This is a genomic window from Paracidovorax konjaci (genome assembly GCF_900112675.1).
Classification (GTDB): domain Bacteria; phylum Pseudomonadota; class Gammaproteobacteria; order Burkholderiales; family Burkholderiaceae_C; genus Paracidovorax; species Paracidovorax konjaci.
Genome location: NZ_FOMQ01000022.1, coordinates 1 through 49193 on the forward strand (window position 1 = coordinate 1; position 49193 = coordinate 49193).

Genomic DNA, 49193 nt, shown 5'->3' on the forward strand with positions numbered 1-49193 from the left:
GGGGTCGCAGACAGCAGGGTCGCCTTTCTTTTGGGTACTTTTCTTTGGCGAAGCAAAGAAAAGTGCCTCGGCCGCCGGGCCGAGACCCGGCCCCGAGAAACAACCCCAAAACAAAACTCCGCCACAGCGCAGAGCCGCAGAGCCGAACGTAACCACCTATCAACTACAAAAACAATAGCAAACTATCCAATGAACCCGCCGGCATACCCCTAAAAATCCCATGCCCAGCCCCACCCCCCGCGCCCCACGCCCCCGCCCCCTCGCGGAAGCCTGGCTCGCCACGCGCGGCTGGCGCCCCTTCCCCTTCCAGCGCGAGGTCTGGCGCGCCCTCGCCCAGGGCCGCAGCGGCCTGCTGCACGCCACCACCGGCGCCGGCAAGACCTACGCCGTCTGGCTCGGCGCCCTGCAGGCCTTCGGCATCCTGCCCAGGAAATCCAAGCAAAACCCCCCAGATGCCGCCGATTCCATTGAAGAGTTTGCTATTAAAAAAGTAGCAAGCAGGAAGCCGCCTCCGCCCGAACCTATCACGGTCCTGTGGCTCACCCCCATGCGCGCGCTAGCCGCCGACACGCTCAAGGCCCTGCGCACGCCGCTGGATGAACTCGCCGCGCGGCAGCACCCGGTGCTGGCCCGCTGGACTTCGGGCGCACGCACCGGCGACACCACCAGCGCCGAGCGCGGCGCGCAGTCGCGGCGGCTGCCCACGGTGCTGGTGACCACGCCCGAGAGCCTGTCGCTGCTGCTCGCACGGGGCGATGCGCGCGAGCTGCTGTCCACCGTGCGGCTCGTGGTGGCCGACGAATGGCACGAGCTGCTGGGCAACAAGCGCGGCGTGCAGGTGCAGCTCGCCCTGGCGCGGCTTGCGGGCTGGAACCCGGGGCTCTGCGTGTGGGGCATGTCAGCCACGCTCGGCAACCTGCCGGAGGCGCGCGAGACCCTGCTGGCCCCGCTGGGCGACGCGGCGGCAGCCGCCGGCGTGCAGGTGCAGGGCCAGGTGGACAAGCGCCTCGTGGTCGATACCCTGCTGCCCGACCATCCCGAGCGGTTCTCGTGGGCCGGGCACCTGGGCCTGCGCATGCTGCCGGCCGTGGTGCGCGAACTGGAGTCCACCACGACCACGCTGGTCTTCGTGAACGTGCGCTCGCAGGCGGAGCTTTGGTACAAGGCCATCCTCGATGCGCGGCCCGACTGGGCGGGCGAGCTGGCGATCCACCACGGCTCGCTGGACCGCGGCGTGCGCGAATGGGTCGAGGCGGGGCTCAAGGAAGGGCGCCTGCGCGCCGTGGTCTGCACGAGCAGCCTCGACCTGGGCGTGGACTTCCTGCCCGTGGAGCGCGTGCTGCAGATCGGCTCGGCCAAGGGCATCGCGCGGCTGCTGCAGCGCGCGGGGCGCTCGGGCCACGCGCCGGGCCGGCCCTCGCGCATCACGCTCGTGCCCACGCACAGCCTGGAGCTGGTCGAGGCGGCCGCCGCGCGCGCCGCCGTGCAGGCCGGCGAGGTGGAGATGCGCGCCAGCCCGCGCAGGCCCGTGGACGTGCTGGTGCAGCACCTCGTCACCGTGGCGCTGGGCGGCGGCTTCGAGCCCGAGGCGCTGTATGCCGAAGTGCGCCGCACCGTGGCCTACCGCGACCTGCCGCGCGCCGTCTGGCAGTGGTGCCTCGACTTCGTGCACCGCGGCGGGCCCTCGCTCGCCATCTATCCCGACTACCAGCGCGTGGCGCCGGACGAGCACGGCATCTGGCGCATGCCGAGCGCCAAGCTCGCGCGCCGCCACCGCTCCAACATCGGCACCATCGTGAGCGATGCCAGCATGGCCGTGCAGGTGCTGCACGGCGCGCGGCTGGGCACGATGGAGGAGAGCTTCCTCTCGCGCCTCTCGCCGGGCGACTGCTTCGTCTTCGCGGGCCAGGTGCTGGAGATGGTGAAGATCGAAGACATGACCGCCTACGTGCGCCGTGCCGCGCGCGGCCGGCCCACCGTGCCGCGCTGGGCCGGCTCGCGCATGCCGCTGTCCACCGTGCTCGCGGACTTCGTCGTGCAGCAGCTCGCGCAGGCGGCCGAAGGGCGCTACGGCACGCCCGAGCTGCGCTGCGTGCGCCCGCTGCTCGACGTGCAGCAGCGCTGGTCGGCCCTGCCCACGCCGGACACGCTGCTGGCCGAGACGCTGCGCACGCGCGAGGGCTGGCACCTTTTTCTCTACCCCTTCGCGGGGCGCCACGCGCACACCGGGCTCGCGAGCCTGTTCGCGTGGCGCGCCGCGCAGGGCGAGGCGGGCACGTTCTCGATCGCCGTGAACGACTACGGGCTGGAGCTGCTCTCGGCCACCGAGCGCGACTGGGCCGCGCTGCTGCCCGAACTGCTGCGCACGCGCGCCACCCCGGCCGGAGCGCCCGAAGCGGGCAGCATCGCGGCCCGCGAAGCCCTGGCAATCCGCAACACCGCGAATGCCGCACGCGCCGAGGCCGAGGATGCGGCCGGCCGCGGCGTGGACGGCGGGGCAGAGGACGTGCAAGAGGCCGGAGCGCATGGTGCGGTGGAGGGCGGTGGCGGCGAGGCCTCCGCAGACGCGGAGCGCCACGCGCTGCTGCACGAGGTGCTGGCCAGCCTCAACGCCACCGAGATGGCGCGCCGGCGCTTCCGCGAGATCGCACGCGTGGCCGGCCTCATCTTCCAGAGCCACCCGGGCGAGCGCCGCAGCGCGCGCCAACTGCAGGCCTCCTCGCAGCTCTTCTTCGAGGTCTTCCGCAAGTACGACGCCGGCAACATGCTGCTGCGCCAGGCCGACGAGGAAGTGCTGAGCCAGGAACTGGACGTGGCCCAGTTGCTCGCGGCCCTGCGCCGCATGCAGGCGCAGGCCCTGGTGGTGAAGCCGCTCGCGCGGCCCAGCCCGTTCGCCTTCCCGCTCATGGTCGAGCGTTTCCGCGAGAAGCTCACCAACGAGGACCTGGCCGACCGCATCGCGCGCATGCTCGCGCAGCTCGACACCGCCGCCGATGCCGGCACCGCGGCCCCCGCCGCGCCGCCCCCGCAGGACGTAGTGCCTCCGGACCCGCCCGCGCGCCCGCCGCGCCGCCGCGCTGCAGCGAAAAAAGGGCCAGGCCAGGACGCCGATCAAGGCACCGCTGCGGCGCCGCCCCCGGCCGAAACCGCCATGCAGCAGGCCGCCGAGGCCGTGCGCCGCACACTGGATTTCTCGCTCACGTCCACCGAAGAGGCCGGCAGCGGCGCGCCGGGCGCGCGACCAGGCCGGCGCCGCGAGCGCAAGCCTTCGCGGCCGCTGCCGAGGCTGTGAGCGGGCTCGGAGAACACACGCCATGGCCGCCGCTTCGCCGCAGCCGGGCCCCGCATTGGGGACAATGGCCCGTCCTTCACCGCACAGCATGAACCTCTCCCATTGACCGGTACATCCGCCACCGCCATCCTCGCCGGCACCGAAGTCCACCTGCTCCCCGAGCGCGCCCTCTGGTGGCCCGAGGGCCATACGCTTTTCATCGCCGATGCGCACTTCGGCAAGGCCGACACCTTCCGCGCTCGCGGCCTGCCGGTGCCTTCGGGCACCACGCGCGAGAACCTCGCACGGCTTTCGGCGTCCATCGCCGCGCAGGGCGCACGGCGGCTCGTGGTGCTGGGCGACTTCCTGCACGCGGCCGAAGCGCGGTCGCCGGCCGTGCTGGCGTCGCTCGCGGCCTGGCGCGCGGCGCACGCGGCGCTGGAGGTGGTGCTGGTGCGCGGCAACCATGACAGCCATGCCGGCGATCCCCCTCCGGAACTGGGCATCGCGATCGTCGACGAGCCCTGGCCGCTCGGGCCCTTCGCGTGCTGCCACCACCCGCAGCGGCACGCATCGCTGCACGTGCTGGCGGGCCACGTGCACCCCGCCGTGGTGCTGCGCGGGGCCGGGCGCGATGCGCTGCGTCTGCCGTCGTTCGTGGTGGACGCGGCCGGCGGTGCGGATGCGGGGATGGCGCTGCTGCCGGCCTTCGGCGAATTCACGGGCGGGCAGACGGTGGCGCCGGCGGATGGCCGGCGGTTCTTCGCCGTGGGCGCAGGGCGGGTGTGGGCGGTGCCCGGGCGGCCTTGAACTCCCGGTGGGCGTGGTGGTTCAGCCGGTCGCCGGCCCGGGCTTCGCTGCGGTACGCGGTGCCGGCGTATCGAGGCCTGCCAGCCGTCGCAGCAACCGGTCTTCCTGCTGCCGCCAGTGCGCTTCGACCAGCCGGGCACGCCCCGCATAGTCCGCCTGCCCTGCCAGGTCCTCGGGAATATCTTCGACGTAGATGGGGTCGGCGTCGCGCAGGGCATGGAGTGCCTGGAACTGCGCCGGATGCAAAGCCTGCATACCGGCACGCCAGGTGGAGTGGCCCATCATGAACTCGCTGCACGTGTCCAGATCGCCCGCTTGCTGGCGCACGGCCTGCTCCAATGCTGCGATATGCCGGGGACTGAGCACACTGACCTGCAGTGCCGTCATACCGGAGACGGTGCCCTCCGGAAGGTCGAGCCGCTTGCGCAGAGCCTCTTTGGCATGCACCAGCGTCTCCAGCGGCTCCCGCGTGAGGTGCTTGCGCAGCCAGGGCTGCAGGTCCGGTCGCTGCAGTTCCTGGTGGATGAAACGCGTGACCTCGCTCTCCAGCAGAGAGAGCCGCAACTGTTGGCCCGCCCAGCGGTGGAACTGCGTTGCGTCCACGCGGCCCGCGCGGATCTCGTCGACCATCTGGTGGTCGCGCACTGCCAGCAGGATCTTCGAAAAGCCTTCCAGGACGTTGTCCCGGCAACTGCCCAATGCCGTCTGTGCGATCAGAAAGACCTGTTCCCGCAAATCGCTGCTGCGGGCAATCGCGTCGATGACGGAGGCGACCTGACCGGCCCGCTGCTCCACGGCGGTGGATGGCCCCTCCGGACCGGGCTCGTGCAAGCGTGCCAGCAGCCGCGCGAAAGCAGGGGCTAGGGGGTCTTCGTCGAATGTGTCCGGGACTGCCGCCGACGCGCGTGGATCATGGGACATCCACCGGGCTATTTCCTGGCTCAATGGCGCCGTCTGGCGCATCAGCTCCTTGGAGAGTTCTTCGTCGACGTCCGCTTCTTCCTCGTCGTCGGATTCCACGTCGTTGCGTTCGAAGGTGACCAATTGGTCCATCAACTGCTGGATGGCCGACGCCGTGGCGGGGTGTGCCGACCTTTCTCGGTCCCACCGCTCCTCCAGTCCATCGCGCAGTTCCGGCTGTGCTCCCAATATGGTCAGCAGGTCTGCGGCCACCCGGAGTACCCGTGGCCCCTGCTCCGGACGGTCGTTCAAGATGTCTAGCAACCGGAAGACCTGCTCTGGACGGGGGGCACCGTGGAGTCCGAATTCTGCCGGGTCGACATAGGGCAGCGTGAGCAGGTCCGGCGCCGACCGCGCGGGAGATGACGGTCCGGAAGTGGGCCGTTGCGGTCGCGGCGATTGCGGCAGGGCTGCGTTGAGGTCGGGCAGTTGCGGCGATTGCGGCAGGGCTGCGTTGAGGTCGGGCAGTTGCGGCGATTGCGGCAGGGCTGCGTTGAGGTCCGGCAAGGGAGGCCGATTGCGGGGAGCCAAGGTGAACGGCACTCCGGAAGCGCGATTCGCGCGAGTGGGGGGGCCGCTCGCCACGGCGGACTGGCTCGGCCCCGGTGGTGTGTTTGCGCGGATCTCTCTTCGGGGGTGCACATTCCGCGCCGGTCCTGCATTGGCGCCGGTGTGTTGCTCGCGTGGCCGTGTGCGGCCGGAATGTCTTATCGGGTCCAAGGATCGCCTTTCCGAGGCACTTCAGGATGCCTGCGTTGCCCCAATGCTGAGATGCCATGGCAGATCGGCCCCGCGGCCATACGCAGAAATCATCTGCCATGCGAAAACAGCGCCGCGGCGCGCTGGCGGTCCTTGGCGGTGGCCGTTTGGCAGGTGTGGGCGATCCGCCGGACCACCGACTTCACCGGTGTGGCTCAGCCAGGAGGCGCCGGCTCGGGCTTCGCTGCGCCACTCGACGATCCGGGATCCTGAGGCGGGCGCGGCGGATGGGGCGGTGGCAGAGCGCCTCCCGCCTGCTCCGCGAGGCTGGCCAGCGCCTGCTGCACCGATGCCTGCCAGTCCTCGTAGACCTTGCGGCCGGCCTGCGCGTAGGCGAATGCGGCCGGGCTTTCGAGGTCGTCCGGGGGATCCATGTCGTGGAAGGGATCTGCGTCCCGGGCTGCCACCAGCGGCTGGAAGATCGCGGGATGCAGCGCCTGCATGCAGGTACGCCAGGTATCGTGTTCGAGCAAGAAATTCTGGAAGGACTGCGGGTCTGCCGCCTCCCGCAGCACCTGGGTGCGCAAAGCCTCGATGTGCTGCGGCTGCAGCACGCTCATGTCGTAGCTCGTCAGATCTTCTGCGGTGTCCTGTGGCAGGCCGAGGGGCCGCTTCAGTTGCGCCTTGGCGTCGGCCAGCGTTTCCAAGGGGTCGCTCTGCAGTCGGTCCCGGTCCCAGGGAGGCAGGTCGGCACCTTGCTGTTGCAACTGGCCGATGAGCTGGCCCGTGGCGGTTTCCAGCAAGGCCAATCTGAATTGTTGGCCCGTCCAGAGATGGAGCTTGCCCTCGTCCATCCTGCCGCTGCGCACGGCTGCCAGCATCTGGCGGTTGCGCACGGCCAGCATGACCTTGGAGAAACCCTCCAGCAGGTTGTCCCGGCAATCGCCCAGGGCGGTCTGCGAGATCAAGAAGACCTCGCGGCGCAGTGCGGTATCCCGCGCCATCGCCATGATGGCGGCCTTCACCTGGGATTCCATCCGTTGTCGTGCCGCCGGCGTGGCTTCCGGCACGGCTTCCTGTTGCAGGCGTTCCAGCAGCCGGGCAAAAGCCGGTGCACATTCTTCATCGTCGAAGACATGGGGGTTTGCGGTGGCGGCCTGGGCGGCATCGCCGAGCCAGGCCTGGATTTGATGGCCCAGCGGTGCGCCCAGCCGTTCCAGGTCTTCCTCGAGGCTGCCGGGATCGTCGTCGAGGCCCGGAGCCTCATCGTCCGAGGACGCCCCGTCGATCTCGAAAACACCGGCGGGATTCAGGATGTGCTCGATCACACGGGCACCGGCGGGGCCGGCCAGTTGAAGGGTGGGCCAGAGGGGCCGCAATACCGCTTCGACCTCGGGCCCTGCCCCTTGGTGCAAGGCCAGGGCTGTCGTCGCCCCCCGGATGCGGGACTCGAGATCCGGGCGCTGCGCGGCCAGCAAGACCAGGGGCAGGAAGTGATCGCGGCTCGGGGGGCCTTGCAGGCCCAGTGCCGCGAGTTCCTGCTCCAGCCGTCCGGGTGCTTCGAGAGCCCAGGCGCTCGGGCCCGGGGTTTCACGAACCGGGCTGCCGGTGCGGGGGCCGTCACTGCTGCCGGCAGCGGTATCTGCAGCCGAGGGGGTGGAAGGGTTTGGCGAGCGGCGCAGTGGCACGGCGGCACGTGGTGGTCGCGCGGGGCTGTTGGCATCGGTCGAGGCAGAGCTTTCTTCGGCGGCGCTTCGGGCCGGGGGGAATCCGGCCAGGCCGGCCCCCGGATGCGCCGTACGGGGGCGCACCCGCCGCGACGGTGAAGCGTCGCTATCGCTATCGGCGCCAGAGCCGGGGCTGCGTGCGCGCACGCTGGCGCGGCTGGAGGGTCTGAGGGGGTCCATGGGGCGTGCTTTCGGGCCGTACGGTCGCAGGCAATGGCTGCCATGCTCGCACGGCTGCGGCAGCGCACGTTCGGTGCGCGCGCAGCGTTTGCCCGCTCCGCGAAGTGCAGGCAAGGCTGTGGCGGCCTGGGCTAACGGTCCTTCGGGAGTGCGTTGCCGCCGAGCACTGGCGCATCGGGCAGCCCGTCCGCCTCGCGCGCGCCCGGCCCGGCCGGGAAATGCTCGGCCAGCAGCGCCGACACCTCCGACAGCGCCTGGGTGAGCCCGTCTTCGTAGCGGCCGTCCCGGAAGGCGCCGCCCATGCCCTCGACCATCGCGCGCCAGGTGTCGGGCGGCACGGTGCGCGCGAGGGCCCGGTCGGCCACGATCTCGATGGCGTGCTCGGCCAGGAGCAGGTAGATGAGCACGCCGTTGTTGTGCTCGGTATCCCACACGCGCAGCTTGCCGAAGAGCGTCACGGCGCGTTCGCGCGCGGCGGCCCCGCGCCAGAGGTAGCTGGTGGGCAGGCCGCCCTCGGCGCAGATGCGGATCTGGCCCGTGTGGCGTGCCTCGCTCGCGGCCACGCGGCGCGCGAGGCGTTCGAGCAGATCGGGCGGCAGCGCGCGGTGCAGGCCGCCCTCGGCCCAGCGGTGGCGCACGAGGCGCGCGATCCGCGCCGGCAGCCCGGGAGGTTGAGGCGGGGCAGGGGAGCGGGGGCTGGAGGGCATGGGGGTGTCCGCAGAAGGAGAAGGTTTCAGGGGGAGGACGGTGAGAGGGGCTTACCAGTCGCCCGAGGCGCCGCCGCCCCCGAAGTCGCCGCCACCGCCCGAGCTGAAGCCGCCGCCATCGCCGCTGCTGCTTCCCCCGCTGCTCCAGCCGCCCATGCCGATGCCGGTGCCCAGGCCCGTGGAGAAACCGTCCCGCAGCCCGCCGCGGCGGCCCGTGGCCACGCCGCGCCCGCCGAAGAGCCATGTGTAGAGGAGTGCCAGCGCGCCCGCGCCCACCGCGAGCAGCAGGCTGGTGGTGAACAGGAAGGCGAACAGCCCGACGGCGCCGCCCATGAGCAGCCCGCCCGCGCGGTTGCCGAAGATGCCGCGCGCCACGGGGCCGCCGACCATCACGCCGAAGAACAGGAAGATCGCGAAGTCGCTCCAGTCCACGCCGCGCTCGCCGCGGGCGCCCTGGGGCTTGGCGGCCGGCACGGGCAGGTTCTCGCCCGCGATGCGCGCGCTGAGCTGGCCGATGGCGGCGTCGAGCCCGCCCGCGAAGTCGCCTTCGCGGAAGCGCGGCTTCATGGCCTCGTCGACGATGCGTGCGGCGGCAATGTCGGGGATGGCGCCTTCCAGCGCCTTGGCCACCTCGATGCGCATGCGGCGGTCGTCCTTCGCGACCACCACGAGCACGCCGTCGCCCACGTCGCGGCGGCCGATCTTCCAGGCATTGCCCACGCGGTTGGCGAAGGCCGCGATGTCCTCCGGCGCCGTGCTGCGCACCATCAGCACGGCGATCTGCGTGCCCTGGCGCTGCTCGATGCCCGCGAGCCGGGCTTCCAGGCGCTCGCGCTCGGCAGCGCCGAGCGTGCCGGTCTCGTCGACCAGGTGGGCCGTGAGCGGCGGCACCGCGCGCTGCGCCCGGGCGGGCGCGGCGCACAACCCGATTGCTATGCAAAAAATAGCAATGAACGACCGGAATACGCCGGCATGGAGCATGGATGGCCTGTGGTCTGTGCGCCGCGGCGGTGGCCGGTCAGCGCGATGCGGCGGGGGCTGCGGGGCGCGAGAAATCCACCGCGGGCGGCGTGCTGATCTGCGCCTCGTTCTGCACGGTGAAGCTCGGCTTGGGGTCGTAGCTGAAGACCTTGGCCGTGAGGTTGGTGGGGAAGCTGCGCGCGAGCACGTTGTATTCCTGCACGGTCTGGATGTAGCGGTTGCGCGCCACGGTGATGCGGTTCTCGGTGCCCTCCAGCGTCACGCGCAGGTCGCGGAAGCCCTGGTTGGCCTGCAGCTGCGGATAGCGCTCGGCCACCACCATGAGCCGCGAGAGCGCCGAGGACAGCTCGCCCTGCGCCTGCTGGAACTTGTTGAACGCCTCGGGGTTGTTGAGCGTCTCCGGCGTCACCTGGATCGAGGTGGCCTTGGCGCGCGCCTCCACCACCTTGGTGAGCGTGTCCTGCTCGAACGCGGCCTCGCCCTTGACGGTGGCGACGATGTTGGGGACGAGGTCGGCGCGGCGCTGGTACTGGTTGAGCACTTCGCTCCAGGCGGCCTTGCTCTGCTCGTCCAGGCGCTGGAAGTCGTTGTAGCCGCAGCCCGAGAGGGCCAGCACGGCGGCGAGGGTGGCGATGAGGCGTTTCATGGTGTGTGCGGTCGCCGGGCGGGGGAGTTGGACCGGGGGCGACGTGCCCCGTCCGCGCCAGCGCCGGGCCATTCTGCCGCAGCCGGACCGTGGCCCGCGTACGACGAAAGCGCATCCGCGGCCGGCGCGCGGACCGGCGGCAGCGCAGAAGGCGGGTGCAGGCGCGGGCCGAATTTCCGACAATGGCGGCTTCTTTCCGCCCGGCCCGAAAGCCGGCCCCACGCCCGGACCTGACCCATGAGCCCACGCACCCCTTACCGCGCCGCCCTGGTGGGCGGCTCCGCCGATGAGACCGAGGCCGCCTTCTACGAGGCACTGCAGGCCGGCGACATCGACCGCTTCATGGCCTGCTGGGCCGAGGAGGACGACATCGTCTGCGTGAACCCCGGCGGCCCCCGGCTGCTGGGCGCGGGGGCCATCCGCGCGGCGTTCGCGGCCATGTTCGCGCACGGCGGGCTGCGGGCCAAGCCCGCGCAGGTGCACCGCGTGCAGGCGCTCGCGAGCGCCGTGCACAGCGTTGTGGAGCACGTCGAGGTGCGCCTGGAGGGCGACGTGCGCGAAGCGCTGGTGCAGTCCACCAATGTCTACCACAAGACCCCGCAGGGCTGGCGCCTGGTGGCCCACCACGCCAGCCCCGGCACCGTGCACGAGGCGGTGGCCGTGGCCGGGCCCGTGCCCCCGGTGCTGCACTGATCTTTCAGCGTTTTCGTGCCCATGCCGCCGGATCCATTCAATAGTTTGCTATGAAATATGTAGCGCCACGGTGGCTGCCCGGCGGGCACCTCCAGACCATCTGGCCGGCCCTGGCCGCGCGGCGCGGGGACGCCGGCCCGCCGGCCTACCGGCGCGAGCGCTGGACGGCGCCGGACGGGGATTTCGTGGACGTGGATTTCCTGGACGGGGGCGGCGCGCCGGCCGCGGGCCCGCGCCCGCTGCTCGTGCTCTTCCACGGGCTGGAGGGCTCCTCGCGCAGCCACTACGCCGAGGCGTTCGCGGGCGTGGCCCGGGCGCGCGGGTGGGATTGCGCGGTGCCGCATTTCCGGGGCTGCAGCGGCGAGATCAACCTGGCGCCGCGTGCCTACCACTCGGGCGACCATGCGGAGATCGACTGGATCCTCGCGCGCATGGCCGCGCGCCAGCGGCCCGGCGGTGCGGGCACGGGGCCGCGGGCGCCGGTCATCGTGGCGGGCGTCTCGCTGGGCGGCAACGCGCTGCTGCGCTGGGCGGCCGAGCACGGCGCCGAGGCCGCGCGCAGCGCCGACGCGGTGGCGGCCATCTGCTCGCCGCTCGACCTGGCCGCGGGCGGGCACGCGATCGGCCGGGGCTTCAACCGGCAGGTCTACACGCGCATGTTCCTGCGCACCATGGTGCCCAAGGCGCTGGCCAAATGGCAGCAGCATCCGGGCCTCTTCGACCGCGAAACCCTGCGCGCCGCGCGCGACCTGCACGCCTTCGACGACGTCTTCACCGCGCCGCTGCACGGCTTCCGCGATGCCGACGACTACTGGCGCCGCGCGTCCGCCCAGCCGCTGCTGGCCGACATCCGCATTCCCGCGCTGGCCGTGAACGCGCGCAACGACCCCTTCGTGCCCGCGGCCAGCCTGCCGCGCGCCCACGAGGTCGGCGCGCACGTCACGCTCTGGCAGCCGCCGCACGGCGGGCACGTGGGCTTCGCGCACGGGCGGCTGCCCGGCCGCGTGCAGGCCATGCCCGAGGCCGTGGCCGACTGGCTCGCGGAACAGGCGGGCCTGCCGCCCGCCGGAGCCGCCGGGGCACCCGCCTACGCCGGCGGCGCCCGGGCCGGCCTAGGATCGCCCCATGGATGACATCGTCAAGCAGGCCATCGCGCGGTGGCCCAACGTCCCCGACTGCTACGGCTGGCTGGGCCTCGACGCGCGCGGCCGCTGGTTCATGCGCGACGACGCCGTGCAGGCGCAGGGCCCCTTCCCGGAGGCGCGCGGCGCGCTGCTGCAGCACGAGAAACTCATCGATTTCATCCACCGCAACTACGAAGCCGACGCGCAGGGCCGCTGGTTCTTCCAGAACGGGCCCCAGCGCGTGTACGTGGAACTGGAGACCACGCCGGTGGTCTGGCGCATCGAAAGCGAAGCGCCGCCGGCCGAGGGCCCGGACACCGCGGCGGCCGGGGATGCCGAACGCTTCGCCATCGTGGCGCACACCGGACGGCGCTCGGCCGTGCAGGAGTGCCTGCTCGACGAGGCCGGGCGCCTCTACCTGTTCGACGGCAGCGTGGTCGGCCTCGTGCACACGCTCGACATGGAGCTGGCCGCGCGCGCGGTGGAGCAGGGCCTGTGGGAGCCGGTGCCCGTGCAGTCGGCCGACCTGCCGCGCCGGTACGGGTACGTGCCGCGGCCCTCGCAGTTCCGGGTGTAGCGCGCCGCGCATTCCCCGGGCGCGCACCGGGTCCACCCGGCCCGGGCTTCTTTTCTTTTCAGCGAGCCGGGCCGTGCCGCCGCGCGCGAGGGGCCCGATCCCCGGTGTGCGGCGGGCATGAAAAAGCCGGTCGCGGGGACCGGCTCGTGCTGCGCGGAAGGGCCGTGGCCCCCGAAGGGCCCGGCCCGCGTGCCGTCACTTGACGGCGTTGGCCATGTATTCGACCGCGGCGCGGATCTCGGCGTCCGAGGCCTGCGTGCCGCCGCGCGGGGGCATGGCGCCCTTGCCCGCGATGGCGATGCGGGTCATGCCGTCGATGCCGTCCTTTAGGCGCTCGGCCCAGGAGGCCTTGTCGCCGAACTTCGGCGCACCGGCCACGCCGGCCGCGTGGCATACCTGGCAGGCCTGCTTGTAGAGGGCTTCACCCGCACCGGCGGCCACGGCTGCGGCGGGGGCCGTCGCGGTGGCGGCCGCAGGGGCTGCGGCGGGCGCAGGAGCCGCCTGGGCCGCGGCGGTCACGGCCGGGGCTGCGGGGGAGGGGGCGCCGGAGGCCGAGCCCGCCTGCGCTTCGGCCGGAGCGGATGCGCCGCCGGCCGCCGGTGCGGCGGGCTCGGGGAACTTGCCGCCGGCCGCATTGGCCATGTAGGCCACGCCGCGCGCGATCTCGGTGTCGTTGAAATCGCCGCCGCCCTGCGGTGCCATGGCGCCCTTGCCGGCCAGTGCGGAATGCACCAGCGCCTCGAAGCCGGTCTGGATGCGCGGACCCCAGGCGGCCGCATCGCCGAGCTTGGGCGCGCCCGCGGCACCGGTGGCGTGGCAGGCGGCGCACTGGCCCTTGAAGACTTCCTCGCCGGGGCGCAGCGGCCGGTTGGCATCGCGCACTTCGACCATGCCCACCTTCTGGATACGCTCGGCCAGCGCCCGTTCGGGGTTGCCTGTGCCCTGTGCCGGCTTGTTGCCCGACGTGACGTAGACCACGAGGCCGATGATGGCGAAGATGGGAACCACGAAGCAGAAAAACACCGTCCATAGCAGCTGGCGGGGGTTCTTGATCGGGCCGGTGTGCGCTTCTTCGTGGGGGGTGTCGCTCATGAGGTGGTCCTCTGTGGAGTGTGTCTGGCGGAACCAGCCGGCGATTATAGGAAGGGCCCCCTGCGCCGGCCGTTAGGGAAAACGGCCAGCCGCAACACCCTTGCGCTGGGTCAAGAAGCGCGCAAGGCCGTCGAGGGCCTTTTTCGGCGCTGCAGGCGGGCGGGTGGGACCGCCCGCCCGGGGGCCGCGGCAGTTTGTTGCCCGCGCCAACAACGAAAAAGGCGCCACGGGGGCGCCTTCGGAAGGAGAGGAGCCGCGGGCGGGCGGCTCAGGAGCGCGGCACCGGCCCGGCTGCGGGCGTTGCGGCGCCGCCATCCTGCGGGGGCGTCCAGCCGCCGCCCAGCACCTTGTAGAGCGTGATCTGGTTCTGCAATTGCAGGAGGCGCGTCTGCACGACCAGTTGCTCGGAGGTGAACAGCGAGCGCTGCGCATCCAGCAGATCAAGGTAGCTGGCCACGCCGTTGCGGTAGCGCAGGTCGGACAGCTCGAAGCGCTTGGCATCGGCCGCGGCCTGGGCGCGCTGCGCGGCGAACTGGTCGCCCAGCGTGGCCTGGCCCGCCAGCGCGTCCGACACCTCGCGGAACGCCGTCTGGATCGACTTCTCGTACTGCGCCACGGCGATGTCGCGGCCCGCGCGCGCCGACTCCAGCGTGGCCTGGTTGCGGCCGGCGTCGAAGATCGGCAGCGCCAGCTGCGGCGCCAGCGAGAACGCCCAGGTGCCGCTCTTGAAGAGGCCCGACAGCTCGTCGCTCACCGTGCCCGCGCTCGCCGTGAGCGAGATGCGCGGGAAGAATGCCGCGCGCGCCGCGCCGATGTTGGCGTTGGCGGCCACGAGCTGCTGCTCGGCCTGGCGGATGTCCGGGCGCCTCCCGAGCAGGTCGGACGGCAGGCCGGCCGGCAGCCCGGGCAGCCCGGGCATCGCGGGCGCGTCGGCCAGGCGCGTGCGGGAATCCAGGGTGGCCCGGATGTCCTGCGGCAGGGGCTGGCCCAGCAGCAGGGCGAGGGCGTTCTCGTCCTGCATGCGCTGGCGCTGCTGCTGCGCGAAGGTGGCGCGTGCGGCCTGGGCCAGGCCCTCGGCCTGGCTGTTGTCGAGTTCGGAGCTGACCCCGTTCTCCAGCCGCAGCCGCGTGAGCTTGACCGATTCCTCGCGGGTCTGCAGCGTGCGGCGCGAGATGTCGAGCAGCTCCTCGTCGGCCAGCAGGTTGAACCAGGCCGCCGCCACGGAGGAGACGAGGCTGATCTGCGTGGAGCGGCGCGCCTCTTCGGTGGCGAAGTACTGCGCGAGCGCCTGCTCCTTCAGCGCCGCGATGCGGCCGAAGAAGTCGATCTCCCAGGCCGAGACGGCAAGCCCCACCTGGTAGTTGTTCACGTAGCTGCCCGTGGTGGTGCTGGGCTGGCGCGAGGCGTTCACGGCGGCGTTCACCGTGGGGAACTGTCCCGCGCGCTGGATCTGGAACTGCGCGCGGGCCTGCTCGATGTTGAGCACGGCCACACGCAGGTCGCGGTTGTTCTCCAGCGACAGCGCGATCAGGCGCTGCAGGCGCGGGTCGGTGAAGTACTCGTGCCAGTCGATGTCGGCCGCCGCCTTGGCGCCTGCGGGGGCCGCCACCCCCGCGGCCGCGTAGGCCTCGGGCACGGGCGCCGCGGGGCGCTCGTAGGTGGGGATGAAGCTGCAGCCGGCCAGCAGCGCGGCCGCTGCCACGGCGGAGAGGAGGAAGGGGCGCGCACGGGGCGCGCGAAGGGTAGCTTGCATGGTGTGGTGCTCCTGCCGGTCGTCTGGGGGGTTATTCCGCGTCCGTGGCATGGCGGTGGAGTTGGGCCTGCTTGGCTTCATGGTCCTGCTGGCGCTTGCTGCCCTTGAAGAACGAGCGCACCAGCACGAAGAACACGGGCACGAACACCACGGCGAGCACCGTGCCGGTGATCATGCCGCCGATCACGCCGGTGCCGATGGCGCGCTGGCTCGCCGAGCTGGCGCCCGAGGCGATGAACAGCGGCACCACGCCCAGCGTGAATGCCAGCGAGGTCATGATGATCGGGCGGAAGCGCAGGTGGGCGGCTTCCAGCGCCGCCTCCAGCACGCTCTTGCCTTCGGCCTGCAGGTCCTTGGCGAACTCCACGATCAGGATGGCGTTCTTGGCCGACAGCCCGATGATGGTCACCAGCCCGATCTGGAAGTACACGTCGTTGGACATGCCCCGCAGCAGCGTGGCGAGCAGCACGCCCAGCACGCCGAGCGGCACCACCAGCATCACCGAGACCGGAATCGTCCAGCTCTCGTAGAGCGCGGCCAGGCACAGGAACACCGCCAGCAGCGAGAACGCGTAGAGGATCATGGCCTGCGAGCCGGCGAGCTTTTCTTCGCGCGACTGGCCCGTCCATTCGAAGCCGAAGCCCGGGGGCAGTTGTCCGGCGAGCTTTTCCATCTCGTTCATCGCGTCGCCCGTGGTGAAGCCCGGGCCCGCGTCGCCGGCGATCTTCATCGACGGATAGCCGTTGTAGCGCACGGTCTGCATGGCGCCCGTGATCCAGCGCGTGGAGGCGAATGCGGACATCGGCACCGTCTGGCCGCGGCTGTTGAGCACCGGCAGGTCGAGCACCGACTCGGGGCGCATGCGCGCCGCGGCGTCGGCCTGCACCACCACCCGCTGCAGCCGGCCCTGGTTCGGGAAGTCGTTGATGTAGGCCGAGCCCAGCGCCGTGGAGAGCGCGTTGCTGATGCTGTCGAAGCCCACGCCCAGCGCATTCGCCTTGTCGCGGTCGATGTCGATCTGCATCTGCGGCGCGTCTTCCATGCCGTCCGGCCGCACGCCTGCGAGCACCTTGCTCTGCGACGCCATGCCCAGCAACTGGTTGCGCGCGTTCATCAGGGCGTCGTGGCCCTGGGCCGCGCGGTCCTGCAGCCGGAAGTTGAAGCCCGTGCCGGTGCCCAGTTCGGGAATCGGCGGCGGGCTCAGCGCGAAGATGAACGCGTCGCGGATGCCCGAGAGCGCGCCGAACGCGCGGCCGGCCACGGCCGAGGCCGAATGCTCCTGGCCCGAGCGCTCGCTCCAGTCCTTCAGGATCACGAAGGCGAGACCGGCGTTCTGGCCCTGGCCCGAGAACGAGAAGCCCGCCACGGTGACGATGTTCTCGACCTCGGGCTGCTTGAGCATGAAGTCCTCGACCTGGCGTAGCACGTCGCTGGTGCGCGACTGCGCGGCGCCCGGGGGCAGCTGCACGTTGGTGATGATGTAGCCCTGGTCTTCGTTCGGCAGGAACGAAGTGGGCAGGCGCGTGTACACCAGCGCGACCGCGCCCAGCAGCACGGCGTAGATGATCATCATGCGGCCGCCGCGGCGCAGCAGCTTGGCCATCCAGCCTTCGTAGCGGTGGGTGGTGCTTTTGAACGACCGGTTGAACCAGCCGAAGAAGCCCTTCTTGTCGGCGTGGTGCTCGGGGTCGATGGGCTTGAGCAGCGTCGCGCAGAGCGCGGGCGTGAGCGACAGCGCCAGGAACGCGGAGAACGCGATCGAGGTGGCCATCGTCGCCGCGAACTGGCGGTAGATGTTGCCGGTGGAGCCGGCGAAGAACGCCAGCGGCACGAACACCGAGATCAGCACCACGGTCACGCCGATCACGGCGCCGGAGATCTGGCCCATGGCCTTGCGCGTGGCCTGCAGCGGCGGCAGGCCTTCCTCGGCCATGATGCGCTCGACGTTCTCGACGACCACGATGGCGTCGTCCACCACGATGCCGATCACCAGCACCATGCCGAACATCGTCAGCACGTTGATCGAGAAGCCCATCGCGAGCAGCGCGCCGAAGGTGCCCAGCAGCGCCACCGGCACCACGATGGTCGGGATGATCGTGTAGCGGAAGTTCTGCAGGAACAGGAACATCACGATGAACACCAGCACGACGGCCTCGATCAGCGTGTGGACCACCTTCTCGATCGACACCGAGACGAACTTGGAGGTGTCGTAGGGCACCACGTAGTTCACGCCCTGCGGGAAGAATTTCTTCAGCTCTTCCAGCTTGGCCTTCACGGCCTTGGCGGTCGCCAGGGCATTGGCGGACGGCGTCGGCTGCACGCCCAGGCCCACGGCCTGCTTTCCGTTCAGGCGGGCGCTCGTGCTGTAGCTCTGCGATCCCAGTTCGATGCGGGCGACGTCGCTCAGGCGCACGGCGGAGCCGTCGGTGTTGGCGCGCAGCACGATCTTGTTGAACTGCTCGATCGACGTGAGCTGGCCCTGCACCACGATGGTGGCGGCCACGGGCTGCCCCGTCTCGGCGGGCAGGTCGCCCAGGTTGCCGGCCGACACCTGCACGTTCTGCGCGCGGATGGCGGCATTCACCTGGTCGAGCGAGAGGTTGAAGCCCTTGAGCTTGGCCGGGTCGACCCAGATGCGCATCGCGCGCTCGGAGCCGAACTGCGTGAGCGTGCCGACGCCGGCCACGCGCTGCAGCTCGGGCACCACGTTGCGCGCCGCGTAGTCGTTCAGCGCCTCGATGCTCACGTCGGGGTTTTCCGTCGTGAGCATGGCGAACATGAGGAAGTTGGAACGCGACTGCTCCACGCGCACGCCCTGCTGCGTCACCGCGCTCGGCAGGCGAGGCGTGGCGCGCGACAGGCGGTTCTGCACGTCCACCTGCGCCAGGTCGGCATTGGTGCCGGGTTCGAAGCTCAGCGTGATCGAACCCGTGCCGTTGGCCTGGCTCGTCGTCTCGACGTAGGCGAGGCCGCTGGCACCGTTCATTTCGCGCTCGATGACCGCGAGCACGCTGTCCTCCAGCGTCTGCGCGTTGGCGCCGGGATAGGCCACCGACACCTGGATGGTCGGCGGCGCCACCGCCGGGTACTGCGCGATCGGCAGCTTGGCGATGGAGATTGCCCCCATCACCATGATGAAGATGGTGATGACCCACGCGAAGATGGGTCTCTCGATGAAGAACTTGGCCATGTGCCGCGCTCCGTGTTCTGAGTGTTACTGCTTCGCGGGAGCGGACGAGGCGGAAGCGGGAGCCTGGGCGGCGGAGGCGCCGCCGGCGGGTGCGGACGCGCCGCCCGCACCCGCGGGTGCGGCACCGGCCGGCTGCCATGCCACGGGCTGGACCACGATGGGGTCGCCGGGCTTGCCGCGCGGCAGCTTCTGGAAGCCGTCCACCATGACCTTCTCGCCGGCCTTCAGGCCATCGAGCACCACCCAGTTCGTTCCCTGCGCGGGGCCGAGCTTGATGGGGCGCGGCGCGAGGTGGTTGTCCGGGCCCACGACCATCACGGTGTCGCCGCGCGCGGAGCGCGTCACGGCCTGCTGCGGCAGCAGCACGCCGTTGCCCACCTGGGCCTGCTCCAGGCGCACGCGCACATAGAGGCCCGGCAGGAGCTGGCGGTCCGGGTTGGGCACTTCGGCGCGCAGCGTGACCTGGCCGCTGGTGGCATCCACCGTCAGGTCGGTGAACAGCAGCTTGCCGGCCTGCGGGTACACGCTGCCGTCCTCCAGCACCACGTTCACCGACGCGGTGCCCTTGGAGGCCTGCTTGTACTTGCCGCTCGCCAGACCGGCCTTGAGCTTCAGCGCATCGGATGCGGACTGCGTGAAGTTGACGTACAGGGGATCGATCTGCTGGATCACGGCGAGCTGGGTCGATTCGCCCTGGCCCACCAGCGCGCCTTCGGTCACGAGGGCGCGGCCGATGCGGCCGGAGATCGGGGCCGTCACGGCGGCATAGCCCAGGTTGATGCGGGCGGTGGTCACCGTGGCCTTGGCCGCGGCGACATTGGCCTCGCCCGTCTTCTGCGACGCGACGGCGTTGTCGTACTCCTGCCGGCTCACGGCATTCACGGCCACCAGGGGCTTGTAGCGCTCGGCCAGGGCCCGGGCCTGCGCCAGGGCGGCCTCGGCCTGGGCGACGCTGGCCTGGGCGTTCTCCAGCGAGGCGCGGTAGGGCGCGTCGTCGATCGCGAAAAGCCGCTGGCCGGCCTTGACGTCGCTGCCTTCGGTGAACAGGCGCTTTTGCAGGATGCCGGCCGCGCGGGCACGGACCTCGGCCACGCGCGAGGCTTCCAGCCGGCCGGGCAGCTCGGTGACCAGGCCCACGTCGCCGGGCGCGACGGTCACCACGCCCACCTGCGGGGGCGGGGGTGCGCCACCGCCCTGCTGGGCCGGCTGCTCGGACTTGCCGCAGGCCGCGAGCGCGGCGGCAGCGATCAGTGCGAAGCAGAAAAGCCCTGCCCGCGAAGCGCGGCGGTGCGGGGCGGCGGAAGCATCGAGATCAACACTCAAGCGGTACATGGAAGTCCTTCCGGATCGGCGCAGGTGGAAAAGGCTGCCCCAGGGTTTGCGAGAGATCAAAACCATGCGGCGGCCCTTGAATTTCGCCGGCATTATACATACAACCATGAATGTATAATTGCCGGTCTGCTGCGCCGCAGGGGATACGGAAGCGATTCCGTTTCCCGCCGCCAGCCCCTGCAGACCAAGGAGACACCCCACCATGGCCCGACGTACCAAAGAAGATGCGGTCGCCACGCGCAACAGCCTGCTGGATGCGGCAGAGCGAGTTTTTTATCAGAAGGGCGTGTCGCATGCGTCGCTGAATGACATCGCCCAGGCCGCGGGCGCCACGCGCGGTGCCATCTACTGGCATTTCAAGGACAAGGTGGACCTGTTCAACGCCATGATGGAGCGCGTCACGCTGCCGCTGGAATGTGCGAACGGCGAATACGCCGGCAACGACCGCATGGCGCCGCTGCAGCGTCTGCGGGCCGTGATCGACTTCGTGCTGCGCAGCCTCGAAAAAGACGAATCCATGCGCCGCGTGTTCGAGATCGCCATGTTCCGCGTCGAATACGTGGGCGAGCTGTCCGCCGTGCGCGACCGCCACGTGGAAGCCAGCCTGGAGTTCCGCCAGCAGTTCGCGAACGAGCTGTCGCAGGCCGCGCGGGAGCAGGGGCTCACGCTGGCCTGCCCCCCGGAGGTGGCTGCCGTCGGGCTGCAATCGCTGTTCGACGGGCTGATGCAGGTCTGGATGCTGGGCGACGCGACGTTCGGCCTCGCGGAGACCGGGCGCGCCGCGGTGGCGGCCTACCTCCGGGGCCTGGGCTTCGAGGTGCCGGCGGACTTCGATCCCCTGGCCGACGGCATCCCCTGGCAGATTTGCCAGCCGCGCCGCAACGCCGTGCCATAATCCCCGGCTGGGTCGCAATGGCCCGCATGCGGCTGTAGCTCAGTGGATAGAGTATTGGCCTCCGAAGCCAAGGGTCGTGGGTTCGATCCCCGCCAGCCGCACCAAAATTCCCTTTTGAAATCAAGCAACTAAGCCCGCTCTCATGCGGGCTTAGTTGTTCTTGTTTGGTTGAAATTGTTCTCTCACTGTCCCCGCAGTGTCCCCAAGGGAACCGCTGAACAGCGGCCATTTCTTTGTAACACGTTGTTCTTTGGCGACATGCATTGACATGTTGGCCTAAGTAGGCATCATCGGGTTTCCATAGTTGCGACACGTCAGGCCCCACCGCCTGCCGCTGGTTTGGCTATGGGAGTCATTCTTAAGCGATCTTGTGTTTTTACCTGGGTGGGCGGGTAGGGAGCACACACAGCGTGGATCGCAATGCACCACCCCGGCAGCAAGTTCTGCTGTCATGCGGCGTTAATGAGCTAGCCAGTTTCCTAGGGCTCAAGCCGAACACAATCCATGACCGCCTCTGTCGGCGGCCAGAAACCCTTCCAAGGCCCATCGAGTCAGGCGGCAAGGCGCCGCCACGCTGGCTTGTAGAGGATGTTCTCACCTGGGCTCGCGGAGAAAAGCGCGCGGCTCCGAATGCCCAGTCTCATCCGCAGGCGTACCAAGGCGTACGCCGGGGGCGCCCTCGTAAGGTTGTGCGCGGAGGTGCCGCATGAGTGCAGTCGAGGGTTCAATTATCAAAGTGGACATGAGTGCTGGCGGGTGGGCAGCAGTGCCTCTGGCTGTTATCAACAATGAATCACTCAGTCTTGCTGCGCGTGGCCTGTTGCTGTGGTTTCTGACGCGTCCGCAGGGATGGATCATCAGGGTCGAGTACTGCAAAGCCAAATTCTCCTTAGGCGACCAAGCTTGGGTGACCATCACCCAGCAACTTTCGCGGCAGGGGTACTACCACCGTGCCAAACATCGAGATGCTCGAGGCCGGCTGACTACACAGGTAACGATTACACCGACACCGGGCTACCCGGGGCCGGTTTGTCCGGGGCCGGATGATCCGGGCCACGGCCTATCCGAGCGCCGGATAACTCGGGGTCATAAGTTAGATGAGAGCCAAGTAAATAAAGAGCAACAACAACCCCGCACGCAGGTTGTTGTATTTTCGGGCGACCTACACGATCGAGGTTTGCTGTCAAAAGAAGAGCGCGAGCAAGTGCTTGATGTCCTTGACGGACTTGATCAAAGTCGCGCGCAAGCCTTGGCCGACGAACTGGCCGGTGCTCTTCGCTCGCGCGGCCGGATTGGCGAGCGCGGCATCCAGAATCCGGCTCGTTTCCTGGCGGCTTTCAAGGGCACTGAGGCCCTGACTTACGGAGGAACCGAGCGGGTGCTACGCGAAGCCCAGGCTCGGCTCGCCAGGCCGGCGCAAGCCCAGGATCGGCACAAGAAAGCGCCAGCGCCGATGCCAGTTGAAACGCGCGAGCTCATTGAGCGATTGCGCCGTGAAACCCGCGGGGTGCGCAAGTGACTGAACCCCGTAAGCAAAAAATCGAGGCTCTTCAACACCGTCTAGCCAAGTTGCAGGCCGAGCAGCGCGCCGTTGAGGCCAGGGCGCGGGCCGCCGCATCGAAGGCTGCGCGCAAGAAACACACTCGGAAGTTGGTGCTGATCGGCGCCACGATGCAAGCCATGATCGAGCGTGGTGAATGGGCGGACGCCGAACTGCTCGTCATTCTGGATCGATACCTTCAGCGCGCCGACGACCGAGAGCTGTTTGGCCTTGCGCCACACGTAGCCGTCACGCCTACCGCATCGTCTTCTGACTCAGCACTGGTTGCGGTGGGTTTTGCGCTCGAGGCCCAGGGAGGCGCTTCGTGATGCGCGCGGCAACTCCTTGGTGCTTACAGCACCAGGCGCACCTAGTTGTTACTACTCCAGGCCTTTGGCATGGAGTAGTAACGGTGCGCCCCTGCGGGGAGCTTCTTCAGGATGCTTCGCATCCTCCGTGCGGCCGCTTGGCGCAAAAAAGGGGGGCTGCATGGCGTCGTATCACTGCTCCGTCAAAGTAGGAGGGAAGGGGCGGGCTGCGATGCACGCTGCATATATCGCCCGCCAAGGCCGCTACAGCGGGCGCGCACGATATCAAGACCTTGTCTCAACCGGGTGCGGAAACATGCCGGCCTGGGCAGAGTGCAACCCTGCGCGCTTTTGGAGTGCAGCTGATGACTGGGAGCGTGCCAACGGGGCTACCTATCGAGAGATAGTCGTCGCTTTGCCTCGTGAGTTGGACCCGGTGCAGCGAGTTGCATTACTTCAGGACTTTATCCAGCAAGAACTCGGGGATCGCCACGCATACCAGTGGGCCATTCACTGCCCAAAGGCCGCCCTAGAAGGCGGTGATCAGCCTCATGGGCACGTCATGTACTCGGAGCGCATTGCCAACGATGGCGTCCCGCGCGAGCCTGAGCTGTACTTCAAGCGCTACAACGCCAAGAAGCCTGAACGCGGTGGCTGTCGAAAAGACAGCGCGGGAACGTTGGAACGCTTGCTATCGACACGGCAGCGCTGGGCCCGCGTCCAAAACTCGTACCTTGAACGTCTGGGGCATGCAGCACGAGTCGATGCGAGGAGCTATGCGGATCGTGGGGTCGCTGCGATCCCCGGCAGACATCTTGGTCCAGTTTCCGCTTCACGCTTACGTCGGGGCAAGTTGTCTCGGCGCGCCGTGGCCCTGGCAGAGCACCAAATAGTCACTCAAGCAGCTCAACGGCCTATCAGTGAGCTACGGGAAGAGGCGCGTCTCATCGAACTGGAGCTAGCCATGCTGACCAATGGCCCGTTCGGAGAGGCCACAGCGCTTCTTGCGAAGGCTCGGCGGAACGCGGCACGTGAAAAAACTGAATTAAGTACGAAAGAACGGGACCATGGATTGCCAAATATCCGTTGAAAAACCATCTAATTTTAATCTGAGTGAGCTCTGGGTTGCCAGCGTCGTGTTTATAAACGCGGGGAAAAATCCACATGGAAAACAATAACAAACCCGGTTCCATTTAAAGAGGCGCTCAATAAGGCGCATGGATATCCGAGTGAGACAACGAGACTTATGACCGGGATACAAGAGTATTGCCATTTGGGTGCAATGCAGCGGGAGATATGAGTATGCCGTTCACATTTGACTCCCGCCGACTTACCGAAGAGCAGCGCAGAGCCATCTGGAGTGAGGGTTTTCCAAACTGGTGTGTTAATGGATTTGATGTCTACTTCGGTCGAATGCAGAAAGAAAACATTTTATTTATGAGTAGGAATTCGGGTTGGTGGAGCGGTAGTTATAAGTACGTACCATCCAGGTTCCTTAAGAAATGGATTGATAAAAATTATCCGGAATTCGAAGTGGACATGCGTAATCTGGCTGAGATTATGGTGCTGGAGAAGGATGATTATGGTTTGTGTGCAGATTATCTGACCTTTCTTTATCGTGAAAAAGGGTCAAAAATCCGAACTCTAGCTGCCGCAGAGTTTTTGAATAATTATTTGGAGATGGATTTTCCAAATGTTAGTCGACCCTTCGCTGAAGAGATAGGCGTGCTAATGATGGAGGATTCGTGGCCAAACAATCTTAGGCAGGATTTGCTCGAGAAGGGCTTTGAAAGCGATGTAGCAGGGTTCTGGAATATTCTTGCCACATCAGTCGATGAGTTTTTAGGGCTCGCTGTTCGCTGCTACCGTGAAAATATCAATTCGCCATCAATAGGTGATTCAATAAGCAAGGGTTAGGTTTGCTTAAGGATTCCCCTTGGTGAAGGGCTCATTGATTCAATAAGCGATACCGGCAAGGATGGCTGTAGCGCAACATTGAATGGCAAGATGCGATGCAGCCTTAAAATTTCTGGGGAAATCAAATCTTAGAAGCGGATTCTTTTACTCTTGCATCAATAAGTATGATTTCTTTGCACTCACGGAGCTTCGCTTTATCTAGCATCCTGTTTACTTTTGTGAGCTCGGAATCTGTAAAGTAGAGAATTACTTTTATCGGCGGATGAGTTGCTCTTGAAGCATCACTATAAACATCTGCCTGATTTTTTATGTTTTGTTCAAGCTTTGAATTTTTTGCAAGCTTAAACTCGATTACAGACTTGTCGCCGCTACCATAAGATACCAAGAAATCCGATGGGCCACGCCCATTGTTGACTTCTGCATCAAACGAATAGGCTGATGCGAACCAAGTAAGCTTAAACATTACCTGAAGGTCCGCTTCTCTCGATATCGGTTTTCCTCTCAGGTAGAAGATTCTATATCCATCTTGCTTCTCAATCACGTGCTTCAAGTACGCTATACGCTGCATTCCTTCTGCGTAACTGTTTGGAGACGTCTCGTAGAATTCGGTGGTGGCAACATTCTTGATGAGCGCGCTTAGATTCTTGACAAAAACTTCTTGCGCTGCATTTATTTTTTCAATGTTTTCTGAGGTGGCGTCGTCTCCATTCTTGACCCGCTGGCTGACGTAAATATCAAGCAGCTGGGGATACTTTGCAATAACCAGCTCGGCAGCCTTCTCGTAATCTGATTTGCGCGGTTTTGCCAAACGTAAGTTGCGCCTAAAATAATTATCTATTTGCGCCCTTAGTTGGTCATTCGAAACTGATCCAATAATGGCGCTAAAGTCTTCAATAAGGCCCTGGTGTGATATCCATGCATCATCTTTGGTCAAGATGTCTGATGGTGTTAATAGTATGTATTGCCCGTTAAATCGAGGTAAGGTGAATGTTTTTCCTGCCCAGGTCTGGGTCTCATAATTGAAGAAAACTTTATCGAGATTGAATTTTTGGAGCCTTGATTTGTCGATGTGTTTGAGCGAAAAATCTTCGGTATATTGCGCGAGATATCCCTTTATGAGATTGCAGGTGAAATCGCTGATACTATCTTTTCCAACCCCGCCCTTGATTAGTGTTAGTTTGCTAAGGTGGGTGCCTCCAGACTCTTCCTCGCCAAAATCTTTAAAAATAGAGGTGAGTTCAAACTTCAACTGACTGGCAAATTTTGCGCCCAGTCCCCTGCCACTGTTGCCAGATTTACTGAATCCAAGCCAGTTTTCTTTGATCTCGGGGAAGTGATACCACGACTTCACGAGGCCTGGTAATATTTTTTCAGATGCTTTGGATTTTAAGAAGCGAACATATTTTATTATGTCTTCGTGTAGAATCTTGTATTCATCTTTGCTGCTATTAAATATTAAAAATGGATCGATAAATAGCGGTAGATCATTGATTAATGAAATATTGAATGATCCGTGTTGAGATATTTCTTCAGGCGTAACACCGAAGAAATCTGAAAAATAAACCCGCAGTTTTGGAGGATTCTTCATGTTTGTACGTGTGTTGCTGAGAAATTGCTTGTAACACCTGAACAGATGCATGGCAAGCATGGAAAATGCCAAGTGTTGAGTTTTCTCACCAGGTTGAGAATCCTCATGGAAGCTTCCAGAACTATCCGATCAGCGTTGCTAAATCTTGAGCTCGGGGGTGGTAGTAGCGGTTCAGCATAGAGCTCGAGCGGTGGCCGGTGACCTTCATCAAATCGTGCATAGGTAGCTTTGACGCTAAACGGCTTGTAGCTTCGTGTCGAAAGTCGTGTATGCGGAGATCAACCAAGAAGCGGTCGCAATGCTGGATATCCGCTAGTGCTTCTATGGTCACAGAGTGCGCCGGGCGTTTTTTGAAGATCACGGCGCGGAGCTCTCGAGCTTGGGCCTCCGCATCAAATCCATGTGTAGCAAGGATGGCGCGGAGCACAGTGTGGATGTGCTGAGTTCTGGCGCGCAGAAGAGCACGGCCAAAGGAAATTTGCAGAGCATTGGCTGATGCTTGTAGTACCCGATCCTGTAGTCCGTTCGCCGAGGTGGGTTTTGCGTGGCCCACAGAGAAGCTTTGGGCTTTAACGGCTCGACTAGTGCCTTCTTGCCTAGGAAGGCTCTCCAGTAAGGCGACTGCCGCCTTGCTGAGAGGGATATCTCGATACGCATCCCCTGACTTTGTGACGCCGCCATCAGCGCCTCTTAGCCGGGCAGTTCGCTTTTCTAAATCAATGTCTTTCCATGACAGGGCACACAACTCAGACAGCCGGCCTGCAGTCTCAATAGCCAGCACTGTGAGCGCATGTGGCCACGGAGTTTTGCACTTTTTCAGCTCTGTCAGCAACGCTGCTTCTTCATCGTGTTCGAGCCGCCGATCACGCGCGTTGCGCACTTTGGGCTTGCGGGTTAATGCATTAGGCAGGCCTTGGGGGAGTGCGATTCCCCAATCCATTGTCGCGGCCTTCAGAACTCGAGAGACCATCCCTAGTTCGTGAACCACGCTTTGGGCACTGACGGCCTTCAGCCGCTCATCGCGATAGCGAGCGAGCAGGGCCGGCGTGATTGAGGCCAGCGAGTAACTGCCGAACTCTTCAACTAATCGCGCCAGGCGCGATGCATCTGCAGCCTTGCCGCGCTTTGCTGGAAGAATTTCTTCGCTGTAGCGTCGAGCTGCGGCGGAAAAGGTGGTGCGCTGGGCGTCATCGCGGTTGATGAAGCTGCCGACATCCATCTCTCTTTCAAGCGCTCGCGCCCAAGCAACAGCATCTGACTTGGAGCGAAAGGTTTCGCTCTGATCCGGCCAGCCCTTGCGTCGAATTTTTGCTTGCCAATGCCCGTTTGCGCGTTGCGTAAGTGCCGCCATGGAAAACTCGGGGAGTTACTGTCCCCAAAGTGTCCCCATCCGCCTACAGCAGGGCAATGGATATTGCGGAATGGCGCTCCAGTATTAGGTTTCCACAATAGTGAAATTTGGGCCTCCGAAGCCAAGGGTCGTGGGTTCGATCCCCGCCAGCCGCACCAGTTTTCGTTTCGTTCTTCTCCCCCCATTTATTGACGGGCCTGGCCTGCGCGCCGCTGTTGCGAGCCTCGGCCAGCCGCCCGCTTGCGCCGGCAGCCGTCCCTCCATTCAAAGAGATTTCGATGCGCGCCGCCTGAAGCGCAAGCGTGGGTCGCAGGCTGGAGGGGGCTATCGCGTGCGGTCATTCCTGTCGCTGCCATGGGGTGCGTCCGGTGCGGCGTCGTCCGAACCCATCGCCTTGCCGGCGGCCGCTCCGCCCAGCGCGCCGGCCACTCCGCCCACGGCGCCGCCGACCACCACGCCGATCGGGCCTGCCACGGCCACGCCGACCGCGGCGCCCGTGGCCGCTCCGGCCATGACGCCGCCGCCCATGAGCACGGACTGGGATTCGCGTTCCGCTTCCTCCGGTGCGAGCTGGATCTGTGCCGCAGGCCGCGGGTCCTGCGAAGGAACGCCGTAGCCGGGGACGTGTTCGACACCGTCTTCTTCGGTGCGGATGCCGTGGGGCGCGGGGGTGGTGTTGGGTTGCATGGCTTTTCTCCTTCGGAAGGGGTGGGTTGTGCGTGCCGAGGGGCCCGCTGCGTCCGTTGTATCGCCCGGGCCGGGCGGCCCGCGCCGTCTTTCGGACCGTGGGCGTGTCAGCCGACGCCCGGTTCCCGGCCTACATGCCGGATGCGTCTTGACTTACATCAAGGCGCCCGGGTCGCCGCAGATCGGCCGCTGCGCCGGACCTCCATGCCCTCGCCGCCGGAGCGCGGCTGTGGGCGCCATCGGGTGGCGTGATGCGCCCCCGTCCGACGGGCGGGGGAGGGCATGCGGTGCCTCAATGGGGGTCAACGCAGCCATTCGCAAAGAGGTGCCCATGTCCAAGTCCCACCGCCACTGGCCCGATCTCGCTTCTGGACGGGTGGCCGCCAAACCGCGCGATCTCAAGCGGCGCAAGCAGCGCGAGGCCATGCTGCGCCCCGGCGCGCAGGCCCCGTGCTACCCCGAGCCCGAGCCCCCTGTCTGGAAGCCGCTGGGCTGAGCCGGAGCGCCGGCCAGCGGTCAGCGCGACGGCTCGAACCCGTCGCTGCTGCCGGGGACCATGGGGATGTAGGCACGCACCCATTCGGTGGCCGGCGGCAGCATCTTCCAGCTGTGGCCCGCGCCCTGGGTGTCTTCCGCCAGCAGCACGGTGCCGGGCGCGAGCCTGAAGGTGGAGCCGTCGCTGACCCTGAACTCCAGTTCACCCTGCAAGGTGACCACGTACTGCCGGCGCGGCGCCGGGTGCGTGCTCTGCTCCCAGGGCTCGACCGAGTTGCTCAGCCAGAACTCCTGGCTCGGGACCTTGCGGAGGGCGGGAATGGTGCCGCGCACGAAAGCGGCCTGGTGGTCCGGCGTGTTGTAGAGCTTGATGGCAGGAATGCGGGCGGCTTCCTCGGCCATTGCCGCACCGGCCGTGGCGCATGCCGCCCCTGCGAGGGCCAGCGAGAGAAAGAGTGTGCGGATGCGGGGAGGGTGGGTTGTCTTGCCGTGTGTCATCGATCGCGTGGAATGGTTTATTGCCGCGCTCCGGGCGGCGCCCGGGCTGCCCGCGTGGGTGCCTGCCAGGCGCGATGAAGTTGCAGGGGCGCCCCGGCAGGTGTGCACTGCCGGCAGAACGCGATGGAAGCGGGCCTCGCCTCAGGCCGGGCTGCAGGCGCCGTCCACGAACACCTTGAGTTCGCCGCTGCGGAAGGGCGTCCAGGTCTCGTCGCTCGTGAGCGGCGCGGTCACGACGACGGCGACCTTGTCCTGCGGCGTGGTGTGCGCCGAGAAGTCGATGCGCAGATCCTCGTCGCACAGGCGCGCCTGCGAGAACGGATGGCGGCGCTCGATGTAGTAGAGGTGGGTGGAGGCGTGCGCCCAGAGCGCCTGCCCGTTGGAGAGCAGGAAGTTGAACGTGCCGTGCGGCGCGATGTGCGCGGCCAGTTCGCGCAGCGTGAGGGTGAGTTCCTCGACGCTGGGCACCGCCGCGTGGGACTTGGACAGCTCCTGCATGATCCAGCAGAACGCATGTTCGCTGTCGGTGGTGCCCACGGGATGGAAATGCGCGTGCAGGCGCGAGCGGAAGTCCTTCAGGTCGCCGTTGTGCGCGAACACCCAGTAGCGGCCCCAGAGTTCGCGCACGAACGGGTGGCAGTTCTGCAGCGCCACGCTGCCCTGCGTGGCCTTGCGGATGTGGGCGATGACGTTGCGGCTGCGGATCGGGTAGCGGCGGATCAGCTCGGCCACGGGCGAATCGACGGCGCGTTCGTGGTCCACGAAATGGCGCAGCCCGCGGTCCTCGAAGAACGCGATGCCCCAGCCGTCGGAATGGTCGCCCGTGCGGCCGCCGCGCTGCGCGAAGCCCGTGAAGCTGAAGGTCACGTCCGTGGGCGTGTTGGCATTCATTCCGAGCAACTGGCACATGGTGGACGAAGGGGGCTGAGAAGAAAAAAGGGAGAGGGAAGAGGACGGCGCCGTCAGTCAGGCGCGGCGCGGCGCGCGCAGCTGCCACGCGGCCACGAGCGCCAGCAGGCACAGGCCCGTGAGCAGCAGGAAGGTGTCGCCGAAGGCCGCGATGCGCGCCGGGCTGCTGGCGGCGTTCTGCAGCGAGTCGCCATGCGCGGCGATGCGCCACTCCAGCACGATGCCGCACAGGCTCACGCCGGCCGCGCCGCCTAGCATGCGCACGAAGCTGATGGCGCTCGATCCCTGCGAGATGAGCGATTTGTCCAGCGGCCGCATGGCGCCGAGGTTGAGCGAGGGCAGGATGAAACCCAGGCCGATGCGCCCCAGGACCGCGAAGGCCACCAGCAGCCAGAGCGCCGTGTGCAGGCCCACGAACACCATCAGCCCGAACGAGAGCGCGAGCAGCGCGAGCCCGGTGCCCACCAGCACGTGCGTGGGCTGCCGGTCGGCCATGCGCCCGACGATGGGGATGGTGGCCGCGAGCACGAGGCCGGCCGGCAGCATGAGCGTGCCCACGTGCGATGCCGAAAGCTGCAGGCCCAACTGCATGAACACGGGCAGCAGGTAGGTGGAGCCGAAGAGCGCGGTGCCGTAGATGAACGCGACCACGCTGCCCATCGCGAACTGCCGCACTTCGAAGAGGCGCAGGTCCATGAGCGGGCGCGCGCCGCGCGCGATCAGCCGCCGCTCCCAGGCGATGAAGGCGGCCAGCGACGCCAGCGCGGCCAGCAGCAGCAGGCCCGATTCCAGCGCCGGGCCGCTGTGCAGCGACACCAGGCCGTTCAGCAGGCAGAGCGTGCCCACTGCGCCGAGCAGCAGCCCCACCCAGTCGAGCGAGGCACCCGCGCGGTCCGCCGCCACGCCGCCGGGGCTGCTCACGGGCACGTAGCGGTAGGCGAGGGCGATGGAGGCGATGCAGAACGGCACCACCATGAAGAAGATCGAGCGCCAGCCGAACCAGTCCACCAGCAGGCCGCCCACGCTGGGCCCGATGGCCGGAGCCAGCACCACGCCCATGCCGAAGATGCCGCTCGCGCGGCCCTGTTCGTGGGGCTGGAAGGCGTGCAGGATGATGACGGCCGGGATGGGCTGCACCACGCCGGCCGCCAGGCCCTCGACGACGCGCGCGGCCAGCACGAGGCCGTAGTGGCTCGCCAGGCCGCCACCGATGCCGCCGGCCAGCAGCAGCACCATGGCGCCCACGTAGGTGGCGCGGTAGCCGTAGCGCGCGAGCAGCCAGGGCGTGGTGAGCATGGCCACGGTGGTGGCCACCATGAAGCCCGAGGTCACCCACTGCGCGCGCTCCTGCCCGAGCGTGAAGTGGTGGCTCATGTCGGGGATGGCCACGTTCACGATGGTGGACGACATGATCGACGCCATCGTGCCGACCATCACGGAGAGCAGCAGCAGCCACCGGTAGCGCTCGCCGTAGCGCTCGCGCAGCAGGGCTGCGGAGCCGGGACCGGGCGCGGCGGGGGGTGTGCTCATCGCGGGGGGAGTGCGGGTGCTGGTGCGGAAGGGAAATGCGGGGAGCGGGGCGCGGCCCCGGGCCGGACCGGCCGGCGGGCGCTCAGGTGCGTTCCGACCAGAGCTTGCCGCCCGTGGCCCAGTTCTCGCGCTTCACGTCGGTGATGAGGATGTCCACGGATTCGGGCGAGCCGCCGAGGATCTCGACGGAGACGCGGGTGATTTCTTCCACGAGCTTCTTCTTCTGCTCGACGGTGCGGCCTTCCATCATTTCGATGTGGTACGTGGGCATGGATCGGGGTCCTTCAGCGGCTGGGGAATGGGAGGGAAGCGGCCATCATATCGGCGCGGAACCCGGCCGCGAGGCCCGGGGCGGCGGCAGGCCCGCCGCGCAGGCCGGGCACAGGCATGCACGGTCGCGCTGCCCGGGCGGGATGCGCGCGAGCGCCTGCGGCGGCACCTGCACGTCCATGCACCAGCAGTCCCGGGGCGGCAGGCCCGCCGCCATGGCGCAGGTGTTGGCGCGGCCGCAGACGGGGCAGCGCGCCGCCGGGTCGGGCGTGGGTGTGGCGGGCGCCCGTGCGGGCGGGGAGGTGTCTTGCATGGGAGGCCGGCAGGCTGCGGGTGCGCGGGCTGGCCAGTGTAGGCGCCAGCAGCCCCATGGGGCCTGTTTGGGAGTCAAAAGACCTTCATGCCGCCGGATCCATTCAATAGTTTGCTATTAATAATGTAGCAAACGATCAGGCCGGCAGGGCACGGGTGCTGGCGCCGGACTGGAGCTGGAACACCGCCACGGCGCGCACGAGCTGGGCAGCCTGGGCTTCCAGCGAGCCGGTGGCGGCGGCGGCTTCCTCGACCAGCGCGGCGTTCTGCTGGGTGACGAGGTCCATCTGCGAGACGGCCTGGTTCACCTGCTCCAGCCCGGTGGTCTGCTCCTGGCTCGCGGCGCTGATCTCGCCCACGATGTCGGTCACGCGGCGTACGCCCTCGACCACCTCGCGGATCACCGAGCCGGCCTCTTCCACGAGGCGGTTGCCGGCGTCCACGCGGTGCACCGAGTCGTCGATGAGGCCCTTGATTTCCTTGGCGGCGGAGGCGGAGCGCTGTGCGAGGGTGCGCACTTCGGCGGCGACGACGGCGAAGCCCCGGCCCTGCTCGCCGGCACGGGCGGCCTCGACGGCGGCGTTGAGCGCGAGGATGTTGGTCTGGAAGGCGATGGAGTCGATGACGCCGATGATGTCCACGATCTTGCGCGAGGAGGCGTGGATGCCGCCCATCGTTTCCACCACGTTGCCGACCACCTCGCCGCCGCGCAGGGCCATGCCCGAGGCGGCCTGCGCGAGCTGGTGGGCCTGGCGCGCGTTGTCGGCGTTCTGGCGCACGGTGGAGGTCATCTGCTCCATCGATGCGGCCGTCTGCTGCAGGGCGCTCGCCTGCTCCTCGGTGCGGCTGGAGAGGTCGAGGTTGCCGCTCGCGATCTCGCTGGACGCGGAGGCGATGCTCTCCGCACCGTGGCGCACCTGGCCCACCGTGGTGCGCAACTGCTCGCCCATGGCATCGAGCGCGCGCAGCAGCTGACCGGTTTCGTCGCCGGGCGTAGGGCCCACGCGGTGCGTGAGGTCGCCCGCGGCCACGGTCTCCGCCACCTGCACGGCGCGCGCGAGCGGCCGGGTGATGCCGCGCGTGATCAGCACGGCCAGCGCCACGGCGGTGAGCACCGCCAGCACGCCCAGCACCACCATCTGCGTGCGGCCGCGCGCATAGTCGGCGCGGATCGCTTCGGCCGTGGCGTTGATGCTGGAGCGCTGCTGGTCCAGCAGGGCCTGCAGGCTGTCGAGGTAGCGCACGCCGGCGGTACGGAAATCCTGGTTGAAGATGCGCTCGGCGTCCTCGGCGCGGCCTTCGGCTTTCGCCTTGCTGACCGCGTCGCGCGCGGCGATGTACTGCTGGCGGGCCTGCGAGAGCGTGGCGAAGAGCGCCTTCTCCTCGGGCGTCTCCAGCAGCGATTCGAGCTGCTTCTGCTGCTCGGAGGACATGCGGGACGCCTGCGTGTTCTCGTCGGCGAAGAAGGCGGCGAGCGACGGGTCGGCGCTCTTGGCCACCGCCGTGGTGCGGCGCACGCTGGTGTGGATGGTGCGGTACCAGTCCGAGACGAGCCGCTCCTTGGTGAGGGGCCGGGCCATCATGGCGTCGGTCTCGGTGGCGACCGACTGCAGCCGCCAGATGCCGACGGCGAGGATGGTGACAGTGAGCAGGATGAGGGCGGCGAAGGCCAGGGCCAGACGCGTGCCGATCGAAAGATTTTGCAGGGGGGGATGCATGGGGCGGACTCGGAGGTGAGGGGTGGTCCCCTCTGTAACGGCCGAGTTTGCCATTTCTTGATCCAAATCATTGCAATTTCAAGGGTTTTCCCTGATTGCCATGTGTGGATTGTGCGCGACGGTGAATGGTGCGCCGCACAAAAAAGCGGCCCCCGCAGGAGCCGCTTTCGCCGAGCAAAGGGCGCGCGTCAGGCCGCGGACTTCACCTTCAGCCGCCAGGCGTGCAGCAGCGGCTCGGTGTAGCCGCTCGGCTGCTCCACGCCCTTGAAGACGAGGTCGCAGGCCGCCTGGTACGCCGGCGATGCGGCGAAGCGGCCGGCCATCGGCTGGTAGAGCGCGTCGCCGGCGTTCTGCTGGTCCACCACCGCGGCCATGCGCTCGAAGGTCTCCTTCACCTGGGCCTCGGTCACCACGCCGTGCAGCAGCCAGTTGGCGATGTGCTGGCTGCTGATGCGCAGCGTGGCCCGGTCTTCCATCAGGCCCACGTCGTGGATGTCGGGCACCTTGGAGCAGCCCACGCCCTGATCGACCCAGCGCACCACGTAGCCCAGGATGCCCTGGGCGTTGTTGTCCAGCTCCTGCTGCTTCTCGGCATCGGACCACTGCGGGTCGGCGGCCACGGGCACGGTGAGCAGGCCCGTGAGCAGCGTGTCGCGCTCGGCGGCGGCATCCTGCCGTTCGAGCGCCTTCTGCACGTCGGCCACGTTGACCTGGTGGTAGTGCAGCGCGTGCAGCGTGGCGGCCGTGGGGCTGGGCACCCAGGCGGTGTTGGCGCCGGCCTTGGGGTGGGCGATCTTCTGCTCCAGCATGGCCTTCATCAGGTCGGGCATGGCCCACATGCCCTTGCCGATCTGCGCGCGGCCGCGCAGCCCGCAGGCCAGGCCCACGAGCACGTTGTTCTTTTCGTAGGCCTGGATCCAGGCGCTGGTCTTCATGTCGCCCTTGCGCACCATCGGGCCGGCGCGCATGGCGGTGTGCATCTCGTCGCCCGTGCGGTCCAGGAAGCCGGTGTTGATGAAGGCCACGCGCGCGCTGGCGGCGGCGATGCAGGCCTTCAGGTTCACGCTCGTGCGGCGCTCCTCGTCCATGATGCCCAGCTTGACGGTGTTCTCGGGCAGGCCCAGCAGCCGCTCCACGCGGCCGAAGAGTTCGCTCGCGAAGGCGACTTCCGCGGGGCCGTGCATCTTCGGCTTGACGATGTAGACGCTGCCCTTGCGCGAGTTGCGCACGCCGTCCTTGCCCTGGCCCTGCAGGTCGCGCAGCGCGATGGCGGTGGTGACCACGGCATCCAGGATGCCTTCGGGGATCTCGCGCTGCGCGCCCTGGGCATCGGTCCAGAGGATGGCCGGGTTGGTCATCAGGTGGCCCACGTTGCGCAGGAACATGAGCGAGCGGCCGTGCAGGCGCACTTCGCCGCGGCCATCCGGCGCGGTGTAGAGGCGGTCGGGATTGAGCCCGCGCGTGAGGGCCTTGCCGCCCTTCTGGAAGGTTTCGGTGAGCGTGCCCTGCAGGATGCCGAGCCAGTTGGCGTAGCCGGCCACCTTGTCGTCGGCGTCCACCGCGGCCACCGAATCCTCCAGGTCGAGGATGGTGGAGAGCGCGGCCTCCAGCACCAGGTCGCTCACGCCGGCCGGGTCGGTCTTGCCGATGGGCGTGCCGCGGTCGATGCGGATGTCCAGGTGCAGGCCGTTGTGGCGCAGCAGCACCGAGGACGGCGCCGCGGCATCGCCCTGGTAGCCCACGAACTGTGCGGGGTCCTTCAGGCCCGTGGTGGAGCCGTCCTCCAGCGCCACGGCGAGCTGGCCGCCTTCGACGCGGTAGGCCGCAGCGTCCTTGTGCGAGCCGGCCGCGAGCGGGGCGCTGGTGTCCAGCACGTTGCGCGCGAACGCGATCACCTTGGCGCCGCGCACGGGGTTGTAGCCCTGGCCCTTCTCGGCGCCGCCGTCCTCGGGGATGGCGTCGGTGCCGTAGAGCGCGTCGTAGAGGGAGCCCCAGCGCGCGTTGGCGGCGTTGAGCGCGTAGCGTGCGTTCAGGATCGGCACCACGAGCTGCGGGCCGGCCTGCAGCGCCAGTTCGTCGTCCACGTTGGCGGTGGTGGCCTGCACGGCGCCGGGTTGGGGCACCAGGTAGCCGATCTGCTCCAGGAAGCCGCGGTAGCCGGCCATGTCGGCGATGGGGCCCGGGTGGGCCTGGTGCCAGGTGTCCAGCTCCTTTTGCAGGCGGTCGCGCTCGGCCAGCAGGGCGATGTTCCTGGGGGCCAGCTCGGCCACCAGGGCGTCGAAGCCGGACCAGAACGCGGCGGCATCGACGCCCGTGCCGGGCAGCACGCGGTCTTCGATGAATCGGTGCAGGGAGGAGGCCACTTGCAGGCCGTGGACGGTGGTGCGGTCGGTCATGGTGTGCGGCAGGGTCGGTGGTTGAACGGAACGGAGGAGAAAAGGGCGAGGGGCGCCGCCGGCCACGGGCCGAGGCAGGGCAGGCAAGCGACCGTGGAGCCACTGTATTTGAATTGTTTATCCGCATAAACAGCGCGCAAAGCTCAGAACCAGTGACTTTTTTGCATGAATCGGTCCACGTGCCGCCGGTGGCGGGTGCATGCAACAACGGTGTCCGTTCGTTTGCTATCAAATAAATAGCAAACAAATCAATGGAATCGGCGGCATGGAGGCGATCGGGCAGGGAACTGTTTTGGCGCGTCCCGGCGCGCGGGACGGCCATGCGTTACATCCCTGCCCATAATCGCCGGCCATGGACAAGCTCAAGGCCTTCGAGTCGTTCGTGTCGGTCGCGACGCGCGGCAGCCTCACGGCCGCGGCGCGGGCCGAGGGCGTGGCGCCGGCCATCATGGGGCGGCGGCTCGATGCGCTGGAGGAGCACCTGGGCGTGAAGCTCATGGTGCGCACCACGCGGCGCATCAGCCTCACGCACGAGGGCAGCGCCTTCCTGGAGGACTGTCAGCGCCTGCTGGCCGACGTGGCCGAGGCCGAGGCGAGCGTCTCGGTGGGCGGCGCGCGCGCCACGGGGCACCTGCGCATCACCGCGCCCGCGGGCTTCGGGCGGCGGCACGTCGCGCCGCTGGTGCCGCTGTTTCGCGACCTGCACCCCGACGTGAGCATTTCGCTCAACCTCAGCGACCGCGTGGTGGACCTGGCCGGCGAAGGCTTCGACTGCGCGGTGCGCGTGGGCGACCTGCCGGATTCCTCGCTCGTGAGCGTGCGCATCGCCGACAACCGCCGGCTCTGCGTGGCCACGCCGGCCTACCTGGAGCGCCACGGCACGCCGCGCCACCCCTCCGACCTGGCGCGCCACGCCTGCCTGACCCTGTCGAGCGACGCCTCGCAGACGCGCGGCTGGGCGTTCCGCATGCCCGCGGCCGACGGCGACGGCGCGCCCGGCGAAGTGGCGCACTTCAAGCCTGCCGGCCCGCTCGACTGCTCCGACGGCCAGGTGCTGCACGACTGGTGCCTGGGCGGCTGGGGCATCGCCTGGCGCAGCACCTGGGAGGTGGAGTCCGAGATCGCGGCCGGCCGCCTCGTGGCCGTGCTGGAGGATTTCGCCGCGCCGCCCAACGGCATCTACGTGGTCTTTCCCCATGCGCGGCACCTGCCGCTGCGCGTGCGCCTCTGGATCGACTACCTCAAGCACCACTACGCGCAGCCGGCCTTCTGGCGCCGCGCCACGCACGACGCCCTTTCTGCACTGCCCGCCCCGCAAGGACCCCTGCCATGACGCCTCTCCCGCCCGCCCCGCATCCCTTCCGCCGTGCGGCCGCTGCCGCTGCCGTGCTGGCGCTGGCCGCCGCCCTGGCCGGCTGCGCGGGGGCGCCGCAGCCCCGCCCGCCCGCGCCCGAGGTGGCCGGCGCCACCCCGGCGCCGGGCGGCGGAGCGCCCGTGCCACCCCCGGGCGCAGGCCGGGCGGCGAACCCGCCGCCGGCCGGCATCGTCAGCGTGACCTACGACGACCCCGCCCGCTTCAGCGACGCCCGCCAGGGCGCGCCGGAGAGCCCGCGCGCACGCCGGGCCTGGGTGAACGCGCTCTGCCTGCATTTGTCCGAGGGCGCCGCCGCCGCGCTGCCCGAAGGCCAGCGCCTGGAGGTGCGCATCACCGACGTGCAGCGCGCGGGCGGCTTCGAGCCGGCGCGCGGCGCGCAGGCCGGGCAGGTGCGCATCGTGCGCGACGTGTACCCGCCGCGCATCGACCTCGAATTCAAGCGCCTGGGCGCCGACGGCACCGTGCTGCAGTCGGGCCGGCGCACCCTGCGCGACCCCGCCTTCATGGAGCGCGGCGCCCGCGGCGCCAACGACCCGCTGCGCTACGAGAAAAACCTGCTCGACGACTGGGTGCGGCGGGAATTCGGCGGGCGCTGAGCGCGGTTGCCCCGTGTCCCGAGGGCCTGCGAGCCTGTCGGGACATCCTGTGTAGGTGGCGGCCCACAGCCGCGCAGGCGGCGTGCCGACGGGGTGCCGCCTGCCCGCAGGCCTAGATTCACTGCTTTCGGCCGGTTCCCCTTTTCCATCCCCGCTGCAGCGCCGCGCCGATGGCCGGCTGGGGCATGGACACAAAGGACAACAACATGGCAGGCCTCGCACGCGCCACCGGCGCTCTCTTCGGCATCCTGGGGGTCGCCGTCGCGGCTGCCGGCGGGTGGCTCGTCTCCCTGGGCGGCAGCCCCTACTACCTCGTCGCCGGGCTCGCGCTGCTGGCCACCGGCGTGCTGCTCGCGCGCCGGTCCGCGGCGGCCCTGTGGCTGTATGCCGCGCTGCTGCTGGGCTCCACCGCCTGGGCGGTCTGGGAGATCGGCGTGGACTGGTGGCCGCTCGCCGCGCGCCTGGATGTGCTGTTCGTGCTGGGCTTCTGGCTCGCCACGCCCTGGATGCGCCGCTCGCTGCTGCGCGGCGCCGTGGCGCCCGTGGCGGGCACGGCTTCCCTGCCCGCCTCCCCTGCCGCACCCGCCATGACCGTGGCCGCCACCCGTCTGCGCATGCCGCGCGTGGCGCTGGGGCTGGCGCTGCTGGTCTCGGCCGCCGTGGCGGTGGCCTCGTGGTTCACGGCGCCGCACGAACTGGCCGGCCGCCTGGGCACCGAGCCCGTGGCCGGCGCCGCGCAGGCCGCGCCCAGCCTGCCCGATGGGGAGTGGCATGCCTATGGCCGCACCGGCTACGGGCAGCGTTTCTCGCCGCTGGCGCAGATCACGCCGGCCAATGCATCGCAACTGCAGATGGCCTGGGAATACCGCACGGGCGACCTGCGCGGCAAGGACGGCGACCCCGAGGAAACCACCTACGAGGTCACGCCGCTCAAGATCGGCAACCGCCTCTTCCTCTGCACACCGCACCAGTCGGTGATCGCGCTCGATGCCACGACGGGCAAGCAGCTCTGGCGCTACGACCCCGAGATCGAGAACAAGCTCGCGCTGCAGCACCTGACCTGCCGCGGGCTCTCGTACCAGCCGCCGCGCGACCCCGTGGCCGATGCGTCGCCCGCGGCCCTGGGCGCCGTGGCCGGCATCGCCGCGGGGGGCGAGCGCGCCGAGCCCGCGCAGCACGCATCGCCCACCACCACGCAGCCCGCCGCGCCCGCCGAACAGGCGGCCGCCCAGCGCCAGCCGCCCATCGCCGCGCAGCGCGGCCCCAAGGACCCGGCCTGCCGCGCCAAGCTCTTCATGCCCACGGCCGACGGCCGCGTGATCGCCCTCAACCCGGACAGCGGCGCGGTCTGCACCAATTTCGGCGGCGGCACGGGCCAGATCGATCTCTGGCAGCGCATGCCCAACCTGCGCCCGGGCGCCTACTACTCCACCTCGCCCGTGGTCGTCACGCAGCGCCTGGTGATCGTCGGCGGCACGGTGCTGGACAACGCCTCGGTCAAGGAGCAGTCGGGCGTGATCCGCGCGTTCGACATCGACACCGGCGCGCTGGTGTGGAATTGGGATTCCGGCAACCCCGACGACACGGCCCCGTTGCCGCCCGGCCGCACCTACATGCCCAACTCGCCCAACAGCTGGTCCATCTCCAGCGTGGACGAGGCGCTGGGCATGGTCTACGTGCCCATGGGCAACCAGCCGCCCGACCAGTGGGGCGGCAACCGCAGCCCGGCGGTGGAGCGCTATTCGTCCTCCGTCGTCGCGCTGGACCTGGACAGCGGCCGCGTGCGCTGGCACTTCCAGACCGTGCACCACGACCTGTGGGACTACGACGTGCCCTCGCAGCCGACGCTCATCGACCTGCAGGTCGGCGGCCAGACCGTGCCGGCGCTGGTGCAGCCCACCAAGCAGGGCGAACTCTTCGTGCTCGACCGGCGCACCGGCACGCCCGTGCTGCCGGTGCAGGAGCACCCGGCGCCGCAAGGCGCGGCCCGGGGCGACCGCACGGCGCCCACGCAGCCGAAGTCGGCCCTGTCGTTCGATCCGCCGCCGCTGCGCGAGCGCGACATGTGGGGCGGAACGATGTTCGACCAGCTCGCCTGCCGCATCGCCTTCCACCGCCTGCGCTACGAAGGCCGCTTCACGCCGCCCTCGGAGCAGGGCTCCATCGTCTACCCGGGCAACTTCGGCGTCTTCAACTGGGGCGGAATCGCCGTCGATCCGCAACGCCAGGTCGCCTTCACCACGCCCACCTACCTCGCGTTCGTATCGAAGCTCGTGCCGCGCAAGGACGACACCAGCCTGATGGTGCAGGAGGGCGGCCCGCCCAAGGGCAGCCTGCCGGCCCTGAACGAGAACTTCGGCGCACCGTTCGCCGCCTCGATGAAGCCGTTCATGTCGCCCGTCGGCCTGCCCTGCCAGGCGCCGCCCTGGGGCTACGTGGCGGGCGTGGACCTGCGCACCGGCGAGGTCGCATGGAAGCACCGCAACGGCACGGTGCGCGATCTCTCGCCGCTGCCGCTGCCCTTCCGCATGGGGGTTCCGGGCATCGGCGGGCCGATGCTCACGGGCGGCGGGGTGGCGTTCTACTCGGGCGCGCTCGACAACTATGTGCGCGCCTACGACCTCGCCGACGGCCGCATGCTCTGGCAGGACCGCCTGCCCGCGGGCGGCCAGGCCACCCCGATGAGCTACACCGGCGAGGACGGCCGGCAGTACGTGGTGGTCGTGGCGGGCGGGCACGGCTCCACCGGCACCAAGCCGGGCGACAGCGTGCGCGCCTACGCGGTGCCGGCGCAGAAATAGCGCGGCCGGCGCACCTCCGGGGGCGCCGCGGGGGCGGCGGTACGATGCGCCACCCCCCGTTTGAAAAGGACGCCGCGTGACCACCGAAGCCCTGCTGGCCTATGCCCATTTCCTGGCCATCCTCACGATGGCCGTGTTCCTCGCGAGCGAGGCCGCCCTGTGCCGCAAGGAATGGATGAATGCTGCCGTGGTTGAGCGCCTGGCGCGCGTGGACCTGATCTACGGGATCTCCGCGCTACTCGTGCTCGGCACGGGGCTGGCCCGCACGGCCTGGGGCATGAAGGGCGGGGCCTGGTACTGGTCCCAGCCGCTGCTGCACCTGAAAGTGACGCTCTTCGTGGTGATCGGGCTGATGTCCATCGCGCCCACGCTGCGCTTCCTGCGCTGGCGCCGGGCGCTGCGGGCCACCGGTGCGCTGCCGGGCGAGGCCGAGATCCGCAGCACGCGCCGCATCGTCATGGTCGAGGCGCACCTGCTGGCGCTGATTCCCCTGGCCGCCACGCTGCTCGCGCGCGGCGTCTGGACGCGCTGAGCGGCGACCCCATGCAAAAACCCCGCGGGCCTTGCGGCGTCGCGGGGTGTCTCCGGTGAGGCGGGGGCCTCCGGGGGTCAGGCGGCAGGCTTGTTGGCCAGGCATTCCTTCATGAACGCCTTGCGCTCGTCGCCCTTGAGTGCCTTGGTCTTGGCGTCCGCGTTGCAGGTCTTCATCTTGTCCTGCTGGGTGGTTTCCTTCTTGGCCGAGAGGCAGGTCTTCATGAAGGCCTTGCGCTCGTCGCCCTTCTTGTCCTTGGCCTCGGCATTGCACGTGGCCATCTTGCTCTGTTGCGCGGTGGGTGCCTTGGCGGGCGCCGAGGCGGCCGCGGCGGGGGCGTCGGCGGCGTGGGCCGCGAAGGAGAAGGCCAGGCTGGCCGCGGCCAGCATCGAAAGCAGTGGTTTCTTCATGTAATGCTCCTGCAGGGGGTGGGATGTTCCAGGGAAACCGCCCCGGCGCCGACGGCGGCGAACGGGGCTGTCCAGCTTAACGCCGGCCGGCGCCGGGCGGATGACGGGCCCACCCGTAGAATCCGCGGATGCTCTCCGTCAAACAGGAATTGCTCGCGGCGCTGGCCGGCGAGCTGGAAAAACTCTCGCCCGGCTCTGCCGGGCGCGCCGCTTTTGAATCGCCCAAGGTGGCCGCGCATGGCGATTTCGCCTGCACCGCCGCCATGCAGCTGGCCAAGCCGCTCAAGCTCAATCCCCGGGCCCTGGGCGAACAGCTCAAGGCGGCGCTGGAAGCTTCGCCGGCTTTCGCGCGCTGGGTCGATGCCATCGAGATCGCCGGCCCCGGGTTCCTCAACATCCGCCTGAAGCCCGCTGCCAAGCAGGAAATCGTGCGCGAGGTGCTGGCCGCCGGCGAGCGGTTCGGATACCAGAAGGACAACGGCCGGCGCGTGCTGGTGGAATTCGTCTCGGCCAACCCCACCGGTCCGCTGCATGTGGGCCACGGCCGCCAGGCCGCGCTGGGCGACGCCATCTGCAACCTCTTCGCCACGCAGGGCTGGGGCGTGCACCGCGAGTTCTATTACAACGACGCGGGCGTGCAGATCGAGACCCTGACCAAGAGCACGCAGTTGCGCGCCAAGGGCTTCAAGCCGGGTGACGACTGCTGGCCCACTGATCCCGAGAACCCCGCCAGCAAGGCGTTCTACAACGGCGACTACATCCAGGACATCGCGGACGACTTCCTGGCCCGGAAGACGGTCAAGGCCGACGACCGCGAGTTCACCGCCAACGGCGACGTGGACGACGAAGGCAACATCCGCCAGTTCGCCGTGGCTTACCTGCGCAACGAGCAGGACAAGGACCTGCAGGCCTTCAACCTGCACTTCGACCAGTACTACCTGGAGTCGAGCCTCTACACCTCCGGGCGCGTCGAGAACACGGTCCAGCGCCTCGTCGCGAACGGCCACACCTACGAGCAGGACGGTGCGCTGTGGCTGAAGTCCACCGACTATGGCGACGACAAGGACCGCGTCATGCGCAAGAAGGACGGCACGTACACGTACTTCGTGCCCGACGTGGCCTACCACATCGCCAAGTGGGAGCGCGGCTTCGCCAAGGTGGTGAACATCCAGGGCACCGACCACCACGGCACCATCGCGCGCGTGCGCGCCGGCCTGCAGGCCGTGGGCGTGGGCATCCCCCAGGGCTACCCCGACTACGTGCTCCACACCATGGTGCGCGTGGTCAAGGGCGGCGAAGAGGTGAAGATCAGCAAGCGCGCGGGCAGCTACGTCACGCTGCGCGACCTGATCGAGTGGACCAGCAAGGACGCGGTGCGCTTCTTCCTGCTCAGCCGCAAGCCCGACACCGAATACACCTTCGACGTCGATCTGGCCGTGGCGCAGAACAACGACAACCCGGTCTATTACGTGCAGTACGCGCATGCGCGCATCTGCTCGGTGCTGCGTGCCTGGCAGGAGCAGGGCGGCGGCGACGTGGCATCGCTCCAGGGCACCGATCTGTCGGCGCTGGAAGGCCCGCAGGCGCAGGCCCTCATGCTGCAACTGGCCAAATACCCCGAGATGCTCACTGCTGCGGCCGACGGCGAAGCCCCGCACGACGTGACTTTCTACCTGCGCGACCTGGCCGCGAGCTACCACAGCTACTACGACGCGGAACGCATCCTCGTGGACGACGAGGCGGTCAAGCGTGCGCGCCTGGCGCTCGTCGCCGCCACGGCACAGGTATTGCACAATGGCCTCGCCGTGCTGGGCGTGTCGGCGCCAGCCAGAATGTGAGTCTCGAGCAAATATGACCAAGAAGCAGCAAAGCGGCGGTTCGGCCGTCGGCTTCATCCTGGGGATCGTCGTGGGGCTGGGCGTCGCGCTCGCCGTGGCGGTCTACGTGACCAAGGTGCCCGTGCCGTTCCTCAACAAGGGCGGGGCGCGCGGCACCGACCAGGATGCCCTCGAATCCCAGCGCAACAAGAACTGGGACCCCAATTCCCCGTTGTACGGCAAGAACCCCGCCAGGCCTGCCGCCCCCGTGGCGTCCACGCCCGCGGTCGCCGGGGTGGAGCCCGCACCGGCCAGCACGCCCGCGGCCTCCGCCGCCGTGGCGGCGGCATCCACGCCCCGCAGCGGCGCCAGCCGGCCCGCGTCGGCCGCCTCGTCGGCCGATCCGCTCGGCGATCTGGCCCGCGCGCGCGCCGCGACCGGTGCCGAGCCGTTCGATTACTTCGTCCAGGCCGGTGCCTTCCGCACCCAGGGCGATGCCGATGCGCAGCGGGCCAAGCTGGCCATGCTGGGATGGGAAGCCCGCGTGAGCGAGCGCGAGCAGAACGGCCGCACGGTCTTCCGCGTGCGCGTGGGCCCGTTCACCAAGCGCGACGACGCCGAAATGCTCAAGGAAAAGCTCGACGGGGCCGGGGTGGAGTCGGCGCTGGTCCGTGTCCAGCACTGATCCGGACTGAACTTTTGTCGCATCGCGCGGCTCCCAATCCTCCAGAAACCGTAACCAGGAGTGTCCCTTTTCATGAAACGCCGCGAGTTCTCCCTCTCCGCCGCCACTGCCGTGGCCGCTTCCGCCGTCACGCTGCCGCTGGCCACGCCCGCCTTCGCGCAGGCACGCCAGTTCAAGGAGGGCAAGGACTACACCCGGCTCGCCAAGCCCGCTCCGGTCGATGCACCGGCCGGCAAGGTCGAGGTGATCGAGTTCTTCTGGTACAGCTGCCCCCACTGCAACGCCTTCGAACCCACGCTGGAAGCCTGGATCAAGGCGGCGCCCAAGGACCTGGTGATCCGCCGCGTTCCAGTGGCTTTCAATTCCAGCTTCGCGCCGCAGCAGAAGCTGTATTTCGCACTCGAAGGCATGGGCAAGCTGCCGGAAGTGCACGCCAAGGTGTTCCGCGCCGTGCACGTGGAAAAGCTGCCGCTCAACAAAGACGACCTGATCTTCGAGTGGGTCGGCAAGCAGGGCGTGGACGTGGCCAAGTTCAAGGAGGTCTACAACTCCTTCTCGGTCTCCAACCAGTTGCGCAAGGCGACCCAGCTGCAGGAAGCGTACGGCGTGGAAGGCGTGCCCTCAATGGGCGTGGCCGGCCGCTACTACACCGACGGCACGATGGCCGGCAACATGCAGAACGTGCTCCAGGTGGTGGACTACTTGGCCGGCCTCGCACGCAAGGGCTGACCGCGCGGGCAACCGGGGTGCGGAGCTTGCCGCATCCCGTGCCTGCATCCCAGCCAATGGCCCGCTTCGGCGGGCTTTTGCTTTTGGATGCTGTTGCGCCGCAACAGGGGACTACAATCTTTGCAAGATTCGTGCCCTCTATGAGACCCAGACTCTTCCCCACCCTCCTCCTGCTGGCCTCCCTGGCGTTCGCCACGGCGCCCGCGCACGCCGAAAAGGCCGATCGCAACAAGCCGATGAACATCGAGGCCGACGCCCTGCGCCACGATGAACTCAAGCAGACCAGCGTGTTCACCGGGCGCGTGGTCGTGACCAAGGGCACGATCGTGCTGCGCGGCACGCGGCTCGACGTGCGGCAGGACCCCGACGGCTTTCAGTACGGCACCATGATCGCCGAGTCCGGCAAGCGCGCGTTCTTCCGCCAGAAGCGCGACACCGCGCCGGGCATGCCGGACGAATTCGTCGAAGGCGAAGGCGAGGTGATCGAGTACGACGGCCGTGCCGACCTCGTGCGCCTCATCCGCCGTGCCGAACTGCGGCGCTACCGCGAGGCCACGCTCACCGACGAGATGGCCGGCGCGCTCATCGTCTACAACAACACCACCGACGTCTTCACCGTGGACGGCCAGAAGACCGCTCCGGCCGGTTCCGCCGCCGCGGCGGCGCCCGGCAGCCGCGTGCGCGCGGTGCTCTCGCCCAAGGAATCCGCCTCGGCCCCGGCCAGCGCCGCGCCCGCCCCGTCGGGAACGGCTCCGGCGCTGCGCCGCAGCAACGAACTGGGCGGCGGCGCGAAGTGAGCACGGCCGCCCCGAACCTTTCCGACGCCACCACGCCGGCAGGCGCGCCGAGCCGCCTGGAAGCGCTGCAGCTCGAAAAATCCTACGGCAGCCGCAAGGTGGTCAAGGACGTGTCCCTGGTCGTGCAGAAGGGCGAGGTCGTCGGGCTGCTGGGCCCCAACGGCGCCGGCAAGACCACTTCGTTCTACATGATCGTGGGGCTGGTGCGCAGCGATGGCGGAGACATCCGCATCGACGGCCAGTCGGTGGCGAACATGCCGATCCACCGGCGCTCGCGCCTCGGGCTGTCGTACCTGCCGCAGGAGGCCTCCATCTTCCGCAAGCTCTCCGTCGAGGAGAACGTGCGGGCCGTGCTCGAACTGCAGCGCGGCGAGGACGGCCGGCCGCTCGCGCGCGCCGACATCGAAGAGCGCCTCACCGCGCTGCTGCAGGAGCTGCGGGTGGACCACCTGCGCGCCTCGCCCGCGCTCGCGCTCTCGGGTGGCGAGCGCCGCCGCGTGGAGATCGCGCGGGCGCTGGCCACGCAGCCGCGCTTCATCCTGCTGGACGAGCCCTTCGCCGGCATCGACCCCATCGCGGTGATCGAGATCCAGCGCATCATCGGCTTCCTGAAGGCGCGGGGCATCGGGGTGCTCATCACCGACCACAACGTGCGCGAGACGCTGGGCATCTGCGACCACGCATTCATCATCAGCGACGGCCGCGTGCTGGCGCAGGGCACGCCGTCCGAGATCGTGGACAACGCCGAGGTGCGCCGCGTCTATCTCGGCGAGCACTTCCGCATGTGATGAAGCCGGGTCTCTCGCTGCGGATCTCGCAGCATCTGGCGCTCACGCCGCAGCTCCAGCAATCGATCCGGCTGCTGCAGCTCTCCACGCTCGAACTCTCGCAGGAAGTCGAGCAGATGCTCGACGAAAACCCGTTCCTGGAGCGCAACCCCGACGAGGCGCCGCGCGAGGAATTCGGCGTCGCGCTGGCCGACACCCCCGTGAGCGATGCCGACCGGGGGATGGAGGATGCTACATATTCTGTAGCAAACAATTCAATGGATACGGCGGCATCAACGCAAAATGATGCACCCGCCGAGGCCGCGGAAGCCCCCGAGGCGCCCGAGGCTCCGGACTGGGAAGGCGACGGCACGGTCGAGATGGCGCCCGACGACGGCGAGTGGGGCGGCGATGCGCCCGCGCGCACGCGCAACCAGGACGGCGGCGAGGAAACCGACGCCACCGAACTCGCACGCGAGCACGAATCGCTCACCGCCTACCTGCACCGGCAGGCACTGTCGCTGCGGCTGTCGGAAGTCGATTGCGCCGCGCTGCGCTTTCTCATCGAATCGCTGAACGACGACGGCTACCTCGACGAATCGCTGGAATCCCTGGCCGTGGCGCTGGCCGGCGAAGAAGACCCCGAGCAGGTCGAGGAACTCGTCCACCGGTTCACCGTGGCGCTGCGGTTGCTGCAGAGCCTGGAGCCCGTGGGCGTGGGCGCGCGGTCCCTGGGCGAGTGCCTGACGCTGCAGCTGCGGGCGCTGGCGGGGGACGACGACAGCGAGGCCGATCCCGACGTGGTGCAGTCGGCGCTGCGCATCTGCCAGCAGCCGCTGGAGATGCTCGCGCGGCGCGACGTGCGGCGGCTGGCGCAGGCCTGCGGCGGCGGCGAGGAGCGCACGCGCGCGGCGATGGCGCTCATCGCGCGGCTGGAGCCTCGCCCGGGGCGCGCGTTCGTGCAGGTCGAGCGCAACATCATCGTGCCCGACGTGATCGTGAAGAAAAGCAGCGGCCGCGGTACCGCGCACGCCTTCACCGTGCAGCTCAATCCCGACGTGATGCCGCGCCTGCGCGTGCACGACATCTATGCGGGCGCGCTGCGCGGCAACCGGGGCGGCGAGGGCCACCAGGCGCTGCAGCAGCGGCTGCAGGAGGCGCGCTGGTTCATCAAGAACATCCAGCAGCGCTTCGACACCATCCTGCGCGTGTCCCGCGCCATCGTGGACCGGCAGAAGAACTTCTTCGTGCACGGCGAGCTGGCCATGCGGCCGCTGGTGCTGCGCGACATCGCCGACGAGCTGGGCCTGCACGAGTCCACCATCAGCCGCGTGACCACGGCGAAATACATGGCCACGCCGCAGGGCACCTACGAGCTGAAGTATTTCTTCGGCTCGGGGCTGGGCACGGAGACGGGCGGGAACGCGTCCAGCACGGCGGTGCGCGCGCTCATCAAGCAGTTCGTCTCGGCCGAGAACCCGGCCAAGCCGCTGTCGGACAGCCAGATCGCCGAGATGCTCAAGGAGCAGGGCATCGAATGCGCGCGCCGCACGGTCGCGAAGTACCGTGAGGCGCTGAAGATCGCGCCGGCCAACCTGCGCAAGGCCCTGTGAGAGAGCGGGGGCGGGTCACCCGCCCAGCAGGCCCGGGTTGTTGCGCCAGAGCGTGTAGTTGAGCGCCGCCGCGAAGCTGATCCACGCCAGGTAGGGCAGCAGCAGGGCCCCGGCCAGCGTGCGCAGGCGCAGGAACGCGACGAAGGTGGCGGCCACGCAGGCGCCCAGCAGCGCGATGTCGGCCAGCGCCCAGGCCCCCCGGTGCCACTGGAAGAACAGCCAGCTCCAGAGCGCGTTCAGCGCCAGTTGCACGCAGAACAGCGCCAGCGCCTGCCGCCGCGCGGCGCTCGCGGGTTCGCGCCAGACCAGCCACGCGGCGATGCCCATGAGCGCATAGAGCACGCTCCAGACGGGGCCGAAGACGCCAGGTGGCGGCGCCCAGGTGGGCTGCACGAGCTGCGCGTAGAACTGCGGCGCCCGCACCGAAGCCATGCTGCCGATGCCCGCTGCGATGAAGCACAGCAGCAGCCAGCCGGCCAGCGCGGCCCAGGTGCGCGGCGCCAGGGGCGCACGCGCCGGAACGGGGCCGGCCGGGCCGGGGCGGGGAAAAGAAGAGGGGGGCGGTGTCATGCCGCCATCATCGCCGAGGTGCCGGCCCGGCAAGGCGAGCCGGCGTGGGCGCTGCCATGCCTGGCCCGGCGCCCCGCATGCCTGCGTTCAGCGGCCCAGGGCGGGGATGTGGCCGGCGCCGCGTTGGCTGCTGCCGGCGCCGGCGCTGCCGTGGGCGTCGAGCTTGAATCCGGCGACGGCCTCGGCGAGCTGGTGGGCTTGCTGCTGCAGCGACTGGGCGGCGGCGGTGGCCTGCTCGACGAGGGCGGCATTCTGCTGGGTGCTCTGGTCCATCTGGCTGACGGCGCCGCCGATCTCGGCGATGCCGGTGCTCTGCTCCTGGCTGGCGTTGCTGATCTCGGCCAC

42 protein-coding genes, 1 tRNA gene and 1 pseudogene are annotated in these 49193 nt (G+C 68.4%); 22 read left to right on the plus strand and 22 right to left on the minus strand.

The annotated features are described in order from the left end of the window. Positions 1-220: 220 nt before the first annotated feature. Both BM144_RS21200 and pdeM read left to right on the plus strand, forming a co-directional pair. Positions 221-3292, plus strand: a complete 3072-nt coding sequence (locus BM144_RS21200; protein ID WP_092957315.1) for a ligase-associated DNA damage response DEXH box helicase — start codon at positions 221-223, stop codon at positions 3290-3292. A gap of 102 nt (positions 3293-3394) precedes the next feature. Then, a complete protein-coding gene (gene pdeM / locus BM144_RS21205) occupies positions 3395-4081 on the plus strand; it encodes a ligase-associated DNA damage response endonuclease PdeM (protein WP_175526099.1) in 687 nt (228 codons plus the stop codon). Positions 4082-4102: 21 nt separating this feature from the next. Here the strand turns inward: pdeM and BM144_RS21210 are convergent, their stop codons facing one another. From BM144_RS21210 to BM144_RS21230, 5 genes are all read right to left on the minus strand, one after another. After that, positions 4103-5548 (minus strand): NEL-type E3 ubiquitin ligase domain-containing protein, encoded by a 1446-nt coding sequence (locus BM144_RS21210; protein WP_139225802.1) that lies wholly within the window; start codon positions 5546-5548, stop codon positions 4103-4105. Positions 5549-5955: 407 nt separating this feature from the next. Next, positions 5956-7428 (minus strand): NEL-type E3 ubiquitin ligase domain-containing protein, encoded by a 1473-nt coding sequence (locus BM144_RS21215; RefSeq protein WP_175526100.1) that lies wholly within the window; start codon positions 7426-7428, stop codon positions 5956-5958. A gap of 350 nt (positions 7429-7778) precedes the next feature. Next, positions 7779-8354 carry a TPM domain-containing protein gene (locus tag BM144_RS21220; protein ID WP_092957326.1) on the minus strand — a complete coding sequence of 192 codons (576 nt, stop codon included), beginning with the start codon at positions 8352-8354 and terminating at the stop codon, positions 7779-7781. Between the two features lie 51 nt (positions 8355-8405). Next, positions 8406-9335 carry a TPM domain-containing protein gene (locus BM144_RS21225; RefSeq protein WP_092957329.1) on the minus strand — a complete coding sequence of 310 codons (930 nt, stop codon included), beginning with the start codon at positions 9333-9335 and terminating at the stop codon, positions 8406-8408. Positions 9336-9372: 37 nt separating this feature from the next. After that, entirely contained in the window at positions 9373-9981 is a 609-nt protein-coding gene (locus BM144_RS21230; RefSeq protein WP_092957332.1) for a LemA family protein, read from the minus strand. Positions 9982-10218: 237 nt separating this feature from the next. Here BM144_RS21230 and BM144_RS21235 point away from each other — a divergent pair, with 237 nt between their 5' ends. The 3 genes from BM144_RS21235 to BM144_RS21245 are packed head-to-tail and all read left to right on the plus strand — an operon-like array spanning position 10219 to position 12375. After that, positions 10219-10674 (plus strand): YybH family protein, encoded by a 456-nt coding sequence (locus tag BM144_RS21235; RefSeq protein WP_092957335.1) that lies wholly within the window; start codon positions 10219-10221, stop codon positions 10672-10674. A 50-nt stretch (positions 10675-10724) separates the two neighbouring features. Continuing rightward, complete coding sequence (locus BM144_RS21240; RefSeq protein ID WP_092957338.1) at positions 10725-11807, plus strand: YheT family hydrolase; 1083 nt, start codon at positions 10725-10727, stop codon at positions 11805-11807. Continuing rightward, positions 11800-12375, plus strand: coding sequence for a DUF2946 family protein (locus BM144_RS21245; RefSeq protein WP_092957341.1), 576 nt, complete (start codon positions 11800-11802; stop codon positions 12373-12375). Before BM144_RS21240 ends, BM144_RS21245 begins: the two co-directional genes overlap by 8 nt. A 195-nt stretch (positions 12376-12570) precedes the next feature. Here BM144_RS21245 and BM144_RS21250 read toward each other — a convergent pair whose 3' ends face one another. The 4 genes from BM144_RS21250 to BM144_RS21265 all read right to left on the minus strand — a co-directional run bounded on the left by BM144_RS21250 (position 12571) and on the right by BM144_RS21265 (position 19742). Further along, entirely contained in the window at positions 12571-13467 is an 897-nt protein-coding gene (locus tag BM144_RS21250; RefSeq protein WP_092957344.1) for a c-type cytochrome, read from the minus strand. Between the two features lie 268 nt (positions 13468-13735). Beyond that, positions 13736-15220, minus strand: coding sequence for an efflux transporter outer membrane subunit (locus tag BM144_RS21255; RefSeq protein WP_092957347.1), 1485 nt, complete (start codon positions 15218-15220; stop codon positions 13736-13738). Positions 15221-15251: 31 nt separating this feature from the next. Next, positions 15252-18410: an efflux RND transporter permease subunit gene (locus tag BM144_RS21260; protein ID WP_092957350.1), complete on the minus strand. Its 3159-nt coding sequence runs from the start codon at positions 18408-18410 to the stop codon at positions 15252-15254. 24 nt (positions 18411-18434) lie between these two features. Next, positions 18435-19742, minus strand: coding sequence for an efflux RND transporter periplasmic adaptor subunit (locus BM144_RS21265; RefSeq protein ID WP_092957353.1), 1308 nt, complete (start codon positions 19740-19742; stop codon positions 18435-18437). 202 nt (positions 19743-19944) lie between these two features. On the opposite strand from BM144_RS21265, the gene BM144_RS21270 reads away from it, so the two are divergent. The 6 genes from BM144_RS21270 (at position 19945) to BM144_RS23010 (ending at position 24402) form a co-directional block, all read left to right on the plus strand. Then, positions 19945-20637, plus strand: a complete 693-nt coding sequence (locus BM144_RS21270; RefSeq protein ID WP_092957356.1) for a TetR family transcriptional regulator — start codon at positions 19945-19947, stop codon at positions 20635-20637. 28 nt (positions 20638-20665) lie between these two features. After that, a tRNA-Arg gene (locus BM144_RS21275) sits at positions 20666-20741 on the plus strand. A 602-nt stretch (positions 20742-21343) separates the two neighbouring features. Then, the gene (locus BM144_RS23005; protein WP_139225804.1) at positions 21344-22156 is read left to right on the plus strand and encodes a hypothetical protein; all 813 of its coding nucleotides are present in this window, start codon (positions 21344-21346) and stop codon (positions 22154-22156) included. After that, entirely contained in the window at positions 22153-22506 is a 354-nt protein-coding gene (locus BM144_RS21280; protein WP_139225805.1) for a DUF8583 domain-containing protein, read from the plus strand. Before BM144_RS23005 ends, BM144_RS21280 begins: the two co-directional genes overlap by 4 nt. Before the next feature lie 211 nt (positions 22507-22717). Continuing rightward, positions 22718-23575 (plus strand): MobA/MobL family protein, encoded by an 858-nt coding sequence (locus tag BM144_RS23750; protein WP_217644364.1) that lies wholly within the window; start codon positions 22718-22720, stop codon positions 23573-23575. 206 nt (positions 23576-23781) lie between these two features. After that, complete coding sequence (locus BM144_RS23010; RefSeq protein WP_139225806.1) at positions 23782-24402, plus strand: hypothetical protein; 621 nt, start codon at positions 23782-23784, stop codon at positions 24400-24402. Positions 24403-24523: 121 nt separating this feature from the next. On the opposite strand, the gene BM144_RS21290 is transcribed toward BM144_RS23010, so the two are convergent. The 3 genes from BM144_RS21290 to BM144_RS21300 form a co-directional block, all read right to left on the minus strand. Further along, positions 24524-25990 carry a DUF8370 family protein gene (locus BM144_RS21290; RefSeq protein WP_092957424.1) on the minus strand — a complete coding sequence of 489 codons (1467 nt, stop codon included), beginning with the start codon at positions 25988-25990 and terminating at the stop codon, positions 24524-24526. 121 nt (positions 25991-26111) lie between these two features. Beyond that, entirely contained in the window at positions 26112-27341 is a 1230-nt protein-coding gene (locus tag BM144_RS21295; protein WP_092957365.1) for an integrase, read from the minus strand. A 324-nt stretch (positions 27342-27665) separates the two neighbouring features. Next, on the minus strand, positions 27666-28028 hold the full coding sequence (locus BM144_RS21300; protein WP_092957367.1) for a bacteriocin: 363 nt from the start codon (positions 28026-28028) through the stop codon (positions 27666-27668). A gap of 331 nt (positions 28029-28359) precedes the next feature. Here BM144_RS21300 and BM144_RS23260 point away from each other — a divergent pair, with 331 nt between their 5' ends. Continuing rightward, positions 28360-28524: a hypothetical protein gene (locus tag BM144_RS23260; RefSeq protein WP_175526101.1), complete on the plus strand. Its 165-nt coding sequence runs from the start codon at positions 28360-28362 to the stop codon at positions 28522-28524. A 20-nt stretch (positions 28525-28544) separates the two neighbouring features. Here BM144_RS23260 and BM144_RS21305 read toward each other — a convergent pair whose 3' ends face one another. The 7 genes from BM144_RS21305 to BM144_RS21335 form a co-directional block, all read right to left on the minus strand. Next, complete coding sequence (locus BM144_RS21305; RefSeq protein WP_092957370.1) at positions 28545-29021, minus strand: cupin domain-containing protein; 477 nt, start codon at positions 29019-29021, stop codon at positions 28545-28547. Between the two features lie 141 nt (positions 29022-29162). Further along, the gene (locus BM144_RS21310) at positions 29163-29930 is read right to left on the minus strand and encodes a class II glutamine amidotransferase (protein WP_092957373.1); all 768 of its coding nucleotides are present in this window, start codon (positions 29928-29930) and stop codon (positions 29163-29165) included. 57 nt (positions 29931-29987) lie between these two features. After that, a complete protein-coding gene (locus BM144_RS21315) occupies positions 29988-31460 on the minus strand; it encodes a DHA2 family efflux MFS transporter permease subunit (RefSeq protein ID WP_092957376.1) in 1473 nt (490 codons plus the stop codon). Positions 31461-31542: 82 nt separating this feature from the next. Beyond that, positions 31543-31731 carry a 4-oxalocrotonate tautomerase gene (locus BM144_RS21320; RefSeq protein ID WP_092957379.1) on the minus strand — a complete coding sequence of 63 codons (189 nt, stop codon included), beginning with the start codon at positions 31729-31731 and terminating at the stop codon, positions 31543-31545. A 45-nt stretch (positions 31732-31776) separates the two neighbouring features. Then, the gene (locus tag BM144_RS21325; RefSeq protein WP_092957382.1) at positions 31777-32043 is read right to left on the minus strand and encodes a cysteine-rich CWC family protein; all 267 of its coding nucleotides are present in this window, start codon (positions 32041-32043) and stop codon (positions 31777-31779) included. 136 nt (positions 32044-32179) lie between these two features. Then, positions 32180-33760 carry a methyl-accepting chemotaxis protein gene (locus BM144_RS21330; protein ID WP_092957385.1) on the minus strand — a complete coding sequence of 527 codons (1581 nt, stop codon included), beginning with the start codon at positions 33758-33760 and terminating at the stop codon, positions 32180-32182. A gap of 188 nt (positions 33761-33948) precedes the next feature. Beyond that, positions 33949-36156: a malate synthase G gene (locus BM144_RS21335; protein WP_092957388.1), complete on the minus strand. Its 2208-nt coding sequence runs from the start codon at positions 36154-36156 to the stop codon at positions 33949-33951. Between the two features lie 352 nt (positions 36157-36508). Between BM144_RS21335 and BM144_RS21340 the strand changes: the two genes are divergently transcribed. From BM144_RS21340 to BM144_RS21355, 4 genes are all read left to right on the plus strand, one after another. Beyond that, a complete protein-coding gene (locus BM144_RS21340; RefSeq protein ID WP_092957391.1) occupies positions 36509-37489 on the plus strand; it encodes a LysR family transcriptional regulator in 981 nt (326 codons plus the stop codon). Further along, positions 37486-38127: a DUF3016 domain-containing protein gene (locus BM144_RS21345; protein WP_092957394.1), complete on the plus strand. Its 642-nt coding sequence runs from the start codon at positions 37486-37488 to the stop codon at positions 38125-38127. Before BM144_RS21340 ends, BM144_RS21345 begins: the two co-directional genes overlap by 4 nt. 206 nt (positions 38128-38333) lie before the next feature. After that, positions 38334-40928: a glucose/quinate/shikimate family membrane-bound PQQ-dependent dehydrogenase gene (locus BM144_RS21350; protein ID WP_092957427.1), complete on the plus strand. Its 2595-nt coding sequence runs from the start codon at positions 38334-38336 to the stop codon at positions 40926-40928. Between the two features lie 76 nt (positions 40929-41004). Further along, positions 41005-41460 (plus strand): DUF2214 family protein, encoded by a 456-nt coding sequence (locus BM144_RS21355; protein ID WP_092957397.1) that lies wholly within the window; start codon positions 41005-41007, stop codon positions 41458-41460. A gap of 77 nt (positions 41461-41537) precedes the next feature. On the opposite strand, the gene BM144_RS21360 is transcribed toward BM144_RS21355, so the two are convergent. Then, on the minus strand, positions 41538-41870 hold the full coding sequence (locus BM144_RS21360; RefSeq protein WP_092957400.1) for a PsiF family protein: 333 nt from the start codon (positions 41868-41870) through the stop codon (positions 41538-41540). 128 nt (positions 41871-41998) lie between these two features. On the opposite strand from BM144_RS21360, the gene argS reads away from it, so the two are divergent. From argS to BM144_RS21390, 6 genes are all read left to right on the plus strand, one after another. After that, positions 41999-43708: an arginine--tRNA ligase gene (gene argS, locus BM144_RS21365; RefSeq protein ID WP_092957403.1), complete on the plus strand. Its 1710-nt coding sequence runs from the start codon at positions 41999-42001 to the stop codon at positions 43706-43708. A 13-nt stretch (positions 43709-43721) separates the two neighbouring features. Beyond that, a complete protein-coding gene (locus tag BM144_RS21370; RefSeq protein ID WP_092957406.1) occupies positions 43722-44372 on the plus strand; it encodes an SPOR domain-containing protein in 651 nt (216 codons plus the stop codon). A 72-nt stretch (positions 44373-44444) separates the two neighbouring features. Next, on the plus strand, positions 44445-45101 hold the full coding sequence (locus BM144_RS21375) for a thiol:disulfide interchange protein DsbA/DsbL (RefSeq protein ID WP_092957409.1): 657 nt from the start codon (positions 44445-44447) through the stop codon (positions 45099-45101). A 140-nt stretch (positions 45102-45241) separates the two neighbouring features. Beyond that, positions 45242-45898, plus strand: coding sequence for a lipopolysaccharide transport periplasmic protein LptA (gene lptA, locus BM144_RS21380; protein ID WP_092957412.1), 657 nt, complete (start codon positions 45242-45244; stop codon positions 45896-45898). Then, positions 45895-46686, plus strand: a complete 792-nt coding sequence (gene lptB, locus BM144_RS21385) for an LPS export ABC transporter ATP-binding protein (RefSeq protein WP_092957415.1) — start codon at positions 45895-45897, stop codon at positions 46684-46686. Before lptA ends, lptB begins: the two co-directional genes overlap by 4 nt. Next, entirely contained in the window at positions 46686-48278 is a 1593-nt protein-coding gene (locus BM144_RS21390) for an RNA polymerase factor sigma-54 (protein ID WP_092957418.1), read from the plus strand. Before lptB ends, BM144_RS21390 begins: the two co-directional genes overlap by 1 nt. A 15-nt stretch (positions 48279-48293) precedes the next feature. On the opposite strand, the gene BM144_RS21395 is transcribed toward BM144_RS21390, so the two are convergent. Both BM144_RS21395 and BM144_RS21400 read right to left on the minus strand, forming a co-directional pair. Then, a complete protein-coding gene (locus BM144_RS21395; RefSeq protein ID WP_092957421.1) occupies positions 48294-48848 on the minus strand; it encodes a TspO/MBR family protein in 555 nt (184 codons plus the stop codon). An 87-nt stretch (positions 48849-48935) separates the two neighbouring features. Continuing rightward, positions 48936-49193: pseudogene (locus BM144_RS21400) on the minus strand (methyl-accepting chemotaxis protein); the annotation flags it as partial.

Bases quoted from the DNA above. Each gene is read 5' to 3' on its own strand.
- BM144_RS21200 (WP_092957315.1), top strand. From the start codon at position 221: ATGCCCAGCCCCACCCCCCGCGCCCCACGCCCCCGCCCCCTCGCGGAA.
- BM144_RS21220 (WP_092957326.1), bottom strand. From the start codon at position 8,354: ATGCCCTCCAGCCCCCGCTCCCCTGCCCCGCCTCAACCTCCCGGGCTG.
- BM144_RS21225 (WP_092957329.1), bottom strand. From the start codon at position 9,335: ATGCTCCATGCCGGCGTATTCCGGTCGTTCATTGCTATTTTTTGCATA.
- BM144_RS21230 (WP_092957332.1), bottom strand. From the start codon at position 9,981: ATGAAACGCCTCATCGCCACCCTCGCCGCCGTGCTGGCCCTCTCGGGC.
- BM144_RS21235 (WP_092957335.1), top strand. From the start codon at position 10,219: ATGAGCCCACGCACCCCTTACCGCGCCGCCCTGGTGGGCGGCTCCGCC.
- BM144_RS21240 (WP_092957338.1), top strand. From the start codon at position 10,725: ATGAAATATGTAGCGCCACGGTGGCTGCCCGGCGGGCACCTCCAGACC.
- BM144_RS21245 (WP_092957341.1), top strand. From the start codon at position 11,800: ATGGATGACATCGTCAAGCAGGCCATCGCGCGGTGGCCCAACGTCCCC.
- BM144_RS21250 (WP_092957344.1), bottom strand. From the start codon at position 13,467: ATGAGCGACACCCCCCACGAAGAAGCGCACACCGGCCCGATCAAGAAC.
- BM144_RS21255 (WP_092957347.1), bottom strand. From the start codon at position 15,220: ATGCAAGCTACCCTTCGCGCGCCCCGTGCGCGCCCCTTCCTCCTCTCC.
- BM144_RS21260 (WP_092957350.1), bottom strand. From the start codon at position 18,410: ATGGCCAAGTTCTTCATCGAGAGACCCATCTTCGCGTGGGTCATCACC.
- BM144_RS21265 (WP_092957353.1), bottom strand. From the start codon at position 19,742: ATGTACCGCTTGAGTGTTGATCTCGATGCTTCCGCCGCCCCGCACCGC.
- BM144_RS21270 (WP_092957356.1), top strand. From the start codon at position 19,945: ATGGCCCGACGTACCAAAGAAGATGCGGTCGCCACGCGCAACAGCCTG.
- BM144_RS23005 (WP_139225804.1), top strand. From the start codon at position 21,344: ATGAGTGCAGTCGAGGGTTCAATTATCAAAGTGGACATGAGTGCTGGC.
- BM144_RS23750 (WP_217644364.1), top strand. From the start codon at position 22,718: ATGCACGCTGCATATATCGCCCGCCAAGGCCGCTACAGCGGGCGCGCA.
- BM144_RS23010 (WP_139225806.1), top strand. From the start codon at position 23,782: ATGAGTATGCCGTTCACATTTGACTCCCGCCGACTTACCGAAGAGCAG.
- BM144_RS21290 (WP_092957424.1), bottom strand. From the start codon at position 25,990: ATGAAGAATCCTCCAAAACTGCGGGTTTATTTTTCAGATTTCTTCGGT.
- BM144_RS21295 (WP_092957365.1), bottom strand. From the start codon at position 27,341: ATGGCGGCACTTACGCAACGCGCAAACGGGCATTGGCAAGCAAAAATT.
- BM144_RS21300 (WP_092957367.1), bottom strand. From the start codon at position 28,028: ATGCAACCCAACACCACCCCCGCGCCCCACGGCATCCGCACCGAAGAA.
- BM144_RS23260 (WP_175526101.1), top strand. From the start codon at position 28,360: ATGTCCAAGTCCCACCGCCACTGGCCCGATCTCGCTTCTGGACGGGTG.
- BM144_RS21305 (WP_092957370.1), bottom strand. From the start codon at position 29,021: ATGACACACGGCAAGACAACCCACCCTCCCCGCATCCGCACACTCTTT.
- BM144_RS21310 (WP_092957373.1), bottom strand. From the start codon at position 29,930: ATGTGCCAGTTGCTCGGAATGAATGCCAACACGCCCACGGACGTGACC.
- BM144_RS21315 (WP_092957376.1), bottom strand. From the start codon at position 31,460: ATGAGCACACCCCCCGCCGCGCCCGGTCCCGGCTCCGCAGCCCTGCTG.
- BM144_RS21320 (WP_092957379.1), bottom strand. From the start codon at position 31,731: ATGCCCACGTACCACATCGAAATGATGGAAGGCCGCACCGTCGAGCAG.
- BM144_RS21325 (WP_092957382.1), bottom strand. From the start codon at position 32,043: ATGCAAGACACCTCCCCGCCCGCACGGGCGCCCGCCACACCCACGCCC.
- BM144_RS21330 (WP_092957385.1), bottom strand. From the start codon at position 33,760: ATGCATCCCCCCCTGCAAAATCTTTCGATCGGCACGCGTCTGGCCCTG.
- BM144_RS21335 (WP_092957388.1), bottom strand. From the start codon at position 36,156: ATGACCGACCGCACCACCGTCCACGGCCTGCAAGTGGCCTCCTCCCTG.
- BM144_RS21340 (WP_092957391.1), top strand. From the start codon at position 36,509: ATGGACAAGCTCAAGGCCTTCGAGTCGTTCGTGTCGGTCGCGACGCGC.
- BM144_RS21345 (WP_092957394.1), top strand. From the start codon at position 37,486: ATGACGCCTCTCCCGCCCGCCCCGCATCCCTTCCGCCGTGCGGCCGCT.
- BM144_RS21350 (WP_092957427.1), top strand. From the start codon at position 38,334: ATGGCAGGCCTCGCACGCGCCACCGGCGCTCTCTTCGGCATCCTGGGG.
- BM144_RS21360 (WP_092957400.1), bottom strand. From the start codon at position 41,870: ATGAAGAAACCACTGCTTTCGATGCTGGCCGCGGCCAGCCTGGCCTTC.
- argS (WP_092957403.1), top strand. From the start codon at position 41,999: ATGCTCTCCGTCAAACAGGAATTGCTCGCGGCGCTGGCCGGCGAGCTG.
- BM144_RS21370 (WP_092957406.1), top strand. From the start codon at position 43,722: ATGACCAAGAAGCAGCAAAGCGGCGGTTCGGCCGTCGGCTTCATCCTG.
- BM144_RS21375 (WP_092957409.1), top strand. From the start codon at position 44,445: ATGAAACGCCGCGAGTTCTCCCTCTCCGCCGCCACTGCCGTGGCCGCT.
- lptA (WP_092957412.1), top strand. From the start codon at position 45,242: ATGAGACCCAGACTCTTCCCCACCCTCCTCCTGCTGGCCTCCCTGGCG.
- BM144_RS21390 (WP_092957418.1), top strand. From the start codon at position 46,686: ATGAAGCCGGGTCTCTCGCTGCGGATCTCGCAGCATCTGGCGCTCACG.
- BM144_RS21395 (WP_092957421.1), bottom strand. From the start codon at position 48,848: ATGACACCGCCCCCCTCTTCTTTTCCCCGCCCCGGCCCGGCCGGCCCC.